This window comes from Escherichia sp. MOD1-EC4550 (genome assembly GCF_963876935.1).
Lineage (GTDB): Bacteria > Pseudomonadota > Gammaproteobacteria > Enterobacterales > Enterobacteriaceae > Escherichia > Escherichia coli_F.
This window is the reverse complement of sequence record NZ_CAWNSE010000010.1, coordinates 1-56945: the sequence shown is the minus strand read 5'-3', so window position 1 is coordinate 56945 and position 56945 is coordinate 1. Positions and strand designations below refer to the sequence as shown.

The window sequence follows — 56945 nt, the reverse complement described above, 5'->3', positions numbered from 1 at the left end:
GGGCAAACAGCAGATCGCTCTCACCCAGCGCTGCCAGTTGATCGGCAAGTTGTGGTAATTGCCGACCCGGGGAAAACTCAATCAGCGGAAAATGCCAGGCCACCTGCCCCAGTGTGCGCAGACGGCTCACTAACTCTTCTCCAGCGGGAGACGGGCGGGTGACCAGGATACTCATGCCGGGGCGTCTCCGTTATAGACTTCAGCAAGGATCTCGCGTGCGCCGTTATTCAGTAGCTCCTCTGCCAGCGAAATCCCCATTTGTTCGGCATCCTGCGGCGCACCGCGGCGTTCACCGCGAATAATCTGCGAACCGTCCGGCGCGCCGACCAACGCACGCAGCCAGATTTCGCCATCAATAAGCTCGGCGTAGCTACCAATTGGCACCTGACATCCGCCTTCGAGACGGGTATTCATGGCGCGTTCGGCGGTAACGCGCAGTGCAGTTTCGTGGTGATTGAGTGCGGCAAGCAGCTCGCGAGTGCGTGTATCATCAAGGCGGCATTCAATACCTACCGCACCTTGCCCTACTGCCGGAAGAGAAATCTCGGGTGGCAGTGCGGCGCGAATGCGTGACTCCAGACCTAAACGTTTTAGTCCGGCTACGGCAAGAATGATGGCATCGTATTCGCCGTTATCCAGTTTGCTCAGGCGAGTGCCGACGTTGCCGCGCAGGGAGCGGATAATCAGGTCCGGGCGGCGTTCAGCCAGTTGGCACTGGCGACGTAAACTGGACGTCCCGACGATACTGCCTGCCGGTAACGCATCCAGACTGTCATAGTTATTGGACACAAATGCATCGCGAGGATCTTCACGCTCGCAAATAGTGACCAGCCCCAGACCTTGCGGGAATTCAACCGGCACATCTTTCATTGAATGTACGGCGATATCGGCGCGATTTTCGAGGAGCGCGACTTCCAGCTCTTTAACAAATAAGCCTTTTCCGCCTACTTTCGCCAGCGGCGTATCAAGAATCACATCGCCGCGCGTCACCATCGGTACCAGTTCAACGACCAGGCCCGGATGGCTCGCCATCAACTTGTCTTTGACATAGTGTGCCTGCCAGAGTGCAAGTGGGCTTTGGCGTGTGGCAATTCTTAAAACATTGTCTAACATGCTTGTTACCGTCATTATCATCCGTGGTCCATCCTAACATCCTTGCCAGAGCGATGTCAGTGTTGTGGTGAAACGTAGATGCCTGCGCAAACCTTAATATGAGGTCTGGCAGTGGATCCTGACAGGCGTTTCACGCCGTCGTAATAAGGAATTTACAGAGAATAAACGGTGCTACACTTGTATGTAGCGCATCTTTCTTTACGGTCAATCAGCAAGGTGTTAAATTGATCACGTTTTAGACCATTTTTTCGTCGTGAAACTAAAAAAACCAGGCGCGAAAAGTGGTAACGGTTACCTTTGACATACGAAATATCCCGAATGCCGCGTGTTACCGTTGATGTTGGCGGAATCACAGTCATGACGGGTAGCAAATCAGGCGATACGTCTTGTACCTCTATATTGAGACTCTGAAACAGAGACTGGATGCCATAAATCAATTGCGTGTGGATCGCGCGCTTGCTGCTATGGGGCCTGCATTCCAACAGGTCTACAGTCTACTGCCGACATTGTTGCACTATCACCATCCGCTAATGCCGGGTTACCTTGATGGTAACGTTCCCAAAGGCATTTGCCTTTACACGCCTGATGAAACTCAACGCCACTACCTGAACGAGCTTGAACTGTATCGTGGAATGTCAGTACAGGACCCACCGAAAGGTGAGCTTCCAATTACTGGTGTATACACCATGGGCAGCACCTCGTCCGTAGGGCAAAGTTGTTCCTCTGACCTGGATATCTGGGTCTGCCATCAATCCTGGCTCGATAGCGAAGAGCGCCAGTTACTGCAACGTAAATGCAGCCTGCTGGAAAGCTGGGCCGCCTCGCTGGGCGTAGAAGTCAGTTTTTTCCTGATTGATGAAAACCGTTTCCGACATAATGAAAGCGGCAGTCTGGGGGGCGAAGATTGTGGCTCCACCCAGCATATACTGCTGCTTGACGAATTTTATCGCACTGCCGTGCGTCTCGCGGGTAAGCGTATTCTGTGGAATATGGTGCCGTGCGACGAAGAAGAGCATTACGACGACTATGTGATGACGCTTTACGCGCAGGGCGTGCTCACGCCTAATGAATGGCTGGATCTCGGTGGCTTAAGTTCGCTTTCTGCTGAAGAGTACTTTGGTGCCAGCCTTTGGCAGCTCTATAAGAGTATCGATTCTCCCTACAAAGCGGTGCTGAAAACACTGCTGCTGGAAGCCTATTCCTGGGAATACCCGAACCCACGTCTGCTGGCGAAAGATATCAAACAGCGTTTGCACGACGGCGAGATTGTATCGTTTGGTCTCGATCCGTACTGCATGATGCTGGAGCGTGTTACTGAATACCTGACGGCGATTGAAGATTTCACCCGTCTGGATTTAGTGCGTCGCTGCTTCTATTTAAAAGTGTGCGAAAAACTCAGCCGTGAACGCGCCTGTGTAGGCTGGCGTCGTGAAGTGCTAACCCAGTTAGTGAAAGAGTGGGAATGGGACGATGGTCGTCTTGCAATGCTCGATAACCGCGCTAACTGGAAGATTGATCAGGTGCGTGAGGCGCACAACGAGCTGCTCGATGCAATGATGCAGAGCTACCGTAATCTGATCCGCTTTGCGCGTCGCAATAACCTTAGCGTCTCCGCCAGCCCACAGGATATCGGTGTTCTGACGCGTAAACTGTACGCCGCGTTTGAAGCATTGCCAGGTAAAGTGACGCTGGTAAACCCGCAGATTTCGCCCGATCTCTCGGAACCGAATCTGACCTTTATTTATGTGCCGCCGGGCCGGGCTAACCGTTCAGGTTGGTATCTGTATAACCGCGCGCCAAATATTGAGTCGATCATCAGCCATCAGCCGCTGGAATATAACCGTTACCTGAATAAACTGGTGGCGTGGGCATGGTTTAACGGCCTGCTGACCTCGCGCACTCGCTTGTATATTAAGGGCAACGGCATTGTCGATTTGCCTAAGTTGCAGGAGATGGTCGCCGATGTGTCGCACCATTTCCCGCTGCGCCTGCCTGCACCGACGCCAAAAGCGCTCTACAGCCCATGTGAGATTCGCCATCTGGCGATTATCGTTAACCTGGAATATGACCCGACAGCTGCGTTCCGCAATCAGGTGGTGCATTTTGATTTCCGTAAGCTGGACGTCTTCAGCTTTGGCGAAAACCAAAATTGCCTGGTAGGTAGCGTTGACCTGCTGTACCGCAACTCGTGGAACGAAGTGCGTACGCTGCACTTCAACGGCGAGCAGTCGATGATCGAAGCCCTGAAAACTATTCTCGGCAAAATGCATCAGGACGCCGCACCGCCAGATAGCGTGGAAGTCTTCTGCTACAGCCAGCATCTGCGCGGCTTAATCCGTACTCGCGTACAGCAACTGGTTTCTGAGTGCATTGAACTGCGTCTTTCCAGCACCCGCCAGGAAACCGGGCGCTTCAAGGCGCTGCGCGTTTCTGGTCAAACCTGGGGCTTATTCTTCGAACGCCTGAATGTATCGGTACAGAAACTGGAAAATGCCATCGAGTTTTATGGCGCTATTTCGCATAACAAACTGCACGGCCTGTCAGTGCAGGTTGAAACCAATCACGTCAAATTACCGGCGGTGGTGGACGGCTTTGCCAGCGAAGGGATCATCCAGTTCTTCTTCGAAGAAACGCAAGACGAGAATGGCTTTAATATCTACATTCTCGACGAAAGCAACCGGGTTGAGGTGTATCACCACTGCGAAGGCAGCAAAGAGGAGCTGGTGCGTGACGTCAGTCGCTTCTACTCGTCATCGCACGACCGTTTTACCTACGGCTCAAGCTTCATCAACTTCAACCTGCCGCAGTTCTATCAGATTGTGAAGGTTGATGGTCGTGAACAGGTGATTCCGTTCCGCACCAAATCTATCGGCAACATGCCGCCTGCCAATCAGGATCACGACACGCCGCTATTACAGCAGTATTTTTCGTGATGAACGTGCCGGAAAGCGAGGCTTATCCGGCATGCAATCTTAGCGGAAACTGACTGTTTCACCCGCCTGCTGCGTCGCCGCCTGTTCCATCAAATCCCAGAAGGTTTCACCGCTACGGTCGCAAATCCACTCATCGCCTTTCAGGTCAAAATGGTAGCCGCCCTGCCTGGTCGCCAGCCATACCTGGTGCAGTGGTTCCTGGCGGTTGATAATGATTTTGCTGCCGTTTTCAAAGGTAATGGTCAGTACGCCGCCGTTGATTTCGCAGTCGATATCGCTGTCGCCATCCCAGTCGTCCAGGCGTTCTTCAATGGTCAGCCAGAGTTGATCAGCCAGGCGATGAAATTCACTGTCGTTCATTGTTGTATCCTGTTTTTAGGTGATGGCGGCAGTATAGCGGCATGGGGTCAGGGCTTCAAAGTTTGCTCGTCTGCTGCGTTCTGGCATGATTCATCCGTCAACGGAATAATAATGTCTCTGTTGTGAAGTTCACGCACATTCTCTTCTCTGACGTTTGTTTTCGCCGGGCAGGGGGAGGGCGTAATCCTTACCTCTGTATCGGTCCATGTATAAACATTGCGATCGTCATAAGCGAAGCGATCGTTTTTAGTTAGCGGACCGTTAACTGGAATAATATGCACGCTCTTTGACCGTAATTGGCGGATAAAATAAGCATGCTGTTTGCCGCTATTAAATGAGCGATCAATGACCAGGTCTGGCGTATCCAGCGGGATTATCTCAAGCTGGTCTTCACCAAATGTCGATAATTTTGTTACATACAACCGATCTTTATATTGCGCAATATTGCCAGTAATCAGATGGAATTGTTCAGGTTCAATACCTGGTAGGTCTATCCACTTGCTCCACTGACGGTCGGGCGTGAGCTGTTTACGCCAGCGAACGCGACTTTCCCCTACTTCAAAAGAGACGTCATCATCTACGGGTATCGCTTTGCCAGACAATTGCCCAAAGGGATAACGATGCATACCCTTATTGTCGCGAAAAACCAGCAGTGAATGAGGTATCCAGCGAATTATCTCAAATGAGTCTGCATTCGCCGTAAGGTGAACGCCATTTAAATAAATATTCTGCCCACTGCGGATAAGCAGATCATTGGAATACAAATTTCTGTTTACACTCATAAGACGTGGATTAATACCCCACCATCTTTTTTCTAATACAGTAACATTACTGCTGCTCCCCTGACGTCGACCGGACAAGTAGAGATTTTTACTATCCACCAGCGTGGTAGAGTTACCTTCGATAGCTTTTAGTGTCGCCAGATCAACACGTGACGCGCCGCTATTACTTTCGGTGCGCTGTCCGTCAAAATAGAGGCTATATTTATCGACCGCGAAGCGGCCCATAGCTTGAAAGCTGGCAATATCGACAGTGGGTGTTCCCGGTGGATTGCTAACGATTTTGCCACGCCAGAGAATAACGTGGCCGTCTGTCACCCAGTGGTATTCCTCATTTTTTATGCTTATTTCATCGGTGGGTATATAGCCTTCCACTAACTCCCGCTTCCCGGATATATTTGTCACAAGGCGCAAATCGGCTCTGTTCATCTTCGGAAATTGGGCAATAATTTTCTCATCCTCCCCATAACCTTTACCGTAAGACATAACACCGTGATCATTGTAATAGTCGAACCCTATGGCCTGTACAGCAGGTGTCAGAAATGTGTGCCCCAACAAGATGAGTGCAACTGTGATTATTTGACCTTTCATTTTGTCGCCTCATTGCGCGGGGCAGGAATAAATTCGCCGTCATCGGTAATTTTTCCGTCCAGATATCCCGTTTTGTAATTTACGCCATAGCCATATCCCGAATGTTGTTCCTTCCAGATTAAGCGAACTTGTTTCGGATCCGCGGTGCGGTATCGCCAGAGCTGCGCGCCATCAAAGCTGTAAACGTAGCGGTTATCGCGGGCATACCATCTGCGCAAAAAGGGATGGTCATCAAGATGGGCTTCGCGTTCATCCGGAGAGTGGTTATCCAGTAAGATCAGCGGTCCGTCAGATTCAAACACGTGTAAACCGGAATGGTTTGGCCACCCTTCGGCACGCGTAAGTAAATAGCCATGGCGTTTCCCGGCGTTGAAACGTTTGTTGATAATAAGATTGGGATCATCAAGTTTTACGATCTCCAGCTTGCGGTCACCAGACTCTGTTTCGATTATGGTATAAAGCGAATCCTGATACTGGGCGACAGCATCACTGATGGGGTGGAACTGTTCAGGATCGAGCCCCGGTACTTCTTCCTGTTTACAAGCAGGCCCTTTACGCCAGAACACTTTCTTTTCCAGCAGAGAAAAATCCAGACAGTGCTTTGTTAAATCTTCATCCCACGCCAGATTTTCCTTGTCGAGGACTTTACGCTGTAGCCCGTTTTTATCACGCCAGGTCAAGAGTGAGCCGGGCATCCAGCGCACGACGGAAAAGGTGTCCGGGTCGGCATCAAGCTGTTCGCCGTTGATCAGGATTTTGGTCCGTGTACGAGCCAGGGTATCCCAGGGGCCAAATGGCATAGCCACACAGGGATTAAACGCGGTAGAAAACTTTCCTCGCTGATCCCATGACTTTTGTGCCAGCACACGGAAACTATCGGGATCTGCGAGGCGATGCCCATTGATATACAAGAAATTAGCGTCACGTAATATCAGCCCCAGTAAGTCAGGATCCCAGGGAGGCCGGAATTCCACCTGATGCAGTGTTTTGATATCTAAGCTATTTCCCCCGCCATTGTTATCGGTGCGCTTGCCTTCAAAATAGAGACTGTGTTTATCCGCGGCAAAATCTCCCCATGCCTTGAATGAGGCGATATCGACGGGTGGTGCGTCGTGAGGATTTTGCACTACTTCACCCGCGTAGAGGATATAGCGACCATCGCTATGCCAGGAGTAATGGGGATACCAGGCTTGTGCGCCCTCATAGAGGTTGTCAGTTGTTAGATCAGTCAGAGGTGGTTCTTTATTCCATTCATCTTGTGTTGTTGCGTCTATTAATAAATTAGGTAAACGACGCAAACTCTTGTAATTCACGTCAGGTAGAGAAAGATTTGTTTCTTTATAAGGGCGCAGGTACACCACGCCTTTTCCCTGTTTCTGGTAAATATTATGTTCAGGCGCGGAAAGCCGACATCCCCATGCCGGGGATAAGAATAACGAACAAGACAACAAACAAACCACATTGCGATAGTGCATAAAGCCATCCTGGCGCGAGGTGCCGATCACGAAACTACCAGCAAAACATAAATCCCCACGTGTAAGCGTTATACTCGCAGCAATTCCTCATTTTTCAGACTTCATAAAGAGTCGCTAAACGCTTGCTTTTACGTCTTCTCCTGCGATGATAGAAAGCAGAAAGCGATGAACTTTACAGGCAATCCATAATGAAAAACGTGTTTAAGGCACTCACTGTATTACTTACTCTCTTCAGCCTGACGGGCTGCGGTCTGAAAGGTCCGCTCTATTTCCCGCCTGCAGATAAAAACGCACCGCCACCGACCAAACCGGTAGAGACGCAAACGCAATCCACGGTGCCGGATAAAAACGACCGCGCCACTGGCGATGGTCCATCCCAGGTGAATTACTAAAAGTCAGTTTCTGTACCCGCGTGATTGGAGTAAATGATGCAGTTCTCGAAAATGCATGGCCTTGGCAACGATTTTATGGTCGTCGACGCGGTAACGCAGAATGTCTTTTTTTCACCGGAGCTGATTCGTCGCCTGGCGGATCGGCACCTGGGGATAGGGTTTGACCAACTGCTGGTGGTTGAGCCACCGTATGATCCGGAACTGGATTTTCACTATCGCATTTTCAATGCTGATGGCAGTGAAGTGGCGCAGTGCGGCAACGGCGCGCGCTGCTTTGCCCGCTTTGTGCGCCTGAAAGGGCTGACCAATAAGCGCGATATCCGCGTCAGTACTGCCAACGGGCGGATGGTTCTGACCGTCACCGATGATGATCTGGTGCGCGTAAATATGGGCGAACCCAACTTCGAACCTTCTGCCGTGCCATTTCGCGCTAACAAAGCGGAAAAGACCTATATTATGCGCGCCGCCGAGCAGACAATCTTATGCGGCGTGGTGTCGATGGGAAATCCGCACTGCGTGATTCAGGTTGATGATGTCGATACTGCGGCGGTAGAAACGCTTGGTCCTGTTCTGGAAAGCCACGAACGTTTTCCGGAGCGCGCTAATATCGGTTTTATGCAAGTGGTTAAGCGCGAGCATATTCGTTTACGCGTTTATGAGCGTGGGGCAGGAGAAACCCAGGCCTGCGGCAGCGGCGCGTGTGCGGCGGTGGCGGTAGGGATTCAGCAAGGTTTGCTGGCCGAAGAAGTACGCGTGGAACTCCCCGGCGGTCGTCTTGATATCGCCTGGAAAGGTCCGGGTCACCCGTTATATATGACGGGGCCGGCGGTACATGTCTACGACGGATTTATTCATCTATGAAGCAACCAGGGGAAGAACTGCAGGAAATACTCACGGAGCTAGATGACCGGGCGGTTGTCGATTATCTGATTAAAAATCCTGAGTTTTTTATCCGCAATGCGCGCGCAGTAGAAGCGATACGTGTGCCGCATCCGGTACGCGGCACCGTTTCGTTGGTCGAGTGGCACATGGCCCGCGCACGTAATCATATTCATGTTCTGGAAGAGAACATGGCGCTGTTGATGGAACAGGCTATCGCCAACGAAGGCTTGTTCTATCGCTTACTTTACCTGCAGCGTAGTCTCACCGCCGCCAGCAGTCTCGACGATATGCTGATGCGTTTTCACCGCTGGGCGCGCGATCTCGGTCTGGCAGGTGCGAGTCTGCGCCTGTTTCCGGATCGCTGGCGCTTAGGTGCGCCGTCGAACCACACTCATCTCGCATTAAGCCGTCAGTCTTTCGAACCGCTGCGTATTCAGCGTCTGGGGCAGGAACAGCACTATCTTGGTCCGCTTAACGGACCGGAGCTGCTGGTGGTGCTACCGGAAGCGAAAGCGGTGGGATCGGTGGCGATGTCGATGCTGGGAAGCGATGCTGATTTGGGTGTGGTGCTGTTCACCAGCCGCGATGCCAGCCACTATCAACAAGGGCAGGGAACGCAGTTACTGCATGAAATTGCGCTGATGTTGCCGGAGCTTCTGGAGCGTTGGATTGAACGCGTATGACCGATTTACACACCGATGTAGAACGCTACCTACGTTATCTGAGCGTGGAGCGTCAGCTTAGCCCGATAACCCTGCTTAACTACCAGCGTCAGCTTGAGGCGATCATCAATTTTGCCAGCGAAAACGGCCTGCAAAGCTGGCAGCAATGTGATGTGACGATGGTGCGTAATTTTGCTGTACGCAGTCGCCGTAAAGGGCTGGGTGCGGCAAGCCTCGCATTACGCCTCTCTGCGCTACGTAGCTTTTTTGACTGGCTGGTCAGCCAGAACGAACTCAAAGCTAACCCGGCGAAAGGTGTTTCGGCACCGAAAGCGCCGCGTCATCTGCCGAAAAATATCGACGTCGATGATATAAATCGGCTGCTGGATATTGATATCAACGATCCCCTCGCCGTGCGCGATCGGGCAATGCTGGAAGTAATGTACGGTGCGGGTCTGCGTCTTTCCGAACTGGTGGGGCTCGATATCAAACACCTCGACCTGGAGTCCGGCGAAGTGTGGGTGATGGGGAAAGGCAGCAAAGAGCGCCGCCTGCCGATTGGTCGCAACGCTGTGGCGTGGATTGAGCACTGGCTTGATTTGCGCGACCTGTTTGGCAGCGAAGACGACGCGCTTTTCCTGTCGAAACTGGGCAAGCGTATCTCCGCGCGTAATGTACAGAAACGCTTTGCCGAATGGGGCATAAAACAAGGGCTGAATAATCACGTTCACCCGCATAAATTACGTCACTCGTTCGCTACGCATATGCTGGAGTCGAGCGGTGATCTTCGTGGTGTACAGGAGCTGCTGGGTCATGCCAACCTTTCTACCACGCAAATCTATACTCATCTTGATTTTCAACACCTTGCCTCGGTGTACGATGCGGCGCATCCACGCGCCAAACGGGGGAAATAATGCGTTTTTACCGGCCTTTGGGGCGCATCTCGGCGCTCACCTTTGACCTGGATGATACCCTTTACGATAACCGTCCGGTGATTTTGCGCACTGAGCAGGAGGCGCTTACCTTTGTGCAAAATTACCATCCGGCGCTGCGCAGCTTCCAGAATGAAGATCTGCAACGTCTGCGTCAGGCGGTACGGGAAGCGGAACCCGAGATTTATCATGATGTGACGCGCTGGCGTTTTCGCTCAATAGAACAAGCGATGCTCGACGCCGGGCTGAGCGCAGAAGAAGCCAGTGCAGGCGCACACGCGGCAATGATCAACTTTGCCAAATGGCGTAGCCGGATCGACGTTCCGCAGCAAACGCACGACACCTTAAAACAGCTGGCGAAGAAATGGCCGCTGGTGGCGATCACCAACGGTAACGCCCAGCCGGAGCTGTTTGGTTTGGGGGATTATTTTGAGTTTGTGCTGCGCGCTGGTCCGCACGGGCGCTCGAAACCGTTCAGCGATATGTACTTCCTGGCGGCGGAAAAACTCAACGTGCCGATCGGTGAGATCTTACATATCGGGGACGATCTCACCACCGATGTGGGGGGCGCGATCCGTAGTGGAATGCAAGCCTGTTGGATCAGACCGGAAAATGGCGATCTGATGCAAACCTGGAACAGCCGTTTACTGCCGCATCTGGAAATTTCCCGGTTGGCATCTCTGACCTCGCTGATATAATCAGCAAATCTGTATATATACCCAGCTTTTTGGCGGAGGGCGTTGCGCTTCTCCGCCCAACCTATTTTTACGCGGCGGTGCCAATGGACGTTTCTTACCTGCTCGACAGCCTTAATGACAAACAGCGCGAAGCGGTGGCCGCGCCACGCAGCAACCTTCTGGTGCTGGCGGGCGCGGGCAGTGGTAAGACGCGCGTACTGGTGCATCGTATCGCCTGGCTGATGAGCGTGGAAAACTGCTCGCCGTACTCGATTATGGCGGTGACATTTACCAACAAAGCGGCGGCGGAAATGCGCCATCGTATCGGGCAACTGATGGGCACCAGTCAGGGCGGTATGTGGGTCGGCACTTTCCACGGGCTGGCACACCGTCTGCTGCGTGCGCACCATATGGACGCCAACCTGCCGCAGGATTTCCAGATCCTCGACAGCGAAGACCAGCTGCGCCTGCTTAAGCGTCTGATCAAAGCCATGAACCTCGACGAGAAGCAGTGGCCGCCGCGCCAGGCAATGTGGTACATCAACAGCCAGAAAGATGAAGGGCTGCGTCCGCACCATATTCAAAGCTACGGTAATCCGGTGGAGCAGACCTGGCAGAAGGTGTACCAGGCGTATCAGGAAGCGTGCGACCGTGCGGGCCTGGTAGACTTCGCTGAACTACTGCTACGCGCCCACGAACTGTGGCTTAACAAGCCGCATATCCTGCAACACTACCGCGAACGTTTTACCAATATCCTGGTGGACGAATTCCAGGATACCAACAACATTCAGTACGCGTGGATCCGCCTGCTGGCGGGCGATACTGGCAAAGTGATGATTGTTGGCGATGACGACCAGTCAATCTACGGCTGGCGCGGGGCGCAGGTGGAGAATATTCAGCGTTTCCTTAATGATTTCCCCGGTGCCGAAACCATTCGTCTGGAGCAGAACTACCGCTCTACCAGCAATATCCTGAGCGCGGCGAACGCCCTGATTGAAAACAACAACGGGCGTTTGGGTAAAAAGTTGTGGACCGATGGCGCGGACGGTGAGCCGATTTCCCTCTATTGCGCTTTTAACGAACTCGACGAAGCGCGTTTTGTTGTTAACCGCATCAAGACCTGGCAGGACAACGGCGGGGCGCTCGCCGAGTGCGCCATTCTCTATCGTAGCAATGCCCAGTCGCGTGTACTGGAAGAGGCGTTATTACAAGCCAGTATGCCGTACCGTATTTATGGCGGGATGCGCTTCTTCGAACGCCAGGAAATCAAAGATGCGCTCTCGTATCTGCGCCTGATTGCCAACCGTAACGACGACGCGGCCTTTGAGCGTGTGGTCAATACGCCAACGCGGGGTATTGGTGACCGGACGCTGGACGTGGTACGTCAGACATCGCGCGATCGCCAGTTAACACTCTGGCAGGCATGTCGTGAACTGTTGCAGGAAAAAGCCCTCGCCGGACGTGCTGCCAGCGCTTTGCAACGGTTTATGGAACTGATCGACGCCTTAGCGCAAGAAACTGCCGATATGCCGCTGCATGTACAGACTGATCGGGTAATTAAAGACTCCGGCCTGCGCACCATGTACGAGCAGGAGAAGGGCGAAAAAGGCCAGACGCGTATCGAAAACTTAGAGGAACTGGTGACGGCAACGCGCCAGTTCAGCTACAACGAAGAAGACGAAGATTTAATGCCGCTGCAGGCGTTCCTCTCCCATGCGGCACTGGAAGCAGGTGAAGGGCAGGCGGATACCTGGCAGGATGCGGTACAGCTGATGACGCTACACTCGGCGAAAGGTCTGGAATTCCCGCAGGTGTTTATTGTCGGTATGGAAGAGGGCATGTTCCCAAGCCAGATGTCGCTGGATGAAGGCGGGCGTCTGGAAGAAGAACGCCGTCTGGCCTACGTTGGCGTAACCCGCGCGATGCAGAAACTGACGCTGACCTACGCGGAAACCCGGCGTCTGTATGGCAAAGAGGTTTACCATCGCCCGTCGCGTTTTATTGGCGAGTTGCCGGAAGAGTGTGTGGAAGAGGTGCGTTTACGCGCTACGGTAAGCCGCCCGGTCAGCCATCATCGTATGGGTACGCCGATGGTTGAGAACGACAGCGGTTACAAACTCGGCCAGCGCGTACGACACGCCAAGTTTGGTGAAGGGACTATCGTCAATATGGAAGGCAGCGGCGAACATAGTCGTTTGCAGGTGGCATTTCAGGGCCAGGGTATTAAATGGCTGGTGGCGGCTTACGCCCGGCTGGAGACGGTATAACGTTGCCGGATGCGGTGCTGCGCACCTTATCCGGCCTACAAAATCATGTAAATTCAATAAATTGCAATGTTATGTAGGCCGGGTAAGGCGTTTACGCCGCATCCGGCATCTGCACCATATTCAGTGACACAAAACGGTTGTTTTAACTTTTCTGCTCGACGGAAATCATGGTAACAAAAGGATAGCGTTGCCACGGGATTGCCCCGCCTTTCACATACATATGTGAAATCGTGCCATCAAGATAAAGCAGTTGCTCAACGTTCAGTTTCGTTTTGGCATAACAGGCAAAATCATAAAAATTTGTCACCTGCTGGCTCAACAAAAACACGGCGTTCCCTTGTTTATTAATCCCAACACCGTTACGAATTTTGCGTGAGGCGACGTTGGGATGAATACGCGGATTAATGACGCCGTTTTCCATCAACATTGGCCCTGACTGCACCGCGAACTGAATCTCTTTACTGGTTTTAAAGGCATCCAGACGAACGATTCCGACTTTATCTCCCGCGACATAAAACACACCGCCAGGACGGATAAAGAAATTCCCTTCACCTGAAGCGAGATTTAACGCCACCTTCTGCTGACCGTTTTCGATGTACAAACCGAGCGGCGCATAGCTTTCATCATATATGCTGCCGTTCATCGCCATTTGCACCTGACCCTGACTATTAATATCCGTCAGCAGCGCATGTAACGTTTCCCACGCTTCGCCATTGGCTTTTTGCCAGTACATTTTCACCCGCTCTGTTTGAGGATTAACGGTATACGCCTGTATGGTCAGTGTCGGATCTGATAGTGCGCAATCATCAGCGGCAACAGCAAACAAGGGAAGTAAGGTGAGGGCGAGAAAAATCCGTTTGAGATTCAAGGTGATCATTCCTTTACCAATGAGTAGCCGATGCGCCATTATAGGTCCTGGATGTGGGATTTTTTTATCCTGTTAGCGACCTTGACGAGTACCAAAAAGCGCGAAGTTCAACTATTGTTCTGTGGTGTTCTGTTGCGTGTTGACGGCAAAATTTTGCTGGCGTAACATGCGCGCACGATCACTCTAAGAGGACATTCGCCTTGGACACACCCAGTAGATACTGGCTCATTATCCTGTCATCCAGGATCAACTCCTAAGGCTATCCCTTTTTGCTGATAGCCTTAGCGGTTGTCAGCGACCTCAATTTTTCCCGTCGCGCTGAGTCAGGCTGTTTAATGGTCTGAAACCCAATTTGTTTCTGTGTGCCCACCGAACTGTCCGATATTTTAAGCATTGGGAGTCCCGGTCATGCTGAGCGCATTTCAACTGGAAAATAACCGACTGACCCGGCTGGAAGTCGAAGAGTCACAACCCCTTGTAAATGCAGTATGGATTGATCTTGTCGAACCGGACGACGACGAGCGACTGCGCGTACAATCTGAACTTGGCCAGAGCCTGGCAACCCGCCCGGAACTGGAAGACATCGAAGCATCGGCACGTTTCTTTGAAGACGATGACGGCCTGCATATTCACTCCTTCTTCTTCTTTGAAGATGCGGAAGATCACGCCGGTAACTCCACTGTGGCATTTACCATCCGTGATGGTCGTCTGTTTACTCTGCGTGAGCGTGAACTGCCCGCTTTTCGTCTGTATCGTATGCGTGCCCGTAGCCAGTCAATGGTGGACGGTAACGCCTACGAGCTGCTGCTGGATCTGTTCGAAACCAAAATCGAACAGCTGGCAGATGAAATTGAAAATATCTACAGCGACCTGGAGCAGTTGAGCCGGGTGATTATGGAAGGGCATCAGGGCGATGAGTACGACGAGGCGCTCTCCACGCTGGCGGAACTGGAAGATATCGGCTGGAAAGTTCGCCTGTGTCTGATGGATACCCAGCGCGCGCTCAACTTCCTGGTACGTAAAGCACGCTTACCGGGTGGGCAACTGGAGCAGGCGCGTGAAATCCTGCGAGATATCGAATCCCTGCTGCCGCATAACGAATCCCTGTTCCAGAAGGTGAACTTCCTGATGCAGGCGGCGATGGGCTTTATCAATATCGAGCAGAACCGCATCATCAAAATCTTCTCGGTGGTATCCGTGGTGTTCCTGCCACCGACGCTGGTCGCTTCCAGCTACGGGATGAACTTTGAGTTTATGCCGGAACTGAAGTGGAGCTTCGGCTACCCAGGCGCGATTATCTTTATGATCCTCGCGGGCCTGGCACCGTATCTGTACTTTAAACGGAAGAACTGGTTGTAAAAAACGAGAGTGGTGGTTTAGCCCGGCTAAGCCACCAGTTATTCAAAGGCTCCAGGTATTTAACCCTTTTACCTCTTTCTCATAAAACCATTTGTTCGTGTTAACAGCAACATAGGCTGCTACGGCAATTCCCAAAATGTTAACGCCAATTAGTGCACCAACAAATAGAGATAGAATGCAAAGTAATAGAACTATAATTGCTTTTTTCCATAAACCCAGAACAAATAGATAGATCCAGGAACAGAAGAAAGCAATGAAATTAATTTGAATAGTTAATCGTTGTATTACTTTTAATGCTTTAAATGCTGCTTTATATTCTGGTGTTGCCCCCCAGAATCCAGGAAAGCCATGTTGATCATAAAAACTAAAGCGATATTTCCATTTTTCACTTAATGAACCATCGTTCATATATTCCTTACTCATAAATACTCCATAACTATTGTTTTGATGAATCAGTAGGTGCAAGCATTAGCATACTGAAAGTAGAAAAATAACAAATCAAAAAAATCATCGAACCATTGCCTGAACAATCAAAATGTTCGGCTATCATTGTGATGATAGAGATGATATATACTGCTAATGTACCAAAAACATAAGTTTTTATATATATGAAACCACTATCACGGAGTCGTTGGCAATTCATGTTGATGACGAGATAATGGAGTGCGATGGTAGAGACAATAACAAGAAAACCTGCGTCCCCATCGTTAAAAAAGATAATAAGAAAGGCAAAAATGAAATTTATTAAAATAAATGAAAATATATAACGACGTCTGGAAATCTTACCGTTAGATGTTGGGATAAATATACGCAACATAAATTTTACATCCTTGTGTGAGTCTCCTGTCAGCATGACAATATGCCCACTCTCATGCAAGAGCAGGCATATTTTTTCAGAATATATTTATTTTTTATTTGGACGTTCTACGCTGCGTATAAATCGCATCCATCACAAAAATTGCCAGCGCTACCCAAATAAAGGCGAAAGTCACCATCTTATCGGCTCCCGGTTTTTCACCATAAAACGTCACTGCCAACAGGAACATTAGCGTCGGCCCAATGTACTGGAAAAAGCCTAATGTTGAGAGTCGTAAGCGTGTAGCTGCTGCGGTAAAACATAACAGTGGCACGGTGGTGACAATACCGGCGGCGATCAGCAGTAAATTCAGCGACATCGGGTTTTGCCCCATATGGCTGGTTGAGCTGTCGGCAATAGCAAACAGGTAAATCGCCGCCACGGGCAGCAGCCACATGGTTTCGATTAACATGCCGGTTTGCGCTTCAACGGCAATTTTCTTGCGTACCAGGCCGTAGAAGGCAAAACTAAACGCCAGCCCCAGCGCGATGATTGGCAGCGAACCAAAAGTCCAGAGCTGGACCAATACACCACATATCGCCAGAATCACCGCCAGCCATTGCATCCGGCGGAATCGCTCGCCGAGGAAAATCATCCCCAGCACAATGTTCACCAGCGGGTTAATAAAGTAACCAAGGCTCGCTTCCAGCATATGGTGATTGTTCACCGCCCAGATAAACAGTAGCCAGTTGCCACCAATCAGCACGGCAGAGACTGCCAGCATGAAGATTTTCTTTGGTGTCTGAATCAGCGTTTTTAAATAGGACCACTGGCGGCAAATGCTCATCAGCACCACCATAAAGAAAAATGACCAGATCACGCGATGCGTCAGGATCTCATCGGCGGGCACGTAGTAAATCAGCTTGAAGTACGCTGGCGCAATACCCCAAATAAAATAAGCGGCAAGAGCGAGTAATACGCCCTGCCGCGTTTGTTTGGTGTCCATTGGCAAAACTCATTTTTTATTGGTAAAAGCAGTTTACCTGCTTTTACGTTATCAACCTACCATATAGGTGGCGGTGGCACTGGCTATATAAAGCTGTTCTTCATTGTGTAATTCAACGCGGGCGACGGCGACTTTATTGCCCGCACGCAACAGACTACTGGTAGCAGTAAAACGCTCACCCCTGCCTGGGCGCAGATAATCGACGCGAAGATCAATGGTCCCCATCCGCGATAGCCGCTGGCGCAGTTCATCTTCACTGATGGTTTCGTGGCGGGTTAAGGTACTTCCCACGCACACCAGACCTGCGGCGACATCCAGCGCCGACGCAATGACCCCGCCGTGCAAAATGCTTTGCGCCCAGTTACCCACCATCATTGGCTGATTTTTAAAGGCCAGCTGTGCGAACTCTTTTTCGTAACGCTCCAGTTCCATCCCCAATGCGCGGTTAAATGGCATGTGATAAACAAACATCTCACCCACTAATTTCAGGGCTTGTTCAGCGGTCAGTACGGCAGACATATCATCCTTACACTTCATTGGTTAATGAAATGTTGATTTTATGCTTCTTTTCTGTTGGTTTCTACTTTAGGAAGGGATAACTAACGGCAAAGGAGTTAAGTATGTAAAATAGCCCGCAGAAAAATATTCATCTAATCAATAATTCGTTACGGAGAACACGACCGATGCGGACTCTGCAGGGCTGGTTGTTGCCGGTGTTTATGTTGCCAATGGCAGTGTATGCGCAAGAGGCAACGGTAAAAGAGGTGCATGACGCGCCTGCGGTGCGTGGCAGTATTATTGCGAATATGCTGCAGGAGCATGACAATCCTTTCACGCTCTATCCTTATGACACCAACTACCTCATCTACACCCAAACCAGTGATCTGAACAAAGAAGCGATCGCCAGTTATGACTGGGCGGAAAACGCGCGTAAGGATGAAGTGAAATTCCAGTTGAGCCTGGCATTTCCGCTGTGGCGCGGAATATTGGGGCCAAATTCGGTGTTGGGAGCTTCTTACACGCAAAAATCCTGGTGGCAACTGTCCAATAGCGAAGAGTCTTCACCGTTTCGTGAAACCAACTACGAACCGCAATTGTTCCTTGGTTTTGCCACAGATTACCGCTTTGCTGGCTGGACGCTGCGCGATGTGGAGATGGGTTATAACCACGACTCTAACGGGCGTTCAGACCCGACTTCCCGCAGCTGGAACCGCCTTTATACCCGTCTGATGGCAGAAAACGGTAACTGGCTGGTAGAGGTGAAGCCGTGGTATGTGGTGGGGAATACTGACGATAACCCAGATATCACCAAATATATGGGTTACTACCAGCTTAAAATCGGCTATCACCTGGGTGATGCGGTGCTGAGTGCGAAAGGACAGTACAACTGGAACACCGGTTACGGTGGTGCGGAGTTAGGCTTAAGTTACCCGATCACCAGGCATGTGCGCCTTTATACCCAGGTTTACAGCGGTTATGGCGAATCGCTCATCGACTATAACTTTAACCAGACCCGTGTGGGTGTGGGGGTTATGCTGAACGACTTGTTCTAATGTGAGTTGATTGAAAGGCAAAACTGGAATCCAGCATCCAGGATTACCCTCTCAGAGACTAAAAGCATTGCAGTTTCTCGCGCAGGCGCTGAAAATAGCGCCTGTTTTTATTTCAGGCAATCGGGGTTAATGTGGCGCAGGCGGAAGTGTTGAATCTGGAGTCCGGGGCTAAACAGGTTTTACAAGAAACCTTTGGCTACCAACAGTTTCGCCCCGGCCAGGAAGAGATTATCGACACCGTACTTTCCGGTCGCGATTGCCTGGTCGTCATGCCCACTGGTGGCGGAAAATCCCTTTGCTATCAAATTCCTGCCTTACTGCTAAACGGTCTTACCGTGGTTGTTTCACCACTGATTTCGTTGATGAAAGATCAGGTGGATCAGCTACAGGCCAACGGCGTGGCGGCGGCGTGCCTTAACTCGACGCAAACCCGCGAGCAGCAGCTTGAAGTAATGACAGGCTGCCGCACCGGGCAAATCCGCCTGCTGTATATCGCGCCGGAACGCCTGATGCTGGATAACTTCCTTGAGCATCTGGCGCACTGGAATCCAGTGTTATTAGCCGTTGATGAAGCGCACTGTATCTCCCAATGGGGGCACGATTTCCGCCCGGAATACGCCGCGCTCGGTCAGCTGCGTCAGCGTTTTCCTACTCTGCCGTTTATGGCGCTAACCGCCACCGCCGACGACACCACGCGGCAGGATATCGTGCGCCTGCTGGGGCTGAACGATCCGCTGATTCAAATCAGCAGTTTTGATCGCCCGAACATTCGCTACATGCTGATGGAGAAATTCAAACCGCTCGATCAGTTGATGCGCTACGTGCAGGAACAACGCGGTAAGTCGGGGATTATTTACTGTAATAGTCGTGCGAAAGTAGAAGACACCGCCGCGCGTCTGCAAAGCAAGGGTATCAGCGCAGCGGCTTATCACGCCGGGCTTGAAAACGATGTCCGTGCGGACGTGCAGGAAAAATTCCAGCGCGATGACCTGCAAATTGTGGTGGCGACGGTAGCGTTCGGCATGGGCATCAACAAGCCTAACGTCCGCTTCGTGGTTCACTTTGATATTCCACGCAATATCGAATCCTATTATCAGGAAACCGGTCGCGCCGGGCGTGATGGCCTGCCCGCGGAAGCGATGCTGTTTTACGATCCGGCCGATATGGCGTGGCTGCGCCGTTGCCTGGAAGAAAAACCGCAGGGGCAATTGCAGGATATCGAACGCCATAAACTCAATGCGATGGGCGCGTTTGCTGAGGCGCAAACCTGTCGTCGTCTGGTGCTGCTGAATTACTTTGGTGAAGGGCGGCAGGAGCCGTGCGGGAACTGCGATATCTGTCTCGATCCGCCAAAACAGTACGATGGTTCAACCGATGCGCAGATTGCGCTTTCCACCATTGGTCGTGTGAATCAGCGTTTTGGTATGGGCTATGTAGTGGAAGTGATTCGCGGTGCGAATAACCAGCGAATCCGCGACTATGGTCATGACAAACTGAAAGTCTACGGCATGGGCCGCGATAAAAGTCATGAGCACTGGGTGAGCGTAATCCGCCAGTTGATTCATCTCGGTCTGGTGACGCAAAACATCGCCCAGCATTCGGCATTACAACTGACAGAAGCCGCACGCCCGGTGTTGCGCGGCGAATCCTCTTTACAACTTGCCGTGCCGCGTATTGTGGCGCTCAAACCGAAAGCAATGCAGAAATCTTTCGGTGGCAATTACGATCGCAAACTGTTCGCCAAATTACGCAAACTGCGTAAATCGATTGCCGATGAAAGCAATGTCCCGCCGTACGTGGTGTTTAACGATGCGACCTTGATTGAGATGGCGGAACAGATGCCAATCACCGCCAGCGAAATGCTCAGCGTTAACGGCGTTGGGATGCGCAAGCTGGAACGCTTTGGCAAACCGTTTATGGCACTTATCCGTGCGCATGTCGATGGCGATGACGAAGAGTAGTCAGCAGCATAAAAAAGTGCCAGGATGAAGACTCCGTAAACGATTTCTCCGCGAGTCAATTGTATGTTGATGTTATTCCTCACCGTTGCCATGGTTCATATTGTGGCGCTTATGAGCCCTGGTCCCGATTTCTTCTTTGTTTCTCAGACCGCTGTCAGTCGTTCGCGTAAAGAGGCGATGATGGGCGTGCTGGGCATTACCTGCGGCGTAATGGTCTGGGCAGGGATCGCGTTGCTTGGCCTGCATTTGATTATCGAAAAAATGGCCTGGCTGCATACGCTGATTATGGTGGGCGGTGGCCTGTATCTTTGCTGGATGGGTTACCAGATGCTGCGTGGCGCGCTGAAAAAAGAGGCTGTTTCTGCGCCTGCGCCACAGGTCGAGCTGGCGAAAAGCGGGCGTAGTTTCCTCAAAGGATTACTGACTAATCTCGCCAATCCGAAAGCGATTATCTACTTTGGTTCGGTATTCTCATTGTTTGTTGGTGAGAACGTCGGCACCACTGAGCGCTGGGGCATTTTCGCGTTGATTATTGTCGAAACGCTGGCGTGGTTTACGGTGGTTGCCAGCCTGTTTGCTCTACCGCAAATGCGCCGTGGTTATCAACGTCTGGCGAAGTGGATTGATGGTTTTGCCGGGGCGTTATTTGCCGGATTTGGTATTCATTTGATTATTTCGCGTTAAGCACTTCCCCCTGATACACTATCAGGGGGAATAACATCAGGATTGTAATTGATAAAGGTCTTCCTGAGAAAGCCCGGTCATTTCCATAATCAACTGCAAATCAAAGCCACGCTGTAGCATTGCTTTTGCGACATTGAGAAGGGCATCGCGCCGAAGTTCTTCCGCTAAAGTCATCAGTTCCTCTCCTTGTTGAGGCACTCGTTGTGCCAGACCATGTACTAATGTTCGTACATCCTGTGCTTCACCTACCAGCGCCATGTAGTTTATCAACATGCGTATTTGCTGTCCGCTCATCTGCCCCAGAATCATTAAGCGGGATAACTTATCTAACAGCGTTGTCATATCCCGTTGACGGATATGCTTCTGTACCAGCGTAAAGGCGGCCATGCTGCGGTGTTGCATGATTTCGTCATCAGGAATTAGCGTAATATCAACCAGCGGAAAAGCATGGAAATAGAGATCGCGTGCAACGTCCGGATCCGGAAAACCATCGAGCCAGTTTGTTGACCATGGATATGGGCTACGCTTTCCCTGGTAAAAAAGAATGGGGATCACCAGAGGCAGATAATCATGTCCCGCTTCAAGATGCCGCTGCATGGTGGCAATAGCATAGCGAAGCATACGGAACGCCATATTTTCATCAGGTGAACTTTGATGCTCAATCAACACATAGATATATCCGCACCCTTTCGTCGTCTCTACTGAATAAAGTACGTCGTTGTAATACTGGCGCAGGTTTTCCTCTACAAAACTGCTGGACTCGAGATGGAGCGTATCAAGATTGCAGAGTTTAACTAAAGAAGGCGGCAGATGAATTTCAATAAAGTCACGGGCCGTTTCTGGTCGGGATAAAAAAGCCTTAAAGATTGCGTCATGTGGTGTCGTTGCTTCCGTCATTTTTCATCATCCGTGGGTGAAATATGGCGGCATTCTGGCACTAACAAAGAGAAGTAAATAGTAAATAAATTAACAGATTACGCTTATTACGAGATGCCTCGAGCGCGGATGTAACAATCTCTCGAGGCACATTAATTTACGTGAGCTTTATTCCAGTTTTAAGCATGTCTCGCCGATGCCAACAACGCTCCTACCAGCATAAACAACGAGCCGAAAATCTTATTCAGCGCCTTCATCTGTTTTGGCCCTTTTATCCATAATGCGATCCGTTGGGCGAGGGTGGCGTAACCGATCATCACAATAATATCGACCACAATAGTGGTGACGCCGAGCACGATATACTGCATCAGTTGCGGCTGCTGCGGCATGATGAATTGCGGAAAGAGCGCCGCCAGAAACACAATACTTTTGGGATTGGTGAGATTCACAAAAACTGCGCGCTGGAACAAATGTCGGCGTGATTGGGTTGAGGCCAACGATTTAAGATCAATTGCGCCAGCGGCGCGCCACTGCTGTATTCCCAGCCATATCAGGTAAGCTGCACCTGCCCACTTCAACACTTCAAACGCAATCACTGAGCGGGAAAATAGCGTTCCTAAACCCACGCCAACCAGCACAATATGTATTGCCAGCCCCGTCTGCAAACCGGCAATAGACGCCATCGCACCACGATAACCGTGATTGAGCGAGGTGGTCATGGTGTTGATTGCACCAGAGCCTGGCGACAGGCTTAAAATGATTGATGTTAGCAGGTAGGCAAACCACCATTCTAAGGTCATGATGAACTCCCGGTGTGTCTATTTTTGTGCCACAATACGCTACTGTCGAAGCGTTGTGTCAGGCACGCTTAAAAAAACGATTTTACGTGGTTTAAGAGGCAGATTACCCGATGTTTCAGCAGCAAAAAGACTGGGAAACAAGAGAAAACGCGTTTGCTGCTTTTACCATGGGACCGCTGACTGATTTCTGGCGTCAGCGTGATGAAGCAGAGTTTACTGGTGTAGATGACATTCCGGTGCGCTTTGTCCGTTTTCGCGCACAGCACCATGACCGGGTGATAGTCATCTGCCCGGGGCGTATTGAGAGCTACGTAAAATATGCGGAACTGGCTTACGACCTGTTCCATTTGGGGTTTGATGTCTTAATCATCGACCATCGCGGGCAGGGACGTTCCGGTCGCCTGTTAGCCGATCCGCATCTTGGGCATGTTAATCGCTTTAATGATTATGTTGATGATCTGGCGGCATTCTGGCAACAGGAGGTCCAGCCCGGTTCGTGGCGTAAGCGCTATATACTGGCACATTCGATGGGCGGTGCGATCTCCACGTTATTTCTGCAACGCCATCCAGGAGTATGTGACGCCATTGCGCTAACTGCGCCAATGTTTGGGATCGTGATTCGTATGCCGTCATTTATGGCGCGGCAGATCCTTAACTGGGCCGAAGCGCATCCACGTTTCCGTGATGGCTATGCAATAGGCACCGGGCGCTGGCGCGCGTTGCCGTTTGCTATCAACGTACTGACCCACAGCAGACAGCGATATCGACGTAACTTACGCTTCTATGCTGATGACCCAACGATTCGCGTCGGTGGGCCGACCTACCATTGGGTACGCGAAAGTATTCTGGCTGGCGAACAGGTGTTAGCCGGTGCGGGTGATGACGCCACGCCAACGCTTCTCTTGCAGGCTGAAGAGGAACGCGTGGTGGATAACCGCATGCACGACCGTTTTTGTGAACTCCGCACCGCTGCGGGCCATCCTGTCGAAGGGGGACGACCGCTGGTAATTAAAGGTGCGTACCATGAGATCCTTTTTGAAAAGGACGCAATGCGCTCAGTCGCGCTCCACGCCATTGTTGATTTTTTCAACAGGCATAACTCACCCAGCGGAAACCGCTCTACAGAGGTTTAAATTTCTTATGTACCAGGTTGTTGCGTCTGATTTAGATGGCACGTTACTTTCTCCCGACCATACGTTATCCCCTTACGCCAAAGAAACTCTGAAGCTGCTCACCGCGCGCGGCATCAACTTTGTGTTTGCGACCGGTCGTCACCACGTTGATGTGGGGCAAATTCGCGATAATCTGGAGATTAAGTCTTACATGATTACCTCCAATGGCGCGCGCGTTCACGATCTGGATGGCAATCTGATTTTTGCTCATAACCTGGATCGCGACATTGCCAGCGATCTGTTTGGCGTGGTCAACGACAACCCGGACATCATTACTAACGTTTATCGCGACGACGAATGGTTTATGAATCGCCACCGCCCGGAAGAGATGCGCTTTTTTAAAGAAGCGGTGTTTAAATATGCACTGTATGAGCCAGGATTACTGGAGCCGGAAGGCGTCAGCAAAGTGTTCTTCACCTGTGATTCTCATGAACAACTGCTGCCGCTGGAACAGGCAATCAACGCTCGTTGGGGCGATCGCGTCAATGTCAGTTTCTCTACCCTAACTTGTCTGGAAGTGATGGCGGGCGGCGTTTCAAAAGGCCATGCCCTGGAAGCGGTGGCGAAGAAACTGGGCTACAGTCTGAAAGATTGTATTGCCTTTGGTGACGGGATGAACGACGCCGAAATGCTGTCGATGGCAGGTAAAGGCTGCATTATGGGCAGTGCGCACCAGCGTCTGAAAGATCTGCATCCGGAGCTGGAAGTGATTGGTACTAACGCCGAGGATGCAGTGCCGCATTATCTGCGTAAGCTCTATTTATCGTAATCGTTCTTTATTTGGTCAGTTGTCAACCTGATACTTCGCTACAATGGATACTCGTTAATCAAAGAGTTTTCCATTGTGGCGCTACTTATCATCACCACGATTCTGTGGGCCTTCTCCTTTAGCTTTTATGGCGAGTACCTTGCGGGGCACGTCGATAGCTATTTTGCGGTGCTGGTGCGCGTTGGCCTGGCGGCACTCGTTTTTCTGCCGTTTCTGCGTACCCGTGGCAATAGCCTGAAAACGGTCGGCCTGTATATGCTGGTGGGCGCGATGCAGCTCGGCGTGATGTATATGCTGAGTTTTCGCGCCTATCTCTACCTGACGGTCTCCGAGCTGTTGCTGTTCACCGTACTGACTCCGCTCTACATCACGCTGATTTATGACATCATGAGTAAGCGCCGTCTGCGCTGGGGCTATGCTTTTAGCGCCTTGTTGGCGGTGATTGGTGCCGGAATTATTCGCTATGATCAGGTCACCGACCACTTCTGGACTGGCCTGCTGCTGGTGCAACTCTCCAATATCACTTTTGCCATCGGCATGGTGGGTTACAAACGCCTGATGGAAACTCGTCCGATGCCACAGCATAACGCCTTTGCGTGGTTCTATCTTGGTGCGTTCCTGGTGGCGGTGATTGCATGGTTCTTGCTGGGAAATGCGCAGAAAATGCCGCAAACCACGCTGCAATGGGGCATTCTGGTGTTTCTTGGCGTGGTGGCCTCCGGGATTGGCTACTTTATGTGGAACTACGGCGCGACTCAGGTGGACGCCGGAACGCTGGGCATTATGAATAATATGCACGTTCCGGCAGGGCTGTTGGTTAACCTGGCTATCTGGCACCAACAGCCGCACTGGCCAACGTTTATTACAGGCGCGCTGGTGATCCTGGCCTCACTGTGGGTGCATCGTAAGTGGGTCGCTCCGCGCTCTTCACAAACGGCAGATGATCGCAGGCGTGATTGCGCGCTGAGCGAATAAACGCTTCTGTAATCGGCTGACGCTGCTCGCCATCGCGCACGGCGGCGTACAGTCGGCTCCACAAGCCTTCGCCCAGGGTTTTGGTGACCACCAGACCCTGGCGTTCAAAACTCTCCACCACCCAGTGCGGTAGCGCAGCGATGCCCATCCGCGCGGCAACCATCTGAATCAACAACAAGGTGTTATCGACGCTTTTCAGTGACGGGCTAACGCCTGCGGGCTGAAGAAAATGCCGCCAGACATCCAGTCGGCTACGCTGCACCGGATAAATCAACAGCGTTTCGCTGGCGAGGTCTTCCGGCGTGATTCGCGTTTTCGCCGCCAGTGGATGGTCAGGCGCTAACACCAGACGCACTTCATAATCGAACATCGGCGAATAATGCAGGCCACTGCGCGGCAGAATATCGGAGGTCATCACCAGATCCAGCTCACCCTGCTGCAACGCGGGCTGCGGGTCAAACGTCACGCCCGATTTAAAGTCCATCTCTACCTGCGGCCAGTTCTTATGGAAATTTTCTAACGCGGGCGTCAGCCACTGAATACAGCTATGGCACTCAATGGCAATGCGCAGGCGCGTCTGCTGCGGTTCATTGCAGGCTTGCAGTGCCTGGCTGATTTGCGGCAGCACCTGATTCGCCAGTTGCAACAGGATTTCTCCCTGCGGTGTAAAGCGAAGCGGCTGGCTTTTACGCACAAATAGCCGGAAGCCAAGGCGTTGTTCCAGATCGCTAAACTGGTGAGACAGGGCGGATTGCGTTTGATGCAACGTCGCCGCAGCGGCTGCGAGTGAGCCGCAGTTCCGCAACGCTTGTAGCGTTTTCAGGTGTTTTACTTCGATCATGAAAGTCCTTCACTTCGGCATGAATAATTTGCGCTTGAGGAATATACAGTAACCGCCAATTATGGATGTGTAAACATCTGGACGGCTAAAATCCTTCGTCTTTTAAATTTATGGTGCGTTGGCTGCGTTTCTTCACCCCGGTCACTTACTTCAGTAAGCTCCCGGGGATGAATAAACTTGCCGCCTTCCCTAAATTCAAAATCCATAGGATTTACATATAATTAGAGGAAGAAAAATGACAATATTGAATCACACCCTCGGTTTCCCTCGCGTTGGCCTGCGTCGCGAGCTGAAAAAAGCGCAAGAGAGTTATTGGGCGGGGAACTCCACGCGTGAAGAACTGCTGGCGGTAGGGCGTGAACTGCGTGCTCGTCACTGGGATCAACAAAAGCAAGCGGGTATCGACCTGCTGCCGGTGGGCGATTTTGCCTGGTACGATCATGTCCTGACCACCAGCCTGCTGCTGGGTAACGTTCCGGCGCGTCACCAGAACAAAGATGGTTCGGTAGATGTCGACACCCTGTTCCGTATTGGTCGTGGACGTGCACCGACTGGCGAACCTGCGGCGGCAGCGGAAATGACCAAATGGTTTAACACCAACTATCACTACATGGTGCCGGAGTTCGTTAAAGGCCAACAGTTCAAACTGACCTGGACGCAGCTGCTGGAGGAAGTGGACGAGGCGCTGGCGCTGGGCCACAAGGTCAAGCCCGTGCTGCTGGGGCCGGTTACCTACCTGTGGCTGGGTAAAGTGAAAGGTGAACAGTTTGATCGCCTGAGCCTGCTAAACGACATTCTGCCGGTTTATCAGCAAGTGCTGGCAGAACTGGCAAAACGTGGCATTGAGTGGGTACAGATCGACGAACCGGCTCTGGTACTGGAACTGCCGCAGGCGTGGCTGGACGCCTATAAACCCGCTTACGACGCGCTCCAGGGCCAGGTGAAACTGCTGCTGACTACCTATTTTGAAGGCGTAACGCCAAATCTCGACACCATTACTGCGCTGCCTGTTCAGGGTCTGCATGTCGATCTCGTACATGGTAAAGATGACGTTGCTGAACTGCACAAGCGTCTGCCTTCTGACTGGCTGCTATCTGCTGGTCTTATCAATGGTCGTAACGTCTGGCGCGCCGATCTTACCGAGAAATATGCGCAAATTAAGGACATTGTCGGCAAACGCGATTTGTGGGTGGCATCTTCCTGCTCATTGCTGCACAGCCCTATCGACCTGAGCGTGGAAACGCGTCTTGATGCAGAAGTGAAAAGCTGGTTTGCCTTCGCCCTGCAAAAATGCCATGAACTGGCATTGCTGCGCGATGCGCTGAACAGTGGTGACACGGCAGCTCTGGCAGAGTGGAGTGCACCGATTCAGGCGCGTCGTCACTCTACTCGTGTACATAATCCGGCGGTAGAAAAGCGTCTGGCGGCGATCACCGCCCAGGACAGTCAGCGTGCGAATGTCTATGAAGTGCGTGCTGAAGCCCAGCGTGCGCGTTTTAAACTGCCAGCCTGGCCGACCACCACGATTGGCTCTTTCCCGCAAACCACAGAAATCCGTACCCTGCGTCTGGATTTCAAAAAGGGTAATCTCGACGCCAACAACTATCGTACGGGCATTGCAGAACATATCAAGCAGGCCATTGTTGAGCAGGAACGTCTGGGTCTGGATGTGCTGGTGCATGGTGAGGCCGAGCGTAATGACATGGTGGAATACTTTGGCGAGCACCTCGACGGGTTTGTCTTTACGCAAAACGGTTGGGTACAGAGCTATGGTTCCCGTTGCGTGAAGCCACCGATTGTTATTGGTGACGTTAGCCGCCCGGCACCGATTACCGTGGAGTGGGCGAAGTATGCGCAATCGCTGACTGATAAACCGGTGAAAGGGATGCTGACTGGCCCGGTGACCATTCTCTGCTGGTCGTTCCCGCGTGAAGATGTCAGCCGTGAAACCATCGCCAAACAAATTGCGCTGGCGCTGCGTGATGAAGTGGCGGACCTGGAAGCCGCTGGAATTGGCATCATCCAGATTGATGAACCGGCACTGCGCGAAGGTTTACCGCTGCGTCGCAGCGACTGGGATGCCTATCTCCAGTGGGGCGTGGAGGCTTTCCGTATCAACGCCGCCGTGGCGAAAGATGACACACAAATCCACACTCACATGTGTTACTGCGAGTTCAACGACATCATGGATTCGATTGCGGCGCTGGACGCAGACGTCATCACCATCGAAACCTCGCGTTCCGACATGGAGTTGCTGGAGTCGTTTGAAGAGTTTGATTATCCAAATGAAATCGGTCCTGGCGTCTATGACATTCACTCGCCAAACGTACCGAGCGTGGAATGGATTGAAGCCCTGCTGAAGAAAGCGGCAAAACGCATTCCGGCAGAGCGTCTGTGGGTCAACCCGGACTGTGGTCTGAAAACGCGCGGCTGGCCAGAAACCCGCGCCGCGCTGGCGAACATGGTGCAGGCGGCGCAGAATTTGCGTCGGGGGTGATGAGTATTAACGAGTCACTGTAAATTGCAGTACGATGAAAGAGGCAAAACTGCCTGATACCAAGTCTACATAATTTATTCAATTTATTGAATTTTCAAGATTTAGTTGGCCAGATAAGGCGTTCACGCCGCATCCGGCATGAACAACACGCACTTTGCCAATAATCTGATGGCTTCCATCACCGGAAGCCATTTTGCTATCTGCGGCCGTTCAGACACAGAAATAACCGAATCATTTTTTTCGCAAAATATAATCCTGAGCGATTTGTTCAGTAATCAACGCTACGTTATTTATTCTCACTTTTCACGAGATTGTATCCCTTTTCAGTAACGTGGTAGTGAGGCATAGACTTATGTCCGCTATCCTCAATAATAACCAAACCCTCGTTAGCTAATTTGTTAACAATGTTAACAACATTACCGAATCCTGGAATTTGCCTTACAGATAGTGTGCGATCGAGATTCATCCAGTTCCAGTTTATATCTTTCTCAGCCATAACTTTCAGTACGTTAATTTCAGTTTCAGTTATCATAGTCAAGTGCATCCTGGTGGTATAAGTCATTAAGTTCTCCCTTAAGTTTATAATCTTCTAGAGTAGCAGTATGCGTATGATTCCAGAGTGCATAGCCTGCGTCACCATCAGGTTGTCCTGTTTCCCAACCAAGATTACAGTAACGCTGATATTCCCGACATTCATGAGTATAGAAGTTAAGATCTACTTGTTCTGGGGGGATTTTTCCTTTCTCAATATCTTTCAGTCTATTGATCATCACTTCATTTACAGGGTCATGACCAAATCTGGCTATGTGTTTTTCAACAATAGCGATACCTTCCCTGTTGATTGTTACGCCATCTGTCGTCAGATTTTCTATTGGACCACCGGCAAGGTCGGGATTAAATGGTCTTCCTGATACTGCTCCTCTGGCTCCGAAATGCTCAAGTGATTCCAAATCAGGGAGTCTCATTCTCCCCAGAACTGCTCCAGCAACTATTGAAGCACCAGCGATGAGTAACCCTTTGTTATCCATAACTTGATTGTAACCAGCAGGTGCATCTCCCCCCAACTTGTTTGCTGTTTCCCTGAATCCTTCGATATTCCCATTGTATATGCCGCCAGCAGCAAGCAGTCTGCCAACAGCTTTACTATTGAGTGTTTTGAGGCCATTATCATCTTTAGTTTTTGGCCGTGGTATAAACAGACGATTGTAGTTATCGGGAAATGCCAAATAACTAAATTCAGTATTAGCAATCAGATGCCTGGAGAGTATATATTCATAACTGACAGTGATGGTTTCTGTATCCAGATTGTTCTCCGTAAACAGGTGATTGATTGCTGATAAGAGCGCGCCGCGGAGTTGAATGTTGTAATATTTCTCCCATCGACCAAATCTATTGATCCGATAGAAGTCAAACTCCATGAACAACTGCTCGTTATTGTTAATAGCGTTAATAAGTAACGGGGAGCTTTTGTCAATCAACTTACAGAAACTAAGGCCATGCAAATGTGACCCTTTTCCTGTATTCGTAATACTATTAGAGAGCGAGAATGCGAAGATTTCATCTTCATGACCAATCTGCCAGCGATTACCTATTGATGTGCTCGTTCCACAACGAGAGGAAATACATCCGTGTTGTTCTCCGGTTATGGTCAGGTAGATAATATCACTCATCCTTGAAAAACCTTTTGTTAATTTTTTTGTGAAAGAAAAATAGTATTGTTATTTTTTACCTTTATTTACGCCTAAAAGGGATGAACTAAAATGTGAAAAACAAAATGTTTCACTTTAATATCTTTTTATCAGGAAGGTCTGAGATAATTTATAATTAATGTGAATGTGTTGATAATAATTAATGTTTGTTTGAGAATGGGAGTTGATGGTAAATCTTTAAGGTGTCTGCCAGTGAAGAGACTCATTTATGACTATGACTTGCCGACTTTCTTAAGGTCAAATAGCGGAGTCGTGCTCTCCAATCAATTCATACTGATTATTTTTTGGGGGACAGAGATGGCAGCAAAACGCATTCGTTCACTCACCATCTCAAATATAGAATAAGAGGAAACTAATTCCGTTTCCCACCATACCGCTTAAACCACTCCAGCATTCGCTGCCAGCCATCTTTCGCAGACTCGGCATGATAGCTCGGGCGATAATCAGCATTAAATGCATGCCCAGCATCCGGGTAGACGATAATCTCTGCTTTCGCATTTGCTGCTCGCAGCGCCTGACGCATGTTTTCGACGCTCTCCTGTGGAATGCTGTTATCCTGGCCGCCATATAAGCCGAGAACTGGCGCGTTAAGATCGGTTGCGATATCAACAGGTTGTTTCGGTGAATTCAGCGACTTATCGCCGGTTAACTTGCCGTACCATGCCACCGCTGCTTTCAGTTGTGGATTATGCGCAGCATACAGCCAGGTGATGCGCCCACCCCAGCAAAATCCGGTGATCATTAAGCGATGAACATCGCCGCCGTTGCGTGACGCCCAACTGGCGACATGATCGAGATCGGCCAGCACCTGCGAGTCAGGCACTTTTGCTACCAGACCGCTAAGCAGCGTAGGGATATCGGCAAAATCATTCGGATCGCCTTCGCGGAAGTAAAGTTCAGGTGCGATAGCCAGATACCCCTCCAGCGCCAGACGGCGACAAATATCGCGGATATGTTCATGCACGCCAAAAATTTCCTGCACTACAATGACCACTGGTAGTAGGCCATCGCTCTGCTTTGGTCTGGCATGGTAAGCAGGCATGTTATCCCCTTGTGAAGGGATAGAGGTGATGCCTGCTACAATCGCGTCATCCGGGGTCTGAACGATGGTCGAAGCGAGAGGTGATGCAGCAGGTGCAAATCCAGATTGTTGTGTTGTTGCCATGGTATTCTCCGTACCCTTATAAAAATGTTGCGCAATGTTAACTATAGTCAGCATGCAACAAATCACATTGCCTGAATCGGCTCATCTTTTATGCAGTCATGCAGAATGAAGAGTGATTTATGTGATTCGCATCACTTTTGCTGGGTAAATTTATGCAACGCATTTGCATCAAGGTGATGAGTGTCACGAAAAAATGTTAAACCCTTCGGTAAAGTGTCTTTTTGCTTCTTCTGACTAAACCGATTCACAGAGGAGTTGTATATGTCCAAGTCTGATGTTTTTCATCTCGGCCTCACTAAAAACGATTTACAAGGGGCTACGCTTGCCATCGTCCCTGGCGACCCGGATCGTGTGGAAAAGATCGCCGCGCTGATGGATAAGCCGGTTAAGCTGGCATCTCACCGCGAATTCACCACCTGGCGTGCAGAGCTGGATGGTAAACCTGTTATCGTCTGCTCTACCGGTATCGGCGGCCCGTCTACCTCTATTGCGGTTGAAGAGCTGGCACAGCTGGGCATTCGCACCTTCCTGCGTATCGGTACAACGGGCGCTATCCAGCCGCATATTAATGTGGGTGATGTCCTGGTTACCACGGCGTCTGTTCGTCTGGATGGCGCGAGCCTGCACTTCGCTCCGCTGGAGTTCCCGGCTGTCGCTGATTTCGAATGTACGACTGCGCTGGTTGAAGCGGCGAAGTCAATTGGTGCAACCACTCACGTTGGCGTGACGGCTTCTTCCGACACCTTCTACCCAGGCCAGGAACGCTACGACACTTACTCTGGTCGTGTTGTGCGCCACTTTAAAGGTTCGATGGAAGAGTGGCAGGCGATGGGCGTAATGAACTATGAAATGGAATCTGCAACCCTGCTGACCATGTGTGCAAGCCAGGGCCTGCGTGCGGGTATGGTGGCGGGCGTTATCGTCAATCGTACCCAGCAAGAGATCCCGAATGCTGAGACGATGAAACAAACCGAAAGCCATGCGGTGAAAATCGTGGTGGAAGCGGCGCGTCGTCTGCTGAAATAAAAAACGCTCCCTGGCTTAGGGGAGCATTCCGATTGTTGTTAACGTGTCCTTTGTTCATACCGGATGCGGCGTGATCGCCTTATCCGGCCTACAAAAGCATGCAAATTCAATATATTGCATTTCTGTGGTAGGCCTGATAAGCGCAGCGCATCAGGCAATTTAGCGTTTGTCATCAGTCTCATACTCCCCAACGTCGGGGAGCGATATCAATTACTGACGCCGTAAGCGCATAATTTTGCGTATTATTGGCGTCAGTAGCGTAAAGGCTGCCAGTGTCAGCAATGCCAGGGTTATCGGTCGGGTATACAGAAAGTCCAGTGAACCCCCTGAAAGCGACAGCGCACGGCGAAAATTACTTTCTGCCATCGGGCCCATAATCAATGCCAGCACTACGGGTGATGCCGGATATCCTCCTTTCTGCATGAAATAGCCCACCACGCCTGCAATCAGCATAATGCCAACATCAAACAGGCTGTTGTTCAGCGCATAAGTCCCGACCACACAAAGTGCGAGGATCATCGGTGTGAGAATATTGCCGGGGATCTTCACCACGTTACCGATGACTTTCAAAGAGAGCAGTCCAAGAACTAGCAGCATGAAGTAACAGAAGATCATGCCGACAAATAACGTATAAACCATATCGCCGTGGTCGGTAAACATCAGCGGGCCTGGTTGCATTCCCTGTAACGTTAACGCGCCCAGCATGATGGCAGTTACCGCATCGCCTGGAATCCCCAGCGTCAGCATAGGTAACAACGCGCCACCTGTGCAGCCATTTGCGCCTGCTTCACAGGAGGCCACCGCTTTAATCTCACCCTTACCAAAGTTTTCTGGTGTCTTACTGAAACGACGAGTTTCGTTATAGGCAACAAAAGCTGCAATATCTGCCCCCGCACCGGGGATCATGCCGATAAAAACCCCTAATCCTGATGAGCGCAAAATGGTTAATGCGATGCGGCGTAGTGTTTGCCAGGGCAGTAACAGACTGCCGATAGCCACCTTCGCCCCCTGACGAATTTGCTGGTTTTGCTCCATAGAGCGGAATGCTTCTGAAGCAGCAAACAGACCAATCATCACCGGGATAAATGGCACATTCATCAGTTCCACAAACCCGCCCGTAAAGCGTGGAAAACCGCCCATCGGATCGAGGCCTATCGTTGCGATCAGTAATCCGCCAACCCCGGCAATCAGCCCTTTAATCAGTGACTCACCGGAAATACTGGCAATAATACTTAGCCCGAAGGTTGCCAGGGCGAAGGACTCCGAGGCACTAAATTTCAACGCCCAACTGGCAAGTACCGGAGAGAGAAACATCAATACGATAATGCTGAGCGTTCCACCGCTAAAAGAAGAGAACGTGGCGGCACTTAACGCCAGCCCGGCTTTTCCCTGCTTCGTCAGCTCATATCCGTCAATGGCGGTGGCAGCGGCGGCAGGCGTACCGGGAATTTTGAGCAAAATTGCGGTGATAGAACCACCATACACACCACCAAAAAAGACACCGCAAATCATCAACAAGCCAGAAACAGGCTCCATGCCGTAGGTGAAAGGCAGCAAAATCGCCACACCCATGGTCGCTGTCAGGCCAGGCAGAGCGCCAATCATAATACCCAGCATCACTCCAAACGTGGCAAACAGCAGCGCCTGAGGATTACTGAGTAATGTCGAAAACCCCTGAGTTAAAAGTACACTTTCAAACATTGCAGGCCCCTGTTATTCGAAAAATGTGCCGACAGGCAATGGCACCTGTAACGCTTCGACAAACAGCAACCAGAGGATTGCCGTTAACAGCAGCGCAATACCCGGTGTGAGTACCCATCGCCTGTAGCCCATCAACGTCATAATGACGATGAGGAAAACAGGAGTAGTAATGAGATAACCGCAGTAGCTCATCGCCACAATATAAAACGCGGTTGCCGCAATTCCTGTTGCCGTTTTCCTGAATGCCGGTTTTTCCTGTGCGTTGGCGCAAGGGACTGGTTTTGCCAGCAAAAGATCGCGTATCACCAGTAAGACAGCGAGCACAATCAGAGCGCAGGCATAGAAAGTAGGGAAGGCACTTGCACCGGGATCCGTTTCAATGGCAGTTGCTGGAAAATCAGCGGCATTAATTATCACCGCGCCAGCAACCACACAAAGTAACAGCGCCACCACCACAGTGGATGAAAGGCGCTTGCGGTGCGGTACGGCGAGTTGAGCAACAGACTGTTTTGTGTTCATCGACCGTACCTCGGGATTATTTTTTCAAGCCCAGCCGAGTCAGCAGCTCGTCAAAGTACTTTTCCTGCTCGTTGATTTGGGTCTGGAAGCTGGCACCATCAAGCCATGCATAGTTGAGATTCAACTTTTGCAGTGCATCCTGGAATGCAGGCTCTTCAGCCGTCTCTTTTGCGGCCTTAGCCAGAACATCCACCACATCCTGCGGCGTTTTTTGCGACACAATCAGGCCGCGCCAGGTGCCGATGGAGAGATCAACGCCTTTCTCTTTTAACGTCGGGACGTCAGGCATGGTTTTCATACGTTCATCCGCCATCACTACCAGTGTCTTCAGCTTGCCGCCTTTCACATGATTGATAACTTCACCTGGGCTTACGGAAACCGCTTCAATATGCCCGCCTAACAGGCCTGTAATGGCAGGGGCTGCGCCGTCATATGGGACATGAGAAAACTTCACGCCCGTTTTGTCTTCCAGTGCAGCTGCCGCCAGATGCCAGATTGCTCCGGTGCCTGAGTTACCAATGCGTACTTTTCCGGGATTCGCTTTGGCGTAAGTCATAAATTCTTCATAGCTATTCCACGGTGCATCGGCACGGACGGTGATAGCCGCAGGATCCGCATTCAGACGGGCAATGGGTTTAAAGTCGCTGGTTTTAAAACGCACCATTCCGAGACTGGGAAGGGTGGTCAGTTCAACCGTGCCTAAACCCATTTTGTAACCGTTAGGGCGGGCAGCGGCGATTTCACTCAGGCCGATAGCGCCGCCACCGCCAGGTTTATTGATAACCCCGATGCTGACGGGTAAATGGTTTTTGGCGGCATCAGCAAAGGCTCGGGCAACCAGGTCCGTACCGCCTCCGGCCGCGTAGGGTACGACTAACTCGATCTGTTTGGTTGGCCAGGAGGCCGCCTGCACAGGCGCAGTGCTGAGGGCAGCGCCGGCAAGAAGTACCATTGCAGCCATTTTTTTCGGTAAGGTAAGATGTTTTATCATTGCTTTTATATCCTTATTTATCAGTTATTTGCTATTTAAATTGTTCCATGCGTTCATAAACAGTACTGCATTTTCATAGACTTGCTCTGGCGTCATGCCGGGGCGATATAGCGCAGAACCGAGGCCAAAGCCGTTTGCGCCGTGGCTCAGATAACGCGCCATTGTGTCTGGAGTGATACCGCCAACCGGTAACATCGGAACGGATTGTGGAATAACCGCACGCCAGGCTTTGGTGACTTCAGGCGTAATTTGTTCAGCCGGGAACAGCTTGATGGCATTGGCGCCATGTTCAATGGCAGCAAAAGCTTCGGTGGGCGTAGCGACGCCAGGCGCACAATACATACCCAGCGCACGGGCATGACGGATCACCGCAGTATCGCAATGCGGCATCACGATAATCTGGCCTCCAGCCTCTTTAACCGCGACGACTTGCTCCACCGAAAGCACCGTTCCGGCTCCGACCAGGCAGTCCTTAGGCAGGGCGTCGCGCAGTAAACTGATACTTTGCAACGGCTCCGGCGAGTTCATGGGAATCTCAATCAGGCGAAATCCAGCGGCATACAGCTTTTCACCGATGGCGACAATCTCATCCGGTTTCACGCCGCGTAAAATGGCGACTAACCCGGTTTTTTGCAAAAGCGTATTAAATGGCATGGGTACATTCCCTGGCGTTGGTGGAGAGTAGCCCGGCAGCGTGGGCGATTCGCCATAACCCCTGTTCAGTGGCATTAGGAATGGCGTGTAGCTGTCTGTCGGGAAAAACGTGGCTGAATGCTTGTGAATAGCGGCTGTTCAGAGTGGCGCTACCGATTAAGGCGATCGGTGTTGTGGCGGGTAAATCACGTAGCAAACTGGATGCCAGACCGCATAATTCATGGCCTATCAGTAATCCTGAAAGGTAATCCCCCTGTGAGGACGGCGTAAGATTACTGGTCAGCAGGCGCGAACGGGTCGAAAACAGCGTCGATAATAATCCGGTCTGATGATGCTCTTGTGCTGCTGTCAGCCCATGGGTGAAGGCATCCCAGTGCGGTTCATCTCCCGAACGCATGGTGGCACCGAGAATCGAATGGCGGGATAAAACATCAAATAACTCGCCAGTCATAAAGGTTCGGAAATCGGTAATGGTGTTGTTTTCAACTACCGCCCATTTCGCATGTGTGCCAGGTAAGCCAATCAGCACAGGCATACCCTGGCGGATCGCGTTTTGCAGGGCCGGTTCCATCGAGATAGCACCGAAGATTTGTGTCTCTTCACCACGCATTACTTCGGGCATTTCACCTTCTTTAATCACGCCAGGAATAATATGCAGCATTGTCTGCTGCTGGTGGATAACAGGCGTCAACTGCTTTGCCAGACCCTCGAGAGTGACCGGGCAAGGTAAATAAGCTGCGGGTTGCCACCCTTGCGCACTGCCGATCATGCCGCAAGCCAGAACCGGGCATGGGGATTGTGCCAGCCAGTCGCCGCAGACACGTAAAAACGTATCGTGGAAAGCGTCCTCACGTGTTGCTGCCTGGGAGGGTAATTTCATGATCCCCCACGGGAATTCACGTTTTTCTTGTGGATTTGGTGAATCGCCAAAACGCCATGCCCGAAGCGATGACGTTCCCCAGTCCAGGGCAATAAATGAGGTGTTTCCCGACATTAGCCGTTTCCTTTAGTCATGGTTTATTTATTTTTGCGGACGTGCTTACCCCAGCCCAGTTCAGCGGATATCTCTTCTGCACAGGATTTGACGTAAGGTGCCAGTTCTTCCAGACGCGCCAGTGACATATACGTAGTGGTACTGGCGACAGAAATAGCCGCCACAATTTCATCCCGGGCGTTGTAAACCGGCGCTGCAACGCAACGGATAGTCGGCTCGTTCTCTTCCAGATCAAAAGCAAAACCACTCGCGGCATAACGACGCATGTTCTGAATAAATGCGCCCAGTTTTGTTTCATCACCACAGGTCTTAAACAGCGTGCGCCACTCTTCTTCTGTTCGGTTGAGGATCAATGCCTTGCCGATGCCGGTGATTGCCAGTGGCATGCGATGGCCTGGGCGTGAGCGCATTTCCAGCCCGCGCTGGCTGTTGATCTTCTCCAGATACAGCACTTCGTCGCCTTCAACGATCCCCAGATGCACGGTGTCCAGGGTGTAACGGGCAAGGCGTTGCAAAACGGGCAGCGCAACTTCGTACAGCGAGGTGCTTTCCAGCGCTCTGGCACCGAATTCGATCAGTTTGGCGCCCAGTTGGTAGCCCTGCGTTGGGACGTGGCGCAGGTAGCGTTGTTCCACCAGAACGGTGACTAAACGATGGGTTGTGCTCCGGGTCGTGCCGGTGAACTCGCCGATACTTTTCAGGTCATGGCAGCCGTTATAAACAGCATTAAGAACCGCGAGCCCGCGTAATAACGTTTGTGCGCCAGCGGTGGTTGAAGAGGTATCTGCCATACGTTTCTCCTGATGATATTGCTGAAGTGTTCCACATAATGACGTGGGGAAAAGGTGATTTATCCCACAATATAAACTACGTCTCATATTGTGGGATAAAATAATAAAAATTAAGGATCGTTTTGCGTAGCGCCTCGCAGGAAACTTCTTTCAAACTGGACGTTTGTACAGCACAATTCTATTTTGTGCGGGTAAGTAATGAGGCTGGAGGCGTTGTGGATATCTCAATCATGGTTTACGCAGTTATTGCGTTGGTGAGCGTGGCGATTGGCTGGCTGATTGCCAGTTATCAGCATGCGCAGCAAAAAGCCGAGCAATTCGCTGAACGTGAAGAGATGGTCGCGGAGTTAAGTGCGGCAAAACAACAAATTACCCAAAGCGAACATTGGCGTGCTGAGTGCGAGTTACTCAATAATGAAGTGCGCAGTCTGCAAAGCATTAACACCTCGCTGGAGGCGGATCTGCGTGAGGTCACCACGCGAATGGAGGCCGTACAGCAACATGCTGACGATAAAATTCGCCAAATGATCAACAGCGAACAGCGCCTCAGTGAGCAGTTTGAAAACCTCGCCAACCGTATTTTCGAGCACAGCAATCGCCGGGTTGATGAGCAAAACCGTCAGAGTCTGAACAGCCTGTTGTCGCCACTACGTGAACAACTGGACGGTTTTCGTCGTCAGGTTCAGGACAGTTTCGGTAAAGAAGCACAAGAACGCCATACCCTGACTCACGAAATACGCAATCTCCAGCAGCTCAACGCGCAAATGGCCCAGGAAGCGATCAACCTGACGCGTGCGCTGAAAGGCGACAATAAAACCCAGGGCAACTGGGGCGAGGTAGTATTGACGCGTGTGCTGGAGGCTTCCGGTCTGCGTGAAGGGTATGAATATGAAACCCAGGTCAGCATCGAAAATGACGCCCGCTCGCGGATGCAGCCGGATGTCATCGTGCGGCTGCCGCAGGGCAAAGATGTGGTGATCGACGCCAAAATGACGCTGGTTGCCTATGAACGTTATTTCAACGCTGAAGATGACTACACACGTGAAAGCGCGCTACAGGAACATATCGCGTCTTTGCGTAACCACATCCGCTTGCTGGGGCGTAAAGATTATCAACAGCTGCCGGGGCTACGAACGCTGGATTACGTGCTGATGTTTATCCCTGTTGAGCCCGCATTTTTACTGGCGCTTGACCGCCAGCCGGAGCTGATCACCGAAGCGTTGAAAAACAATATTATGCTGGTTAGCCCGACCACGCTGCTGGTGGCGCTGCGCACTATCGCCAACCTCTGGCGCTATGAGCATCAAAGCCGCAACGCTCAGAAAATAGCCGATCGTGCCAGCAAGTTGTACGACAAAATGCGCTTGTTTGTCGATGATATGTCCGCGATTGGTCAAAGTCTGGACAAAGCACAGGACAACTATCGTCAGGCAATGAAAAAACTCTCTTCAGGTCGCGGAAATGTGCTGGCGCAAGCAGAAGCGTTTCGCGGTTTAGGAGTAGAAATTAAACGCGAGATTAATCCGGATTTGGCTGAACAAGCGGTGAGCCAGGATGAAGAGTATCGACTGCGGTCGGTACCGGAGCAGCCGAATGATGAAGCTTATCAACGCGATGATGAATATAATCAGCAGTCGCGCTAGCCCATTGGGGGTAGTTAAGCCGGGTAGAAATCTAGGGCATCGACGCCCAATCTGTTACACTTCTGGAACAATTTTTTGATGAGCAGGCATTGAGATGGTGGATAAGTCACAAGAAACGACGCACTTTGGTTTTCAGACCGTCGCGAAGGAACAAAAAGCGGATATGGTCGCCCACGTTTTCCATTCCGTGGCATCGAAATACGATGTCATGAATGATTTGATGTCTTTTGGCATACATCGTTTGTGGAAACGCTTCACGATTGATTGCAGTGGCGTACGCCGCGGGCAGACCGTGCTGGATCTGGCAGGCGGTACTGGCGACCTGACAGCGAAATTCTCCCGCCTGGTGGGTGAAACTGGCAAAGTGGTCCTTGCTGATATCAATGAATCCATGCTCAAAATGGGCCGCGAGAAGCTGCGTAATATTGGTGTGATTGGCAACGTTGAGTATGTTCAGGCGAACGCTGAGGCGCTGCCGTTCCCGGATAACACCTTTGATTGCATCACCATTTCGTTTGGTCTGCGTAACGTCACTGACAAAGATAAAGCTCTGCGTTCAATGTATCGCGTTCTGAAACCTGGCGGCCGACTGCTGGTGCTTGAGTTCTCGAAGCCGATTATCGAGCCGTTAAGTAAGGCCTATGACGCTTACTCCTTCCATGTGCTGCCGCGTATTGGCTCACTGGTCGCGAACGACGCTGACAGCTACCGTTATCTTGCTGAATCTATCCGCATGCATCCCGATCAGGACACCCTGAAAGCTATGATGCAGGATGCTGGATTCGAAAGTGTCGACTATTACAACCTGACGGCAGGGGTTGTGGCGCTGCATCGTGGTTATAAGTTCTGACAGGAGACCGGAAATGCCTTTTAAACCTTTAGTGACGGCAGGAATTGAAAGTCTGCTCAACACCTTCCTGTATCGTTCACCCGCGCTGAAAACGGCCCGCTCGCGTCTGCTGGGTAAAGTTTTGCGCGTGGAGGTAAAAGGCTTTTCGACGTCATTGATTCTGGTGTTCAGCGAACGCCAGGTCGATGTGCTGGGCGAATGGGCAGGAGATGCTGACTGCACCGTTATCGCCTACGCCAGCGTGTTGCCGAAACTTCGCGATCGCCAGCAGCTTGCTGCGTTAATTCGCAGCGGTGAGCTGGAAGTACAGGGCGATATTCAGGTGGTGCAAAACTTCGTTGCGCTGGCAGATCTGGCAGAGTTCGACCCTGCGGAACTGCTGGCCCCTTATACCGGTGATATCGCCGCTGAAGGTATCAGCAAAGCCATGCGCGGAGGCGCAAAGTTCCTGCATCACAGCATTAAGCGCCAGCAACGTTATGTGGCAGAAGCCATTACTGAAGAGTGGCGTATGGCACCTGGTCCGCTTGAAGTGGCCTGGTTTGCGGAAGAGACGGCTGCCGTCGAGCGTGCTGTTGATGCCCTGACCAAACGGCTGGAAAAACTGGAGGCTAAATGACGACAGGTGAAGTACGGCGCCTATATTTCATCATTCGCACTTTTTTAAGCTACGGACTTGATGAACTGATCCCCAAAATGCGTATCACCCTGCCGCTACGGCTATGGCGATACTCATTATTCTGGATGCCAAATCGGCATAAAGACAAACCTTTAGGTGAGCGGCTACGACTGGCCCTGCAAGAACTGGGACCAGTGTGGATCAAGTTCGGGCAGATGCTGTCTACCCGCCGCGACCTTTTTCCTCCGCATATTGCCGATCAGCTGGCGTTATTGCAGGACAAAGTTGCTCCGTTTGATGGCAAGCTTGCGAAGCAACAGATTGAAGCTGCAATGGGCGGTTTGCCGGTAGAAGCGTGGTTTGACGATTTTGAAATCAAGCCGCTGGCGTCGGCTTCTATTGCTCAGGTTCATACCGCACGATTGAAATCGAATGGCAAAGAGGTGGTGATTAAAGTTATCCGCCCGGATATTTTGCCGGTGATTAAAGCGGATCTGAAACTTATCTACCGTCTGGCTCGCTGGGTGCCGCGTTTGCTGCCGGATGGTCGCCGTCTGCGCCCAACCGAAGTGGTGCGCGAGTACGAAAAGACATTGATTGATGAACTGAATTTGCTGCGGGAATCTGCCAACGCCATTCAGCTTCGGCGCAATTTTGAAGACAGCCCAATGCTCTACATCCCGGAAGTTTACCCTGACTATTGTAGTGAAGGGATGATGGTGATGGAGCGCATTTACGGCATTCCGGTTTCAGATGTCGCGGCGCTGGAGAAAAACGGCACCAACATGAAGTTGCTGGCAGAACGCGGCGTGCAGGTGTTCTTCACTCAGGTCTTTCGCGACAGTTTTTTCCATGCCGATATGCACCCTGGCAACATCTTCGTAAGCTATGAACACCCGGAAAACCCGAAATATATCGGCATTGATTGCGGGATTGTCGGCTCGCTAAACAAAGAAGATAAACGCTATCTGGCGGAAAACTTTATCGCCTTCTTTAATCGCGACTATCGCAAAGTGGCAGAGCTACACGTCGATTCTGGCTGGGTGCCGCCAGATACCAACGTTGAAGAGTTCGAATTTGCCATTCGTACGGTCTGTGAACCTATCTTTGAGAAACCGCTGGCCGAAATTTCGTTTGGACATGTACTGTTAAATCTGTTTAATACGGCGCGTCGCTTCAATATGGAAGTGCAGCCGCAACTGGTGTTACTCCAGAAAACCCTGCTCTACGTCGAAGGGGTAGGTCGCCAGCTTTATCCGCAGCTCGATTTATGGAAAACGGCGAAGCCTTTCCTGGAGTCGTGGATTAAAGATCAGGTCGGTATTCCTGCGCTGGTGAGAGCATTTAAAGAAAAAGCGCCGTTCTGGGTCGAAAAAATGCCAGAACTGCCTGAACTGGTTTACGACAGTTTGCGCCAGGGCAAGTATTTACAGCACAGTGTTGATAAGATTGCCCGCGAGCTTCAGTCAAATCATGTACGTCAGGGACAATCGCGTTATTTTCTCGGAATTGGCGCTACGTTAGTATTAAGCGGCACATTCTTGTTGGTCAGCCGCCCTGAATGGGGGTTGATGCCCGGCTGGTTAATGGCAGGTGGTCTGATCGCCTGGTTTGTCGGTTGGCGCAAAACACGCTGATTTTTTCATCGCTCAAGGCGGGCCGTGTAACGTATAATGCGGCCTTGTTTAATCATCATCTACCACAGAGGAACATGTATGGGTGGTATCAGTATTTGGCAGTTATTGATTATTGCCGTCATCGTTGTACTGCTTTTTGGCACCAAAAAGCTCGGCTCCATCGGTTCCGATCTTGGTGCGTCGATCAAAGGCTTTAAAAAAGCAATGAGCGATGATGAACCAAAGCAGGATAAAACCAGTCAGGATGCTGATTTTACTGCCAAAACTATCGCCGATAAGCAGGCGGATACGAATCAGGAACAGGCTAAAACAGAAGACGCGAAGCGCCACGATAAAGAGCAGGTGTAATCCGTGTTTGATATCGGTTTTAGCGAACTGCTATTGGTGTTCATCATCGGCCTCGTCGTTCTGGGGCCGCAACGACTGCCTGTGGCGGTAAAAACGGTAGCGGGCTGGATTCGCGCGTTGCGTTCACTGGCGACAACGGTGCAGAACGAACTGACCCAGGAGTTAAAACTCCAGGAGTTTCAGGACAGCCTGAAAAAGGTTGAAAAGGCGAGCCTCACTAACCTGACGCCCGAACTGAAAGCGTCGATGGATGAACTACGCCAGGCCGCGGAGTCGATGAAGCGTTCCTACGTTGCAAACGATCCTGAAAAGGCGAGCGATGAAGCGCACACCATCCATAATCCGGTGGTGAAAGATAATGAAGCTGCGCATGAAGGCGTAACGCCTGCCGCTGCACAAACGCAGGCCAGTTCGCCGGAACAGAAGCCAGAAACCACGCCAGAGCCGGTGGTAAAACCTGCTGCGGACGCTGAACCGAAAACCGCTGCACCTTCCCCTTCGTCGAGTGATAAACCGTAAACATGTCTGTAGAAGATACTCAACCGCTTATCACGCATCTGATTGAGCTGCGTAAGCGTCTGCTGAACTGCATTATCGCGGTGATCGTGATATTCCTGTGTCTGGTCTATTTCGCCAATGACATCTATCACCTGGTATCCGCGCCATTGATCAAGCAGTTGCCGCAAGGTTCAACGATGATCGCCACCGACGTGGCCTCACCGTTCTTTACGCCGATCAAGCTGACCTTTATGGTGTCGCTGATTCTATCAGCGCCGGTGATTCTCTATCAGGTGTGGGCGTTTATCGCCCCAGCATTGTATAAGCATGAACGTCGCCTGGTGGTGCCGCTGCTGGTTTCCAGCTCTCTGTTGTTTTATATCGGCATGGCGTTCGCCTACTTTGTGGTCTTTCCTCTGGCATTTGGCTTCCTTGCCAATACCGCGCCGGAAGGGGTACAGGTATCCACCGACATCGCCAGCTATTTAAGCTTCGTTATGGCGCTGTTTATGGCGTTTGGTGTCTCCTTTGAAGTGCCGGTGGCAATTGTGCTGCTGTGCTGGATGGGAATTACCTCGCCAGAAGACTTACGCAAAAAACGTCCGTATGTGCTGGTTGGCGCATTTGTTGTCGGGATGCTGCTGACGCCGCCGGATGTCTTCTCGCAAACGCTGCTGGCGATCCCGATGTACTGCCTGTTTGAAATCGGTGTCTTCTTCTCACGCTTTTACGTTGGTAAGGGTCGAAACCGGGAAGAGGAAAACGACGCTGAAGCAGAAAGCGAAAAAACTGAAGAATAAATTCAACCGCCCGTCAGGGCGGTTGTCATATGGAGTACAGGATGTTTGATATCGGCGTTAATTTGACCAGTTCGCAATTTGCGAAAGACCGTGATGATGTTGTAGCACGCGCTTTTGACGCAGGAGTTGATGGGCTGCTCATCACTGGCACTAACCTGCACGAAAGCCAGCAGGCACAAAAACTGGCGCGTCAGTATTCATCCTGTTGGTCAACGGCGGGCGTGCATCCTCATGACAGCAGCCAGTGGCAAGCAGCGACCGAAGAAGCGATCATTGAACTGGCCTCGCAGCCAGAAGTGGTGGCGATTGGTGAGTGTGGCCTCGACTTTAACCGCAACTTTTCTACACCAGAAGAACAGGAGCGTGCTTTTGTTGCTCAGCTACGCATTGCTGCAGAATTAAACATGCCGGTATTTATGCACTGTCGCGATGCCCACGATCGGTTTATAACCTTGCTGGAGCCGTGGCTGGATAAACTGCCTGGTGCAGTTCTTCATTGCTTTACCGGTACACGTGAAGAGATGCAGGCGTGCGCGGCGCGTGGAATTTATATCGGCATTACCGGTTGGGTTTGCGATGAACGACGCGGGCTGGAGCTGCGGGAATTGTTGCCGTTGATTCCGGCGGAGAAATTGCTGATCGAAACTGATGCGCCGTATTTGCTCCCGCGCGATCTCACGCCGAAGCCATCATCCCGGCGCAACGAGCCAGCCCATCTGCCCCATATTTTGCAACGTATTGCGCACTGGCGTGGAGAAGATGCCGCATGGCTGGCTGCCACCACGGATGCCAATGTTAAAACACTGTTTGGGATTGCGTTTTAGAGTTTGCGGAACTCGGTGTTCTTCACACTGTGCTTAATCTCTTTATTAATAAGATTAAGCAATAGCATGGAGCGAGCCTCACCGTCGGGTTCGGTGAAAATGGCCTGAAAACCTTCGAACGCGCCTTCGGTAATAATCACCTTATCACCCGGATAAGGGGTTGCCGGATCGACAATGTCTTTCGGTTTATATACCGATAGCTGATGAATCACCGCCGATGGGACTATCGCTGGCGACGCACCAAAGCGCACGAAGTGGCTGACACCGCGGGTCGCGTTGATAGTCGTGGTATGAATGACTTCTGGATCAAATTCCACAAACAGGTAGTTGGGGAACAATGGTTCACTGACTGCAGTACGTTTGCCACGCACGATTTTTTCCAGGGTGATCATCGGTGCCAGGCAATTCACAGCCTGTCTTTCGAGGTGTTCCTGGGCACGTTGAAGTTGCCCGCGCTTGCAGTACAGTAAATACCAGGATTGCATAATGACTCTTATCCGTTTAATCGGGGCGCAAGGATAGCAAAAGCTTTACGCTAAGTTAATTATATTCCCCGGTTTGCGTTATACCGTCAGAGTTCACGCTAATTTAACAAATTTACAGCATCGCAAAGATGAACGCCGTATAATGGGCGCAGATTAAGAGGCTACAATGGATGCCATGAAATATAACGATTTACGCGACTTCCTGACGCTGCTTGAACAGCAGGGTGAGCTAAAACGTATCACGCTCCCGGTGGATCCGCATCTGGAAATCACTGAAATTGCTGACCGCACTTTGCGTGCCGGTGGGCCTGCGTTGTTGTTCGAAAACCCTAAAGGCTACTCAATGCCGGTGCTGTGCAACCTGTTCGGTACGCCAAAGCGCGTGGCGATGGGCATGGGGCAGGAAGATGTTTCGGCGCTGCGTGAAGTGGGTAAATTATTGGCGTTTCTGAAAGAGCCGGAGCCGCCAAAAGGTTTCCGCGACCTGTTTGATAAACTGCCGCAGTTTAAACAAGTATTGAACATGCCGACAAAGCGACTGCGTGGTGCGCCCTGCCAACAAAAAATCGTCTCTGGCGATGACGTCGATCTTAACCGCATTCCCATTATGACCTGCTGGCCGGAAGATGCCGCGCCGCTGATTACCTGGGGGCTGACAGTGACGCGCGGCCCGCATAAAGAGCGGCAGAATCTGGGCATTTATCGCCAGCAGCTGATTGGTAAAAACAAACTGATTATGCGTTGGCTGTCGCATCGCGGCGGCGCGCTAGATTATCAGGAGTGGTGCGCGGCACATCCGGGCGAACGTTTCCCGGTTTCTGTGGCGCTGGGTGCTGATCCCGCAACGATTCTCGGTGCGGTAACGCCCGTTCCGGATACACTTTCAGAATATGCGTTTGCCGGATTGCTGCGCGGCACCAAGACCGAAGTGGTGAAGTGTATCTCCAATGACCTTGAAGTGCCCGCCAGTGCGGAGATTGTGCTGGAAGGGTATATCGAACAAGGCGAAACTGCGCCGGAAGGGCCGTATGGCGACCACACTGGTTACTATAACGAAGTCGATAGTTTCCCGGTATTCACCGTGACGCATATTACCCAGCGTGAAGATGCGATTTACCATTCCACCTATACCGGGCGTCCGCCGGATGAACCTGCTGTGCTGGGTGTCGCACTGAACGAAGTGTTTGTGCCGATTCTGCAAAAACAGTTCCCGGAAATTGTCGATTTTTACCTGCCGCCGGAAGGCTGCTCTTATCGCCTGGCGGTAGTGACGATCAAAAAACAGTACGCCGGACACGCGAAGCGCGTCATGATGGGCGTCTGGTCGTTCTTACGCCAGTTTATGTACACTAAATTTGTGATCGTTTGCGATGATGACGTCAACGCACGCGACTGGAACGATGTGATTTGGGCGATTACCACCCGTATGGACCCGGCGCGGGACACGGTGTTGGTCGAAAATACGCCTATTGATTATCTGGATTTTGCCTCGCCTGTCTCCGGGCTGGGTTCAAAAATGGGGCTGGATGCCACGAATAAATGGCCAGGAGAAACCCAGCGTGAATGGGGACGTCCCATCAAAAAAGATCCGGATGTTGTCGCGCATATTGACGCCATCTGGGATGAACTGGCTATTTTTAACAACGGTAAAAGCGCCTGATGCGCGTTTGTTTTGCCCTATTTATCGATCCGACAGAGAAAGCGCATGACAACCTTAAGCTGTAAAGTGACCTCGGTAGAAGCTATCACGGATACCGTATATCGTGTCCGCATCGTGCCAGACGCGGCCTTTTCTTTTCGTGCTGGTCAGTATTTGATGGTAGTGATGGATGAGCGCGACAAACGTCCGTTTTCAATGGCCTCGACGCCGGATGAAAAAGGTTTCATCGAGCTGCATATTGGCGCTTCTGAAATTAACCTTTACGCGAAAGCCGTTATGGACCGTATTCTCAAAGATCATCAAATCGTGGTCGATATTCCCCACGGAGAAGCGTGGCTGCGCGATGATGAAGAACGTCCGATGATTTTGATTGCGGGCGGTACAGGCTTCTCTTATGCGCGCTCAATCTTGCTGACGGCGCTGGCGCGTAACCCAAACCGTGATATCACCATTTACTGGGGTGGGCGTGAAGAGCAGCATCTTTATGATCTCTGCGAGCTTGAGGCGCTTTCGCTGAAGCATCCTGGTCTGCAAGTGGTGCCGGTGGTTGAACAACCGGAAGCGGGCTGGCGTGGGCGTACTGGCACCGTGTTAACGGCGGTATTGCAAGATCACGGTACCCTGGCAGAGCATGATATCTACATTGCCGGGCGTTTTGAGATGGCGAAAATCGCCCGTGACCTGTTTTGCAGCGAGCGTAATGCGCGGGAAGATCGCCTGTTTGGCGATGCGTTTGCATTTATCTGAGATATAAAAAACCCGCCCCTGACAGGCGGGAAGAACGGCAACTAAAACTTTATACAGTGATACAGTGGCATTTAGATCTATGTCGCATCCGGCAATCGATGCACGATGCCTGATGCGACGCTGGTGCGTCTTATCAGGCCTACATTGGTGCCGGGTCGGTAGGCCGGATAAGGCGTTTACGCCGCATCCGGCAATCGATGCCTGATGCGACGCTGGCGCGTCTTATCAGGCCTACATTAGTGCCGGGTCGGTAGACCGGATAAGGCATTCACGCCGCATCCGGCAAGTGGTTAAACCCGCTCAAATACCGTTGCAATACCCTGACCCAGACCGATACACATCGTCGCCAGACCAAACTGAACGTCTTTGCGTTCCATCAGATTCAGCAGCGTGGTGCTGATACGCGCACCGGAACAACCCAGCGGATGACCCAGCGCGATCGCACCACCATTGAGGTTGATCTTCTCGTCAATCTGCTCCATTAGCCCCAGATCTTTAATACACGGCAGGATCTGCGCGGCAAAAGCTTCATTCATTTCAAACACGCCGATATCGCTGGCAGAAAGCCCCGCTTTTTTCAGCGCCAGCTTCGAGGCTGGAACCGGGCCGTAACCCATAATCGACGGGTCACAACCAACGACCGCCATCGAACGTACGCGGGCGCGTGGCTTAAGACCTAATTCACGGGCGCGGCTTTCACTCATCACCAGCATGGCTGCAGCGCCATCGGAGAGCGCGGAAGACGTACCCGCCGTTACCGTGCCGCTGACTGGATCGAACGCCGGACGCAGCGTGGCGAGGGCTTCCACGGTGGTTTCCGGCCGAATCACTTCGTCGTAATTAAACTGCTTCAGGACGCCGTCGGCATCGTGACCACCGGTCGGGATGATTTCATTTTTAAATGCGCCCGACTGCGTGGCGGCCCAGGCGCGGGCGTGTGATCGCGCGGCAAAGGCATCCTGCATTTCACGGCTGATACCGTGCATACGCGCCAGCATTTCTGCCGTTAAGCCCATCATGCCCGCCGCTTTGGCGACATTGCGACTCAGGCCGGGGTGAAAATCGACGCCGTGACTCATCGGCACATGGCCCATATGCTCCACGCCACCGACCAGACATGCCTGTGCATCGCCAGTCATAATCATCCGTGCTGCGTCATGCAGTGCCTGCATGGATGAACCGCACAAGCGATTGACGGTGACCGCCGGGACAGAATGCGGCACTTCTGCCAACAGCGCCGCGTTACGAGCGATATTAAAACCCTGCTCCAGCGTCTGCTGCACACAACCCCAGTAAATATCATCGAGGGCCGCAGCTTCCAGCGCCGGGTTACGCGCCAGCAGGCTACGCATTAAATGAGCGGAGAGATCTTCCGCACGCACGTTACGAAAAGCACCGCCCTTCGAACGGCCCATCGGGGTACGAATTGCATCGACAATGACAACCTGTTCCATTGTGACTCCTTAAGCCGTTTTCAGGTCGCCAACCGGACGGGCTGGCTCAACCGGGGGATAGTACGGTTCGTTATGACGCGCTTTATTACGCAGACCTTCCGGCACTTCATACAGCGGGCCGAGGTGCTGATATTGCTGTGCCATATCGAGATATTTCGCGCTGCCGAGGGTGTCCAGCCAGCGGAACGCGCCGCCGTGGAACGGAGGGAAGCCCAGGCCGTAGACCAGTGCCATATCGGCTTCTGCCGGAGTGGCGATAATGCCTTCCTCCAGACAACGCACCACTTCGTTGACCATCGGGATCATCATGCGGGCGATAATCTCTTCCTCGCTAAAATCGCGCTTCGGCTGGCTGACTTCTGCCAGCAGGTCGTCAACGGCGGTATCTTCTTCTTTCTTCGGCTTACCTTTGCTGTCTTCTTTATAACGCCAGAAACCAAGGCCGTTCTTCTGACCAAAACGGTTGGCATCAAACAGTGCGTCGATGGCGTCGCGATAATCTTTCTGCATCCGCTGCGGGAAACCTGCTGCCATCACTGCCTGGGCGTGATGCGCGGTATCAATGCCCACGACATCCAGCAGGTATGCCGGACCCATCGGCCAGCCAAACTGTTTTTCCATCACTTTGTCGATCTTGCGGAAGTCTGCGCCGTCGCGCAGTAACTGGCTGAATCCGGCGAAGTAGGGGAACAGCACGCGGTTAACAAAGAAGCCGGGGCAGTCGTTAACCACAATCGGCGTTTTACCCATCTTGCTCGCCCATGCGACAACTTTCGCGATGGTTTCGTCGGAGCTTTTCTCACCGCGAATAATTTCCACCAACGGCATCCGGTGCACTGGGTTAAAGAAATGCATCCCGCAGAAGTTTTCCGGGCGTTCCAGCGCGTTGGCCAGTTCGCTGATAGGAATGGTTGAAGTATTGGAAGCCAGCACGGTATCCGGGCGTACTTTCTGCTCGGTTTCTGCCAGCACGGCTTTTTTCACTTTCGGGTTTTCGACAACCGCTTCTACCACAACGTCCACGCGATCAAACCCGGCGTAGTCGAGCGTTGGATGAATCGTGGAGATCACGCCAGCCAGTTTCAGACCGTCGATCTTGCCGCGCTCAAGCTGCTTGTTCAGCAGTTTCGCGGCTTCGGTCATGCCGAGGGTTAACGACTTGTCGTTGATATCTTTCATGACAACCGGCACGCCTTTCCACGCAGACTGGTAAGCGATGCCGCCGCCCATAATGCCTGCGCCCAGCACAGCGGCCTGTTTCGGGGTTTCAACATCTTTGGTGAGTTTCTTCGCTTTACCTTTTACATATTGATCGTTAAGGAAAATGCCGACCAGTGCGCGAGCTTCGTTGGTATGCGCCAGCGGGACAAAACTTTTGTTTTCCAGATTTAATGCTTCTTCACGACCAAAACGGGCAGCCGCTTCAATGGTTTTTACTGCGGTGATGGGTGCGGGGTAATGTTTCCCTGCTGTTTGTGCGACCATTCCTTTAGCGATGGTGAAGCTCATGGTGGCTTCAATCTTGCTCAGTTTTAGCGGTTCCAGCTTCGGCTGACGTTTCGCTTTCCAGTCGAGGTCGCCGTTAATGGCCTGACGTAAAATCGCCTTCGCGCCTTCAACCAGTTTTTCTGCTTTGACTACGCCATCCACCAGACCGATTTTCAGCGCCTGATCCGCGCCGACATCTTTACCGGCGGCAATGATTTCCAGCGCACTATCAGCACCGAGCATACGTGGCATACGTACAGAACCGCCAAAGCCCGGCATAATGCCCAGTTTGGTTTCCGGCAGACCGATGCGCAGATCTGGCGTCGCCAGACGATAATCGGTCGCCAGCACACATTCGCAGCCACCGCCCAGCGCATAGCCGTTGACGGCAGCAATGGTCGGCACCGGCAGATCTTCCAGGCGATTAAACACGCTATTGGCAAAATGCAGCCACTGGCTTAACTGTTCTTCAGGAACGAGGAACAGGGACAAGAATTCGGTGATATCAGCACCGACGATAAAGGCTGCTTTATTCGAACGCAGCAGCAGCCCTTTTAAATCTGATTGCTGTTCCAGCACGCCGATGGCCTCGCCGAGGCTGGCGACGGTCGCAGTGTCGAGTTTATTAACTGAACCTGGGGCATCAAATACCAGTTCGGCAATGCCATCTTCCAGCCAGTCAAGGTACAGGGTGTCGCCTTTGTAAAGCATGTCAGTCTCCTGAATCCGCAAGGTGATCTGGTCGTACCAGATGAAATGAAGTGTGTATTTTGTGTTAAAAATATGCAAATAAAAGATTAAATAAATGCCAATCTGATCACGCTCGGCAGAAATCACGCTCTGTATTAACGTTGTGCTAAGATGCGGAGACTTAAGGTCAAAAAACAGAAGGGTAAAAAATGGAATCACTGGCCTCGCTCTATAAAAATCATATAGCTACCTTACAGGAACGGACTCGCGATGCGCTGGCGCGCTTCAAGCTGGATGCGTTACTTATTCACTCCGGCGAACTGTTCAACGTTTTTCTCGACGATCATCCCTATCCGTTTAAAGTGAACCCGCAATTCAAAGCGTGGGTGCCGGTAACTCAGGTGCCAAACTGCTGGCTGCTGGTAGATGGCGTGAACAAGCCGAAACTGTGGTTTTATCTGCCGGTTGATTACTGGCACAACGTCGAACCACTGCCGACCTCCTTCTGGACTGAAGATGTAGAAGTGATCGCGCTGCCGAAAGCCGATGGTATTGGTAGTCTGTTGCCTGCTGCGCGCGGCAATATCGGGTATATCGGCCCGGTGCCGGAACGAGCGCTGCAACTGGGCATTGAGGCCAGCAATATCAACCCGAAAGGGGTGATCGACTACCTGCATTACTATCGCTCCTTCAAAACCGAGTACGAACTGGCCTGTATGCGTGAAGCGCAGAAAATGGCGGTCAACGGTCATCGCGCGGCAGAAGAAGCGTTCCGTTCTGGCATGAGCGAGTTCGATATCAACATTGCCTATCTGACCGCGACCGGTCATCGTGATACCGACGTGCCTTACAGCAACATTGTGGCGCTCAACGAACACGCTGCGGTACTGCATTACACCAAACTCGACCATCAGGCACCGGAAGAGATGCGCAGCTTCCTGCTGGATGCCGGGGCCGAATATAACGGCTATGCGGCTGACCTGACTCGTACCTGGTCGGCAAAAAGCGACAACGACTATGCACAGCTGGTGAAAGACGTAAATGATGAACAACTGGCGCTGATCGCTACCATGAAAGCAGGCGTCAGCTATGTGGATTACCACATCCAGTTCCATCAGCGTATCGCCAAACTGCTGCGTAAACATCAAATCATCACCGATATGAGTGAAGAGGCGATGGTCGAAAATGATCTTACCGGACCGTTTATGCCGCACGGTATCGGCCATCCGCTGGGCCTGCAGGTGCATGACGTGGCCGGTTTTATGCAGGATGATAGCGGTACGCACCTCGCGGCACCGGCAAAATATCCGTACCTGCGCTGCACCCGTATTCTCCAGCCGGGCATGGTCTTAACCATCGAACCGGGTATCTACTTCATCGAATCGCTGCTGGCACCGTGGCGTGAAGGGCAGTTCAGCAAACACTTCAACTGGCAGAAAATTGAAGCACTGAAACCGTTCGGCGGTATTCGTATCGAAGACAACGTGGTGATCCACGAAAACAACGTGGAAAACATGACCCGGGATCTGAAACTGGCGTGATGGAAAGCTGGTTAATTCCTGCGGCACCGGTCACGGTTGTTGAAGAGATCAAAAAAAGCCGCTTCATTACGCTGTTGGCGCATACCGATGGCGTCGAGGCGGCGAAAGCGTTTGTTGAATCGGTGCGGGCAGAGCATCCCGATGCTCGCCACCATTGTGTGGCGTGGGTAGCTGGCGCACCGGATGATTCTCAACAACTGGGTTTCTCTGATGACGGGGAACCGGCGGGAACGGCAGGTAAACCGATGCTCGCCCAACTTATGGGCAGCGGCGTCGGGGAAATTACCGCCGTGGTGGTGCGCTACTACGGCGGCATATTGCTGGGCACCGGTGGGTTAGTGAAAGCGTATGGCGGCGGCGTGAATCAGGCACTGCGCCAGCTAACGACCCAACGCAAGACGCCATTAACCGAATATACTTTGCAATGTGAATATAGTCAGTTGACCGGCATTGAAGCGTTGCTGGGGCAGTGTGGCGGCAAAATGATCAACAGTGATTATCAGGCATTCGTTCTGCTGCGGGTGGCGCTTCCGGCGGCGAAAGTGGCTGAATTTTCCGCAAAGCTGGCGGATTTTAGCCGTGGTTCATTGCAATTGTTAGCGATTGAAGAATAATCCCCACTTCGTTTTGCAGAACTAAGGAAGCGGCAGAGATGCATTTTCGCGCCATTACCCGAATTGTTGGACTACTGGTCATCTTATTTTCAGGGACCATGATTATCCCTGGGCTGGTAGCACTCATCTACCGGGATGGTGCGGGCCGCGCCTTTACCCAGACCTTTTTTGTCGCCCTTGCCATTGGTTCTATGCTGTGGTGGCCGAACCGTAAAGAAAAGGGCGAACTGAAATCCCGTGAAGGGTTTCTGATAGTGGTGCTGTTCTGGACCGTGTTGGGTAGCGTCGGTGCGCTCCCTTTTATCTTTTCGGAAAGCCCAAACCTCACGATTACCGATGCGTTTTTTGAATCTTTCTCCGGTCTGACTACCACGGGGGCCACTACGCTGGTGGGACTGGATACACTTCCTCACGCAATCCTCTTTTATCGCCAGATGCTGCAATGGTTTGGCGGGATGGGGATCATCGTTTTGGCGGTTGCGATACTGCCTATCCTCGGCGTGGGTGGGATGCAGCTCTATCGCGCAGAAATGCCCGGCCCGCTGAAAGATAACAAAATGCGCCCGCGAATTGCGGAAACGGCGAAAACCCTGTGGTTGATTTATGTCTTGCTGACCGTCGCCTGTGCGCTGGCGTTGTGGTTTGCCGGAATGGATGCCTTTGATGCCATCGGCCATAGCTTTGCGACTATCGCTATTGGCGGCTTCTCGACACATGATGCCAGTATCGGTTATTTCGACAGCCCGACTATTAACACTATCATTGCTATCTTCCTGCTGATCTCCGGCTGTAACTACGGTCTGCACTTTTCGCTGTTAAGTGGGCGTAGTCTGAAGGTTTATTGGCGCGATCCGGAATTTCGCATGTTTATCGGCGTACAGTTTACGCTGGTGGTTATTTGTACCCTCGTGCTGTGGTTTCATAATGTCTACAGTTCGGCGCTGATGACAATTAACCAGGCGTTTTTTCAGGTGGTGTCGATGGCGACGACCGCCGGATTTACGACAGATAGCATTGCCCGCTGGCCGCTCTTTTTGCCGGTACTGCTTTTATGTTCAGCATTTATTGGCGGTTGCGCCGGGTCTACGGGCGGTGGCCTGAAAGTGATACGCATTCTGCTGCTGTTTAAGCAGGGGAACCGTGAGCTGAAACGACTGGTGCATCCGAACGCCGTTTACAGCATTAAGCTAGGGAATCGCGCACTGCCGGAACGTATCCTCGAAGCTGTTTGGGGATTTTTCTCTGCCTATGCATTGGTGTTTATTGTCAGTATGCTGGCGATTATCGCCACGGGTGTGGATGACTTTTCTGCCTTTGCCTCGGTTGTTGCGACATTGAATAACCTGGGGCCAGGGCTTGGCGTGGTTGCTGATAACTTTACCAGTATGAACCCGGTGGCTAAATGGATCCTGATTGCCAACATGCTGTTTGGTCGTCTCGAGGTCTTTACATTGCTGGTGCTCTTTACCCCGACTTTCTGGCGTGAATGATGGAGTAATACGTGAAAACATTAATTCTTTTCTCAACAAGGGACGGACAAACGCGCGAGATTGCCTCCTACCTGGCTTCGGAACTGAAAGAACTGGGGATCCAGGCGGATGTCGCCAATGTGCACCGCATTGAAGAACCACAGTGGGAAAACTACGACCGTGTGGTCATTGGTGCTTCTATTCGCTATGGTCACTACCACTCTGCGTTCCAGGAATTTGTCAAAAAGCATGCGACGCGGCTGAATTCGATGCCGAGCGCCTTTTACTCCGTAAACCTGGTGGCGCGTAAACCGGAGAAGCGTACTCCACAGACCAACAGCTACGCGCGGAAGTTTCTGATGAGTTCACAATGGCGTCCCGATCGCTGTGCCGTCATTGCCGGGGCGCTACGTTATCCACGTTACCGCTGGTACGACCGCTTTATGATCAAGCTGATTATGAAGATGTCAGGCGGTGAAACGGATACGCGCAAAGAAGTTGTCTATACCGATTGGCAGCAGGTGGCGAATTTCGCCCGAGAAATCGCCCATTTAACCGACAAACCGACGCTGAAATAAGCATAAAGAGTAAAAAATGCGCGGTCGGAAAATTATTTTAAATTTCCTCTTGTCAGGCCGGAATAACTCCCTATAATGCGCCACCACTGACACGGAACAACGGCAAACACGCCGCCGGGTCAGCGAGATTCTCCTGAGAATCTCGACAGAGAAAAGCAAAAAAATGCTTGACTCTGTAGCGGGAAGGCGTATTATGCACACCCCGCGCCGCTGAGAAAAAGCGAAGCGGC

Annotated in this window: 56 protein-coding genes (1 of these 56 running past the window's edge); 31 read left to right on the top strand and 25 right to left on the bottom strand. The window is 51.6% G+C overall.

The annotated features are described in order from the left end of the window. Together hemD and hemC are read right to left on the bottom strand one after the other, a co-directional pair. Positions 1 to 175, bottom strand: partial view of a uroporphyrinogen-III synthase gene (gene hemD / locus AACU19_RS06985; protein ID WP_000026079.1) — the beginning only. It extends 566 nt beyond the left edge of the window; only the first 175 of its 741 coding nucleotides appear in the window; the start codon lies at positions 173 to 175; its stop codon lies beyond the left edge, outside the window. Then, positions 172 to 1113 carry a hydroxymethylbilane synthase gene (hemC, locus tag AACU19_RS06980; RefSeq protein WP_001303155.1) on the bottom strand — a complete coding sequence of 314 codons (942 nt, stop codon included), beginning with the start codon at positions 1111 to 1113 and terminating at the stop codon, positions 172 to 174. The genes hemD and hemC overlap by 4 nt, the downstream gene beginning before the upstream one ends. Positions 1114 to 1499: 386 nt before the next feature. Here hemC and cyaA point away from each other — a divergent pair, with 386 nt between their 5' ends. Then, positions 1500 to 4046 (top strand): class I adenylate cyclase, encoded by a 2547-nt coding sequence (gene cyaA / locus AACU19_RS06975; protein ID WP_000281697.1) that lies wholly within the window; start codon positions 1500 to 1502, stop codon positions 4044 to 4046. A 39-nt stretch (positions 4047 to 4085) separates the two neighbouring features. On the opposite strand, the gene cyaY is transcribed toward cyaA, so the two are convergent. Genes cyaY through AACU19_RS06960 form a run of 3 tightly spaced genes read right to left on the bottom strand, consistent with a single transcriptional unit; the run spans position 4086 to position 7251 of the window. Beyond that, positions 4086 to 4406 (bottom strand): iron donor protein CyaY, encoded by a 321-nt coding sequence (gene cyaY / locus AACU19_RS06970; RefSeq protein ID WP_105278853.1) that lies wholly within the window; start codon positions 4404 to 4406, stop codon positions 4086 to 4088. 47 nt (positions 4407 to 4453) lie between these two features. After that, positions 4454 to 5776: a DKNYY family protein gene (locus AACU19_RS06965; RefSeq protein WP_105278852.1), complete on the bottom strand. Its 1323-nt coding sequence runs from the start codon at positions 5774 to 5776 to the stop codon at positions 4454 to 4456. Continuing rightward, complete coding sequence (locus AACU19_RS06960) at positions 5773 to 7251, bottom strand: DKNYY family protein (protein ID WP_105271957.1); 1479 nt, start codon at positions 7249 to 7251, stop codon at positions 5773 to 5775. Before AACU19_RS06960 ends, AACU19_RS06965 begins: the two co-directional genes overlap by 4 nt. 188 nt (positions 7252 to 7439) lie before the next feature. Here AACU19_RS06960 and lptM point away from each other — a divergent pair, with 188 nt between their 5' ends. From lptM to uvrD, 6 genes are all read left to right on the top strand, one after another. Next, positions 7440 to 7643, top strand: coding sequence for an LPS translocon maturation chaperone LptM (lptM, locus tag AACU19_RS06955; protein WP_000799889.1), 204 nt, complete (start codon positions 7440 to 7442; stop codon positions 7641 to 7643). A 36-nt stretch (positions 7644 to 7679) separates the two neighbouring features. After that, a complete protein-coding gene (dapF, locus tag AACU19_RS06950) occupies positions 7680 to 8504 on the top strand; it encodes a diaminopimelate epimerase (RefSeq protein ID WP_001160648.1) in 825 nt (274 codons plus the stop codon). Continuing rightward, positions 8501 to 9208, top strand: coding sequence for a DUF484 domain-containing protein (locus AACU19_RS06945; protein ID WP_001615793.1), 708 nt, complete (start codon positions 8501 to 8503; stop codon positions 9206 to 9208). The genes dapF and AACU19_RS06945 overlap by 4 nt, the downstream gene beginning before the upstream one ends. Beyond that, on the top strand, positions 9205 to 10101 hold the full coding sequence (gene xerC / locus AACU19_RS06940; protein ID WP_000130687.1) for a tyrosine recombinase XerC: 897 nt from the start codon (positions 9205 to 9207) through the stop codon (positions 10099 to 10101). The genes AACU19_RS06945 and xerC overlap by 4 nt, the downstream gene beginning before the upstream one ends. Continuing rightward, the gene (gene yigB / locus AACU19_RS06935) at positions 10101 to 10817 is read left to right on the top strand and encodes a 5-amino-6-(5-phospho-D-ribitylamino)uracil phosphatase YigB (RefSeq protein ID WP_105278851.1); all 717 of its coding nucleotides are present in this window, start codon (positions 10101 to 10103) and stop codon (positions 10815 to 10817) included. The genes xerC and yigB overlap by 1 nt, the downstream gene beginning before the upstream one ends. 83 nt (positions 10818 to 10900) lie before the next feature. Further along, positions 10901 to 13063, top strand: coding sequence for a DNA helicase II (gene uvrD, locus AACU19_RS06930; protein WP_105278850.1), 2163 nt, complete (start codon positions 10901 to 10903; stop codon positions 13061 to 13063). A 142-nt stretch (positions 13064 to 13205) separates the two neighbouring features. On the opposite strand, the gene AACU19_RS06925 is transcribed toward uvrD, so the two are convergent. Beyond that, on the bottom strand, positions 13206 to 13970 hold the full coding sequence (locus AACU19_RS06925; RefSeq protein ID WP_000951158.1) for a phosphodiester glycosidase family protein: 765 nt from the start codon (positions 13968 to 13970) through the stop codon (positions 13206 to 13208). 161 nt (positions 13971 to 14131) lie between these two features. Between AACU19_RS06925 and ysgD the strand changes: the two genes are divergently transcribed. Together ysgD and corA are read left to right on the top strand one after the other, a co-directional pair. Next, positions 14132 to 14188, top strand: a complete 57-nt coding sequence (ysgD, locus tag AACU19_RS06920) for a YsgD/CorL family protein (RefSeq protein WP_212723238.1) — start codon at positions 14132 to 14134, stop codon at positions 14186 to 14188. A gap of 151 nt (positions 14189 to 14339) precedes the next feature. Beyond that, the gene (gene corA / locus AACU19_RS06915) at positions 14340 to 15290 is read left to right on the top strand and encodes a magnesium/cobalt transporter CorA (protein WP_000947159.1); all 951 of its coding nucleotides are present in this window, start codon (positions 14340 to 14342) and stop codon (positions 15288 to 15290) included. 42 nt (positions 15291 to 15332) lie between these two features. Here the strand turns inward: corA and AACU19_RS06910 are convergent, their stop codons facing one another. The 4 genes from AACU19_RS06910 to yigI form a co-directional block, all read right to left on the bottom strand. Further along, positions 15333 to 15713 carry a DUF2628 domain-containing protein gene (locus tag AACU19_RS06910; protein WP_105278849.1) on the bottom strand — a complete coding sequence of 127 codons (381 nt, stop codon included), beginning with the start codon at positions 15711 to 15713 and terminating at the stop codon, positions 15333 to 15335. Between the two features lie 13 nt (positions 15714 to 15726). Next, a complete protein-coding gene (yigG, locus tag AACU19_RS06905; RefSeq protein ID WP_021521448.1) occupies positions 15727 to 16107 on the bottom strand; it encodes a protein YigG in 381 nt (126 codons plus the stop codon). 94 nt (positions 16108 to 16201) lie between these two features. Further along, entirely contained in the window at positions 16202 to 17092 is an 891-nt protein-coding gene (gene rarD, locus AACU19_RS06900) for an EamA family transporter RarD (RefSeq protein WP_000379995.1), read from the bottom strand. A 51-nt stretch (positions 17093 to 17143) separates the two neighbouring features. After that, positions 17144 to 17611 (bottom strand): acyl-CoA thioesterase YigI, encoded by a 468-nt coding sequence (gene yigI / locus AACU19_RS06895; RefSeq protein WP_001277142.1) that lies wholly within the window; start codon positions 17609 to 17611, stop codon positions 17144 to 17146. 164 nt (positions 17612 to 17775) lie between these two features. Here yigI and pldA point away from each other — a divergent pair, with 164 nt between their 5' ends. From pldA to rhtC, 3 genes are all read left to right on the top strand, one after another. Next, positions 17776 to 18645, top strand: a complete 870-nt coding sequence (gene pldA, locus AACU19_RS06890) for a phospholipase A (RefSeq protein WP_001259701.1) — start codon at positions 17776 to 17778, stop codon at positions 18643 to 18645. A gap of 131 nt (positions 18646 to 18776) precedes the next feature. Then, the gene (gene recQ, locus AACU19_RS06885; protein WP_000035580.1) at positions 18777 to 20606 is read left to right on the top strand and encodes an ATP-dependent DNA helicase RecQ; all 1830 of its coding nucleotides are present in this window, start codon (positions 18777 to 18779) and stop codon (positions 20604 to 20606) included. 63 nt (positions 20607 to 20669) lie between these two features. Further along, the gene (rhtC, locus tag AACU19_RS06880) at positions 20670 to 21290 is read left to right on the top strand and encodes a threonine export protein RhtC (RefSeq protein ID WP_000928831.1); all 621 of its coding nucleotides are present in this window, start codon (positions 20670 to 20672) and stop codon (positions 21288 to 21290) included. Positions 21291 to 21326: 36 nt separating this feature from the next. Here the strand turns inward: rhtC and AACU19_RS06875 are convergent, their stop codons facing one another. Together AACU19_RS06875 and rhtB are read right to left on the bottom strand one after the other, a co-directional pair. After that, positions 21327 to 22187 carry an Rpn family recombination-promoting nuclease/putative transposase gene (locus AACU19_RS06875; RefSeq protein WP_000133650.1) on the bottom strand — a complete coding sequence of 287 codons (861 nt, stop codon included), beginning with the start codon at positions 22185 to 22187 and terminating at the stop codon, positions 21327 to 21329. Between the two features lie 158 nt (positions 22188 to 22345). Next, complete coding sequence (gene rhtB / locus AACU19_RS06870) at positions 22346 to 22966, bottom strand: homoserine/homoserine lactone efflux protein (RefSeq protein WP_000171696.1); 621 nt, start codon at positions 22964 to 22966, stop codon at positions 22346 to 22348. 110 nt (positions 22967 to 23076) lie between these two features. Here rhtB and pldB point away from each other — a divergent pair, with 110 nt between their 5' ends. From pldB to bioP, 3 genes are all read left to right on the top strand, one after another. Continuing rightward, positions 23077 to 24099: a lysophospholipase L2 gene (gene pldB / locus AACU19_RS06865; protein WP_000487646.1), complete on the top strand. Its 1023-nt coding sequence runs from the start codon at positions 23077 to 23079 to the stop codon at positions 24097 to 24099. 7 nt (positions 24100 to 24106) lie between these two features. Next, entirely contained in the window at positions 24107 to 24907 is an 801-nt protein-coding gene (gene yigL, locus AACU19_RS06860) for a sugar/pyridoxal phosphate phosphatase YigL (RefSeq protein WP_000285353.1), read from the top strand. 75 nt (positions 24908 to 24982) lie between these two features. Further along, the gene (gene bioP, locus AACU19_RS06855; RefSeq protein WP_001196238.1) at positions 24983 to 25882 is read left to right on the top strand and encodes a biotin transporter; all 900 of its coding nucleotides are present in this window, start codon (positions 24983 to 24985) and stop codon (positions 25880 to 25882) included. Here bioP and metR read toward each other — a convergent pair. After that, positions 25770 to 26723, bottom strand: a complete 954-nt coding sequence (gene metR, locus AACU19_RS06850; RefSeq protein ID WP_000573618.1) for an HTH-type transcriptional regulator MetR — start codon at positions 26721 to 26723, stop codon at positions 25770 to 25772. The two genes, bioP and metR, sit on opposite strands and share 113 nt — an antisense overlap. Before the next feature lie 235 nt (positions 26724 to 26958). On the opposite strand from metR, the gene metE reads away from it, so the two are divergent. Further along, a complete protein-coding gene (gene metE, locus AACU19_RS06845) occupies positions 26959 to 29220 on the top strand; it encodes a 5-methyltetrahydropteroyltriglutamate--homocysteine S-methyltransferase (protein ID WP_105278848.1) in 2262 nt (753 codons plus the stop codon). A gap of 286 nt (positions 29221 to 29506) precedes the next feature. On the opposite strand, the gene AACU19_RS06840 is transcribed toward metE, so the two are convergent. From AACU19_RS06840 to AACU19_RS06830, 3 genes are all read right to left on the bottom strand, one after another. Next, positions 29507 to 29752, bottom strand: a complete 246-nt coding sequence (locus AACU19_RS06840; RefSeq protein ID WP_105278847.1) for a MarR family transcriptional regulator — start codon at positions 29750 to 29752, stop codon at positions 29507 to 29509. Further along, on the bottom strand, positions 29742 to 30890 hold the full coding sequence (gene tssD, locus AACU19_RS06835) for a type VI secretion system tube protein TssD (protein ID WP_105278846.1): 1149 nt from the start codon (positions 30888 to 30890) through the stop codon (positions 29742 to 29744). The genes AACU19_RS06840 and tssD overlap by 11 nt, the downstream gene beginning before the upstream one ends. A 391-nt stretch (positions 30891 to 31281) precedes the next feature. Beyond that, positions 31282 to 32094 carry a dienelactone hydrolase family protein gene (locus AACU19_RS06830; RefSeq protein ID WP_105278845.1) on the bottom strand — a complete coding sequence of 271 codons (813 nt, stop codon included), beginning with the start codon at positions 32092 to 32094 and terminating at the stop codon, positions 31282 to 31284. A 261-nt stretch (positions 32095 to 32355) separates the two neighbouring features. Here AACU19_RS06830 and udp point away from each other — a divergent pair, with 261 nt between their 5' ends. Beyond that, on the top strand, positions 32356 to 33120 hold the full coding sequence (udp, locus tag AACU19_RS06825) for a uridine phosphorylase (protein WP_000045178.1): 765 nt from the start codon (positions 32356 to 32358) through the stop codon (positions 33118 to 33120). 210 nt (positions 33121 to 33330) lie between these two features. On the opposite strand, the gene AACU19_RS06820 is transcribed toward udp, so the two are convergent. Genes AACU19_RS06820 through AACU19_RS06795 form a run of 6 tightly spaced genes read right to left on the bottom strand, consistent with a single transcriptional unit; the run spans position 33331 to position 38770 of the window. Then, positions 33331 to 34821 carry a tripartite tricarboxylate transporter permease gene (locus AACU19_RS06820; protein WP_105278844.1) on the bottom strand — a complete coding sequence of 497 codons (1491 nt, stop codon included), beginning with the start codon at positions 34819 to 34821 and terminating at the stop codon, positions 33331 to 33333. A gap of 12 nt (positions 34822 to 34833) precedes the next feature. Then, positions 34834 to 35340 (bottom strand): tripartite tricarboxylate transporter TctB family protein, encoded by a 507-nt coding sequence (locus tag AACU19_RS06815; protein WP_105278843.1) that lies wholly within the window; start codon positions 35338 to 35340, stop codon positions 34834 to 34836. Between the two features lie 16 nt (positions 35341 to 35356). Further along, complete coding sequence (locus tag AACU19_RS06810; protein WP_000589812.1) at positions 35357 to 36331, bottom strand: Bug family tripartite tricarboxylate transporter substrate binding protein; 975 nt, start codon at positions 36329 to 36331, stop codon at positions 35357 to 35359. Positions 36332 to 36355: 24 nt separating this feature from the next. Next, the gene (locus AACU19_RS06805; RefSeq protein ID WP_105278842.1) at positions 36356 to 36985 is read right to left on the bottom strand and encodes a 2-dehydro-3-deoxy-6-phosphogalactonate aldolase; all 630 of its coding nucleotides are present in this window, start codon (positions 36983 to 36985) and stop codon (positions 36356 to 36358) included. After that, positions 36975 to 37979 (bottom strand): 2-dehydro-3-deoxygalactonokinase, encoded by a 1005-nt coding sequence (locus AACU19_RS06800; RefSeq protein ID WP_105278841.1) that lies wholly within the window; start codon positions 37977 to 37979, stop codon positions 36975 to 36977. Before AACU19_RS06800 ends, AACU19_RS06805 begins: the two co-directional genes overlap by 11 nt. 23 nt (positions 37980 to 38002) lie before the next feature. Further along, entirely contained in the window at positions 38003 to 38770 is a 768-nt protein-coding gene (locus AACU19_RS06795) for an IclR family transcriptional regulator (RefSeq protein ID WP_105277611.1), read from the bottom strand. Positions 38771 to 38985: 215 nt separating this feature from the next. Between AACU19_RS06795 and rmuC the strand changes: the two genes are divergently transcribed. The 8 genes from rmuC to tatD all read left to right on the top strand — a co-directional run bounded on the left by rmuC (position 38986) and on the right by tatD (position 45989). Beyond that, positions 38986 to 40413: a DNA recombination protein RmuC gene (rmuC, locus tag AACU19_RS06790; protein WP_105278840.1), complete on the top strand. Its 1428-nt coding sequence runs from the start codon at positions 38986 to 38988 to the stop codon at positions 40411 to 40413. A gap of 94 nt (positions 40414 to 40507) precedes the next feature. Next, entirely contained in the window at positions 40508 to 41263 is a 756-nt protein-coding gene (gene ubiE, locus AACU19_RS06785; protein ID WP_000227958.1) for a bifunctional demethylmenaquinone methyltransferase/2-methoxy-6-polyprenyl-1,4-benzoquinol methylase UbiE, read from the top strand. Positions 41264 to 41276: 13 nt separating this feature from the next. Next, entirely contained in the window at positions 41277 to 41882 is a 606-nt protein-coding gene (ubiJ, locus tag AACU19_RS06780; protein WP_001353703.1) for a ubiquinone biosynthesis protein UbiJ, read from the top strand. After that, a complete protein-coding gene (gene ubiB / locus AACU19_RS06775) occupies positions 41879 to 43519 on the top strand; it encodes a ubiquinone biosynthesis regulatory protein kinase UbiB (RefSeq protein ID WP_105278839.1) in 1641 nt (546 codons plus the stop codon). The genes ubiJ and ubiB overlap by 4 nt, the downstream gene beginning before the upstream one ends. 78 nt (positions 43520 to 43597) lie before the next feature. Further along, a complete protein-coding gene (tatA, locus tag AACU19_RS06770) occupies positions 43598 to 43867 on the top strand; it encodes a Sec-independent protein translocase subunit TatA (RefSeq protein WP_001295260.1) in 270 nt (89 codons plus the stop codon). Positions 43868 to 43870: 3 nt separating this feature from the next. Further along, on the top strand, positions 43871 to 44386 hold the full coding sequence (gene tatB / locus AACU19_RS06765; protein WP_000459594.1) for a Sec-independent protein translocase protein TatB: 516 nt from the start codon (positions 43871 to 43873) through the stop codon (positions 44384 to 44386). A 2-nt stretch (positions 44387 to 44388) separates the two neighbouring features. Further along, complete coding sequence (tatC, locus tag AACU19_RS06760; RefSeq protein ID WP_000109943.1) at positions 44389 to 45165, top strand: Sec-independent protein translocase subunit TatC; 777 nt, start codon at positions 44389 to 44391, stop codon at positions 45163 to 45165. Positions 45166 to 45206: 41 nt separating this feature from the next. Beyond that, entirely contained in the window at positions 45207 to 45989 is a 783-nt protein-coding gene (gene tatD, locus AACU19_RS06755) for a 3'-5' ssDNA/RNA exonuclease TatD (protein WP_010362352.1), read from the top strand. On the opposite strand, the gene rfaH is transcribed toward tatD, so the two are convergent. After that, positions 45986 to 46474: a transcription/translation regulatory transformer protein RfaH gene (gene rfaH, locus AACU19_RS06750; RefSeq protein ID WP_001192396.1), complete on the bottom strand. Its 489-nt coding sequence runs from the start codon at positions 46472 to 46474 to the stop codon at positions 45986 to 45988. The genes tatD and rfaH overlap by 4 nt on opposite strands. 166 nt (positions 46475 to 46640) lie before the next feature. Here rfaH and ubiD point away from each other — a divergent pair, with 166 nt between their 5' ends. Further along, positions 46641 to 48134 carry a 4-hydroxy-3-polyprenylbenzoate decarboxylase gene (gene ubiD, locus AACU19_RS06745; RefSeq protein WP_000339804.1) on the top strand — a complete coding sequence of 498 codons (1494 nt, stop codon included), beginning with the start codon at positions 46641 to 46643 and terminating at the stop codon, positions 48132 to 48134. 45 nt (positions 48135 to 48179) lie between these two features. Continuing rightward, positions 48180 to 48881, top strand: coding sequence for an NAD(P)H-flavin reductase (fre, locus tag AACU19_RS06740; RefSeq protein WP_000209826.1), 702 nt, complete (start codon positions 48180 to 48182; stop codon positions 48879 to 48881). Positions 48882 to 49171: 290 nt separating this feature from the next. Here the strand turns inward: fre and fadA are convergent, their stop codons facing one another. Together fadA and fadB are read right to left on the bottom strand one after the other, a co-directional pair. Continuing rightward, on the bottom strand, positions 49172 to 50335 hold the full coding sequence (fadA, locus tag AACU19_RS06735) for an acetyl-CoA C-acyltransferase FadA (RefSeq protein WP_000438749.1): 1164 nt from the start codon (positions 50333 to 50335) through the stop codon (positions 49172 to 49174). Positions 50336 to 50344: 9 nt separating this feature from the next. Continuing rightward, positions 50345 to 52534: a fatty acid oxidation complex subunit alpha FadB gene (gene fadB, locus AACU19_RS06730; protein WP_105271934.1), complete on the bottom strand. Its 2190-nt coding sequence runs from the start codon at positions 52532 to 52534 to the stop codon at positions 50345 to 50347. A gap of 188 nt (positions 52535 to 52722) precedes the next feature. Here fadB and pepQ point away from each other — a divergent pair, with 188 nt between their 5' ends. The 4 genes from pepQ to hemG are packed head-to-tail and all read left to right on the top strand — an operon-like array spanning position 52723 to position 56715. Then, complete coding sequence (pepQ, locus tag AACU19_RS06725; RefSeq protein WP_000444561.1) at positions 52723 to 54054, top strand: Xaa-Pro dipeptidase; 1332 nt, start codon at positions 52723 to 52725, stop codon at positions 54052 to 54054. Then, positions 54054 to 54668, top strand: a complete 615-nt coding sequence (locus tag AACU19_RS06720; RefSeq protein WP_105278838.1) for an IMPACT family protein — start codon at positions 54054 to 54056, stop codon at positions 54666 to 54668. Before pepQ ends, AACU19_RS06720 begins: the two co-directional genes overlap by 1 nt. Positions 54669 to 54706: 38 nt before the next feature. Further along, positions 54707 to 56158, top strand: coding sequence for a Trk system potassium transporter TrkH (gene trkH, locus AACU19_RS06715; RefSeq protein WP_000545683.1), 1452 nt, complete (start codon positions 54707 to 54709; stop codon positions 56156 to 56158). A gap of 11 nt (positions 56159 to 56169) precedes the next feature. Next, on the top strand, positions 56170 to 56715 hold the full coding sequence (gene hemG, locus AACU19_RS06710; protein WP_032185585.1) for a menaquinone-dependent protoporphyrinogen IX dehydrogenase: 546 nt from the start codon (positions 56170 to 56172) through the stop codon (positions 56713 to 56715). The last annotated feature ends 230 nt before the right edge of the window (positions 56716 to 56945 follow it).

What these genes read in the sequence shown, in the direction of transcription:
- hemC (WP_001303155.1), bottom strand. Translation starts at nt 1,113, where the DNA reads ATGTTAGACAATGTTTTAAGAATTGCCACACGCCAAAGCCCACTTGCA.
- cyaY (WP_105278853.1), bottom strand. Translation starts at nt 4,406, where the DNA reads ATGAACGACAGTGAATTTCATCGCCTGGCTGATCAACTCTGGCTGACC.
- AACU19_RS06965 (WP_105278852.1), bottom strand. Translation starts at nt 5,776, where the DNA reads ATGAAAGGTCAAATAATCACAGTTGCACTCATCTTGTTGGGGCACACA.
- AACU19_RS06960 (WP_105271957.1), bottom strand. Translation starts at nt 7,251, where the DNA reads ATGCACTATCGCAATGTGGTTTGTTTGTTGTCTTGTTCGTTATTCTTA.
- lptM (WP_000799889.1), top strand. Translation starts at nt 7,440, where the DNA reads ATGAAAAACGTGTTTAAGGCACTCACTGTATTACTTACTCTCTTCAGC.
- dapF (WP_001160648.1), top strand. Translation starts at nt 7,680, where the DNA reads ATGCAGTTCTCGAAAATGCATGGCCTTGGCAACGATTTTATGGTCGTC.
- AACU19_RS06945 (WP_001615793.1), top strand. Translation starts at nt 8,501, where the DNA reads ATGAAGCAACCAGGGGAAGAACTGCAGGAAATACTCACGGAGCTAGAT.
- xerC (WP_000130687.1), top strand. Translation starts at nt 9,205, where the DNA reads ATGACCGATTTACACACCGATGTAGAACGCTACCTACGTTATCTGAGC.
- yigB (WP_105278851.1), top strand. Translation starts at nt 10,101, where the DNA reads ATGCGTTTTTACCGGCCTTTGGGGCGCATCTCGGCGCTCACCTTTGAC.
- uvrD (WP_105278850.1), top strand. Translation starts at nt 10,901, where the DNA reads ATGGACGTTTCTTACCTGCTCGACAGCCTTAATGACAAACAGCGCGAA.
- AACU19_RS06925 (WP_000951158.1), bottom strand. Translation starts at nt 13,970, where the DNA reads ATGGCGCATCGGCTACTCATTGGTAAAGGAATGATCACCTTGAATCTC.
- corA (WP_000947159.1), top strand. Translation starts at nt 14,340, where the DNA reads ATGCTGAGCGCATTTCAACTGGAAAATAACCGACTGACCCGGCTGGAA.
- AACU19_RS06910 (WP_105278849.1), bottom strand. Translation starts at nt 15,713, where the DNA reads ATGAGTAAGGAATATATGAACGATGGTTCATTAAGTGAAAAATGGAAA.
- yigG (WP_021521448.1), bottom strand. Translation starts at nt 16,107, where the DNA reads ATGTTGCGTATATTTATCCCAACATCTAACGGTAAGATTTCCAGACGT.
- rarD (WP_000379995.1), bottom strand. Translation starts at nt 17,092, where the DNA reads ATGGACACCAAACAAACGCGGCAGGGCGTATTACTCGCTCTTGCCGCT.
- yigI (WP_001277142.1), bottom strand. Translation starts at nt 17,611, where the DNA reads ATGTCTGCCGTACTGACCGCTGAACAAGCCCTGAAATTAGTGGGTGAG.
- pldA (WP_001259701.1), top strand. Translation starts at nt 17,776, where the DNA reads ATGCGGACTCTGCAGGGCTGGTTGTTGCCGGTGTTTATGTTGCCAATG.
- rhtC (WP_000928831.1), top strand. Translation starts at nt 20,670, where the DNA reads ATGTTGATGTTATTCCTCACCGTTGCCATGGTTCATATTGTGGCGCTT.
- AACU19_RS06875 (WP_000133650.1), bottom strand. Translation starts at nt 22,187, where the DNA reads ATGACGGAAGCAACGACACCACATGACGCAATCTTTAAGGCTTTTTTA.
- rhtB (WP_000171696.1), bottom strand. Translation starts at nt 22,966, where the DNA reads ATGACCTTAGAATGGTGGTTTGCCTACCTGCTAACATCAATCATTTTA.
- pldB (WP_000487646.1), top strand. Translation starts at nt 23,077, where the DNA reads ATGTTTCAGCAGCAAAAAGACTGGGAAACAAGAGAAAACGCGTTTGCT.
- yigL (WP_000285353.1), top strand. Translation starts at nt 24,107, where the DNA reads ATGTACCAGGTTGTTGCGTCTGATTTAGATGGCACGTTACTTTCTCCC.
- metR (WP_000573618.1), bottom strand. Translation starts at nt 26,723, where the DNA reads ATGATCGAAGTAAAACACCTGAAAACGCTACAAGCGTTGCGGAACTGC.
- metE (WP_105278848.1), top strand. Translation starts at nt 26,959, where the DNA reads ATGACAATATTGAATCACACCCTCGGTTTCCCTCGCGTTGGCCTGCGT.
- AACU19_RS06840 (WP_105278847.1), bottom strand. Translation starts at nt 29,752, where the DNA reads ATGATAACTGAAACTGAAATTAACGTACTGAAAGTTATGGCTGAGAAA.
- tssD (WP_105278846.1), bottom strand. Translation starts at nt 30,890, where the DNA reads ATGAGTGATATTATCTACCTGACCATAACCGGAGAACAACACGGATGT.
- AACU19_RS06830 (WP_105278845.1), bottom strand. Translation starts at nt 32,094, where the DNA reads ATGGCAACAACACAACAATCTGGATTTGCACCTGCTGCATCACCTCTC.
- udp (WP_000045178.1), top strand. Translation starts at nt 32,356, where the DNA reads ATGTCCAAGTCTGATGTTTTTCATCTCGGCCTCACTAAAAACGATTTA.
- AACU19_RS06820 (WP_105278844.1), bottom strand. Translation starts at nt 34,821, where the DNA reads ATGTTTGAAAGTGTACTTTTAACTCAGGGGTTTTCGACATTACTCAGT.
- AACU19_RS06815 (WP_105278843.1), bottom strand. Translation starts at nt 35,340, where the DNA reads ATGAACACAAAACAGTCTGTTGCTCAACTCGCCGTACCGCACCGCAAG.
- AACU19_RS06810 (WP_000589812.1), bottom strand. Translation starts at nt 36,331, where the DNA reads ATGATAAAACATCTTACCTTACCGAAAAAAATGGCTGCAATGGTACTT.
- AACU19_RS06805 (WP_105278842.1), bottom strand. Translation starts at nt 36,985, where the DNA reads ATGCCATTTAATACGCTTTTGCAAAAAACCGGGTTAGTCGCCATTTTA.
- AACU19_RS06800 (WP_105278841.1), bottom strand. Translation starts at nt 37,979, where the DNA reads ATGTCGGGAAACACCTCATTTATTGCCCTGGACTGGGGAACGTCATCG.
- AACU19_RS06795 (WP_105277611.1), bottom strand. Translation starts at nt 38,770, where the DNA reads ATGGCAGATACCTCTTCAACCACCGCTGGCGCACAAACGTTATTACGC.
- ubiE (WP_000227958.1), top strand. Translation starts at nt 40,508, where the DNA reads ATGGTGGATAAGTCACAAGAAACGACGCACTTTGGTTTTCAGACCGTC.
- ubiJ (WP_001353703.1), top strand. Translation starts at nt 41,277, where the DNA reads ATGCCTTTTAAACCTTTAGTGACGGCAGGAATTGAAAGTCTGCTCAAC.
- ubiB (WP_105278839.1), top strand. Translation starts at nt 41,879, where the DNA reads ATGACGACAGGTGAAGTACGGCGCCTATATTTCATCATTCGCACTTTT.
- tatA (WP_001295260.1), top strand. Translation starts at nt 43,598, where the DNA reads ATGGGTGGTATCAGTATTTGGCAGTTATTGATTATTGCCGTCATCGTT.
- tatC (WP_000109943.1), top strand. Translation starts at nt 44,389, where the DNA reads ATGTCTGTAGAAGATACTCAACCGCTTATCACGCATCTGATTGAGCTG.
- tatD (WP_010362352.1), top strand. Translation starts at nt 45,207, where the DNA reads ATGTTTGATATCGGCGTTAATTTGACCAGTTCGCAATTTGCGAAAGAC.
- rfaH (WP_001192396.1), bottom strand. Translation starts at nt 46,474, where the DNA reads ATGCAATCCTGGTATTTACTGTACTGCAAGCGCGGGCAACTTCAACGT.
- ubiD (WP_000339804.1), top strand. Translation starts at nt 46,641, where the DNA reads ATGGATGCCATGAAATATAACGATTTACGCGACTTCCTGACGCTGCTT.
- fre (WP_000209826.1), top strand. Translation starts at nt 48,180, where the DNA reads ATGACAACCTTAAGCTGTAAAGTGACCTCGGTAGAAGCTATCACGGAT.
- fadA (WP_000438749.1), bottom strand. Translation starts at nt 50,335, where the DNA reads ATGGAACAGGTTGTCATTGTCGATGCAATTCGTACCCCGATGGGCCGT.
- fadB (WP_105271934.1), bottom strand. Translation starts at nt 52,534, where the DNA reads ATGCTTTACAAAGGCGACACCCTGTACCTTGACTGGCTGGAAGATGGC.
- pepQ (WP_000444561.1), top strand. Translation starts at nt 52,723, where the DNA reads ATGGAATCACTGGCCTCGCTCTATAAAAATCATATAGCTACCTTACAG.
- AACU19_RS06720 (WP_105278838.1), top strand. Translation starts at nt 54,054, where the DNA reads ATGGAAAGCTGGTTAATTCCTGCGGCACCGGTCACGGTTGTTGAAGAG.
- trkH (WP_000545683.1), top strand. Translation starts at nt 54,707, where the DNA reads ATGCATTTTCGCGCCATTACCCGAATTGTTGGACTACTGGTCATCTTA.